The organism is Arthrobacter livingstonensis, assembly GCF_003219815.1.
Classification (GTDB): Bacteria; Actinomycetota; Actinomycetes; order Actinomycetales; family Micrococcaceae; genus Specibacter; species Specibacter livingstonensis.
On record NZ_QJVD01000017.1, the window covers coordinates 57,672 to 108,790 of the forward strand.

A 51,119-nucleotide genomic window follows, 5' to 3' on the forward strand; every position below is an offset into this window, starting at 1 on the left:
CCATTCTCCCCGTGGGCCCGGACGGCACCGAGATTCTTGACCTGACCGGGAGGTGGTGCCGCGAACGCCACCCGCAGCGGCGGCCGATCGGACAGGGCACGTGGGTGCGCAGCGGCCGCCACGGCCGGACCGGGCACGACTCCTCCCTATTGATGGCGGTGGGAACCCCGGGTTTCGGGAACCGCCACGGCAAGGTATGGGCCGCACACTTTGGCTGGAGCGGGGATCACGAACAATTTGTGGACACCGTGGCGGACGGGCGCACCGTGATGGGCGCGGCCGAGCTCCTGGGCTCGGGCGAAGTGGTGCTGGCACCGGGTGAAAAGTATGTGACGCCGTCGTATTTTGGGGCGTATTCGGACCACGGCCTGGACGGCATCTCCGCAGCTTTTTACGCCTGGTTCCGGGCCCGCGGCCACCATCCGGCCACGCCCCGGCCGGTGGTGCTCAACGTCTGGGAGGCCGTTTACTTCAACCACGACCTGGCCGTCTTGACCGAGCTGGCCGATTCCGCCTCGGAACTGGGCGTGGAGCGCTTTGTTCTCGACGACGGCTGGTTCCGGCACCGCCGCAACGACCTGGCGGGCCTGGGCGACTGGTACGTGGACGAGGGCCTGTGGCCGGACGGGCTGCACCCGCTGGTGGAGGCCGTCACCTCCCGCGGCCTGCAGTTCGGGCTATGGGTGGAACCGGAGATGGTCAATGGGGATTCCGACGTGGCCCGGGCCCATCCCGATTGGATTGCAGGCCCCGTTCCCAGGCCCGACGCCGGGTCCCGGCTGCCGCTGCAGTGGCGGCACCAGCAGGTCCTGGACCTGGTGAACCCGGAAGCCTGGCAGTACATCTTCGACCGCCTCGACGCGATCTTGACCGAATATCCCATTGACTACCTCAAGTGGGACCAGAACCGGGACCTGGCCGAGATGGGCCATGACGGCCGGCCCAGCGTGCACCGCCAGACCCTTGCCGTGTACCGGCTGCTTGACGCGCTAAAGGCCGCCCACCCGGGCCTGGAAATTGAAAGCTGTTCCTCCGGCGGCGCGCGCGTGGACCTGGGCATCCTGGACCGGACGGACCGGATCTGGGCCTCGGACTGCAATGACGCGCTGGAACGCCAGACCATCCAGCGCTGGACGTCCCTGGTGGTGCCGCCGGAGCTGGTGGGATCGCACATCGGCCCCACCACCTCGCACACCACGGGGCGCACCCACGATCTCTCCTTCCGCGCCATCACGGCCCTGTTTGGGCACTTTGGCCTGGAGTGGGACATCCGCCAGGTCGCGGGGGCCGAACGTGAGGAACTGCGCGCAGTCATTGGGCTGTACAAGAAGCACCGGGACCTCATTCACACCGGCCAAATGGTGCGCGCGGACGTCCCGGACCCGTCCCTGATGCTGCAGGGCGTGGTGGCCGGGGACGGCGCCCGGGCACTGTTCACGCTCGCGGCGGTGTCGACGTCGTTCTCGGAGCAGCCGGGGCGGGTGGCCCTTCCCGGCCTCTCCCCGGACAGGCTGTACCGGGTGGCGCTGTGCTATCCGGGGACGGAGGCGGCCGGCGCCACCTTTGTGCAAACGGCCCCGCCGGCATGGCTGGCCGACGGTGCCCTGGCGTCGGGGCGGTTCCTGGCCGAGGTGGGGCTGCCCATGCCGATCCTGAACCCGGAGCATGCCATCCTGCTGGAGGTCACGGCTCGCTAATGGGGCTGCGCGCGCGTTTCCGGCGCCCGCCGCGGGCCGGCGGCGTTGGTTTGGCCGCCAGCAGCACTTCGGCTTGGCGCAACATCGCCGGTGCGGGCGCGGCGTTGGCCGGCCCGGAAGCGGGCGGCACCGCGCCATCGCGCGCCGCGCCATCACCGCGGGCGGAATCGTCCCGGGCGGAATCGTCCCGGGCGGAATCGTCCCGGGGCGCTGCTCCTTGATGCACCGCGTTCCTCCGGGGCGCCGGGGCGCCGCCGTCGAGCCCTTCCTTGATGCTCCACGCGATCGCATCAAATAAGGCGGCATCCTCGGGGGCAGCGAGGCTGCTGGTTTTCAGGCTGGTGAGCACGATCAGGCCGGCAAGTTGTCGGTCGCTGCCGGTGTCCAGGGCGGATTCAATGGCCCATTGCGCCCGGGCCCACCATTGGTCGCGCCGGTCTGCGTCGAGGGCCTGGCGGTAGGCGAGATAGGCGACCAGTGCCGTAACAAACACCCCGGCGACGGAGATGACGGGCAGCCAGTCCTGGACCCATGTTCCCAGGTCCGCAAGTTGCCGTCCCCACCATGTGTCCATAGCCGCATCCTACCGCCGGACCATCCCGCCGCGGTGCGGATCGTGCGGCATGATTAAGCCATGACTCCCACAACCGACGCCCCCGCGCGTTCCAGCAGCGCGGCCCGCGGCGAACTGCTCATACTCAACGGCCCCAACCTGAACCTGCTGGGTACCCGCGAACCTGCCATTTACGGCAGCGCCACACTCGATGACGTCGCCGGGCTCGTCACGTCGGCCGCCAACGCGGCCGGATTCAGCGCCGTCTGCATCCAGTCCAACCACGAGGGCGAGCTGGTGGACGCCATTCACGCGGCCCGCGGCACGGCGGTGGGCATCATCATCAACGCCGGCGCCTACACGCACACGTCAGTGGCCATCCGGGACGCGATAGCCGCCGTCGAGCTTCCCGCTGTGGAGGTGCACATTTCCAATGTGCACAAGCGCGAGGAGTTCCGCCACCATTCCTACCTGTCAGCCGTCGTCGACGCCGTCATCGTGGGCGCCGGCATCCACGGCTATGCCATGGCGGTCAGCTACTTGGACAACGTTCTGGCCTAGCTGGCGTCACTTGACGCTGCAGCTGCCCGAGCCCACGGAGCTGCTCAGCATGGGTGCCGCCGCGATGACTGGAGCCACCTCGGTCATGGTGAACGCGAAGCCCACGGGCTCGGACGTGGTGGACTTGGCGAAAACCACGCCCACCACGCGGCCGGAGGTGTCCAGCAGCGGGCCGCCGGAGTTGCCTGACTGGATGTTTCCGGCCAGCTGATAGATGTCCAGCAGCGACTTCTGCTTGCCGGTGATGTCCGGGACCAGCATTGGCCCGCTGGACAGTACCGTGGCGGGACGCACCTGGAGCGGGCCACCCAGCGGGTAGCCGGCAAACGCCGCCTTGGAGTTGCCGTGCAGGGTCGCGGCAGTGGACAGTGGGGCCACGTTGAGGCCGTCGACGGCGAGAATGGCCAGGTCCTTGACGGGATCAAAATAGACCACCCGGGCCGGGAGCGAACCTTGCGCCTGCGTGGCCACCACGGGCATGGAAACTCCGGAGACCACGTGCGCATTGGTCATGACGCGGTTGGGTGCGATGACAAAGCCGCTGCCGGTCTGGTTCTGCCCGCACTGGAAGGCGGTGCCGGAGATTTTCAGGACGGACTTCGCCGCATTGGTCCAGGCGGGGGTGTTGGTGCTGGAATTGGGCGCGGCGACCTGGACGTTGGGGCCGGCCGGGTTCAGCAGCTGCGGAATTCCCTCATCCAGGACCAGGGACCGCATTTGGGCTGCCGCGGCCTTGACGGGGTTAGGCGTCCAGTCGTCGATCTTGGAAATCACCACGGAGCCGCTGAGCTGCTTCGACACTGCCGGGATGCCCAGATTGGTGACGCCAAAGGCGAGGATGGAGATGACCACCGCACCCACGACAAGATTGAGCGCGCCGCCCAGGAGCCGGTTCACGGTGCGGACGGGGCCGAACTTGACCCGTTTGCCAATGGCCCGGCCTATCCTGATTCCGACGGCGTGGCCGGCGGCAATCAAGATGATGGTGGCTCCAATGACAAACACCGTCCGCCACCCGGGGCCAGGAGCGTGGCCGCTGACGAAGGGTGCGGCGAAGAACGCCCCGACGGCACCGGCAACAAAGCCCACCAGCCCGCCCAGGCTCACCACGAGGCCCGCGCTGAGCCCGTATATTAGCTGCCACAACAGCCACAGAATCAGGGCCACATCAAGCCAGGAGAAACCAAACACCGTGTCTCCGCCCTCCAGGCACCCGCCCAAGTCTCTTCCGCAGGCCACCGGATGGCACCTGCTCCGCACATATTACCGGGACAATCCGTGCAATCCCTGTGTCCGATTGCGGTAGAACCCCGATCGGGAACGCCGCGAATGCCAAATTGGTCACAAAAGCTGGAAAGTTCTGAAAGAATCAGTAACAGGTCCCAATAGTTTAGATACATATTTCAAGGAGATTTCATGGACATCGAGGTACTGCGCCGCGCACCACTTTTCACCACACTCGACGACGAGGCCTTCCGGCTGCTGACCGACGAGCTGACCGAGGTGGACCTCTCCCGTGGCGCCTCCGTTTTCCGTGAGGGCGACCAGGGCGACCAGCTGTATTTCATCGTCTCCGGCAAGGTGAAGCTGGGCCGCACCTCCCCTGACGGCCGCGAATCCCTCGTGGCCATCCTGGGCCCGGGCGAGCTTTTTGGCGAAATGGCACTCTTTGATCCGGCCCCGCGCAGCACCACCGCCACGGCCGTTTCCGAGACCCGCCTGGCTGGGTTGAAGAACGAATCGCTCAACGCCCTGCTGCGCAACCGCCCCGAGGTGTCCATGCAGCTGCTGCAGGCCCTGGCACGCCGCCTGCGCCGCACGAACGACAACCTCTCGGACCTGGTGTTCTCGGACGTCCCCGGCCGCGTGGCCAAGGCCATCCTGGACCTCGCGGACCGCTTTGGCCGTCCGGCCACGGACGGCATCCTGGTTGCCCACGAACTTACGCAGGAAGAACTCGCCCAGCTGGTCGGCGCATCCCGCGAAACCGTCAACAAGGCGCTGGCCGAATTCGTCCAGCGTGGCTGGCTCCGCCTGGAGGCCCGCGCCGTCGTCATCCTGGACGTCAACCGCCTGCGCCAGCGCTCCCGCTAGACTGCGCAACATTGAGGGGTGGACCACCACGATGGTGCTCCGCCCCTCCCCCGACGCCGTATCACCTTTGGCGCCATTTCTGCCGACGCCGTATCACCTTTGGTTGCGATTTCAAGAACGCGGTATCACCTGCCGCTCACCGCCTCGGGTGATGCGTGCTTTGGTGATACCGCGTTCTGGAAAAGTGGACCAAAGGTGATACGGCGTCGGTGATGCGGCGGCTCCTTACGGCTACCGCTCGCGGCAGGCTGCCCCTTCGGACGCCGGCGCCGCCTGGACCTCCAGCTCAAAGTTGCCGTCGGGTTCGGCGACCAGGGCGGGCTGGTATTCGTTGATGGGGCGCTTGTGGCTAAGGTAGGCGATGCAGCCGCGGGCCGCACCAAGCTTCTCCAGGATGATTTCCACCCCGGGCACCACCAGCTCGCCCAGCGTCAGCCCGGCCGTGGTGTCCACGCCGATCTCGTCGCCCAAGGCGGACGTGGAGCGCGCCGCGAGGATGTCGGCGGCGCACACCCACCGTCCCCAAACACCCTTGCTGGAGAGCAGCTGCGGTTCCTGACTCACTGGGCGGGCGGCAGCGAAGTAGCGGGTGTCAAAGCGGCGGTGGGCAAAGTCAGGGCTGAGCCAGTGGCTCAGCGGCTTAAGCAGGTCGGTGCGCAGTGCAAGCCCGCGCCGCTCCAGCAGACTGGCGAACGGGACGTCCTGCGCGGCAAGGGCCTCACGCGCCTTCATCCACTCCGGCCCGGAAACCCCCTCAACCAGGGACGTTGCATCCGGCCCGGCCAGGAGGATGCCGGTTTCTTCAAAAGTTTCCCGGATGGCTGCCACCACGTGGCGTTTCGCCGCGTCAACGTTGGCGGTCCCCAGGCTCTTGGCCCACTGCGTCGGCGAGGGGCCCACCCAGTCGGTGACGTCGTCGTCCGCGGGTTCAACGGTGCCGCCGGGAAATGCCACCAGGCCCAGCGGCGACCCGCCGGGACGGTAGGTCATGAACGTCCGCAACCCGGTGGGGCTGTCCTTCAACAGCACCACCGAGGACGCGGAACGGGGTTTACTGGGGGTGCGTGCGCCAAACTCAACCCAGGCCTCGGCGGCTTCGCGCTGGCCGGCGTTCAGCGGAAAGATCCGCTTGATTGCGGGCCGGGGGCCCGCAGGGGTGTTACTGAAATTCGGCAATCAACTCAACCTCGACAGGTGAATCCAACGGCAAAACGGCAACCCCGACGGCGGAACGGGAGTGGACCCCCGCGTCACCAAATACCTCACCCAGCAGCTCGGAGGCGCCGTTGATGACACCGGGCTGGCCGGTGAAGGACGGGTCGGAGGCCACGAAACCCACGACCTTGACGATGCGGATCACGCGGTCCAGGTCGCCAATGACGCTTTTGAGGGCGGCAATGGCGTTGATGGCGCAGGTTGCCGCAAGTGCTTTTGCGTCCTCAGCGGAAACTTCGGCCCCCACCTTGCCCGTCAATGTGAGCTTGCCATCAACGAAGGGCAGCTGCCCGGAGGTGTAAACGTGGTTGCCGCTCACCACCGCGGGCACGTAGGCGGCCACGGGCGCTGCCACGGCTGGCAGGGCCAAGCCAAGCTCGGCCAGACGGGCCTCAATGCGTGAATTCCCTTGTGTTTGAACGGCTTCCATGGCTAGGCCTTCTCCCGCTTCAAGTAGGCAACCAGGCCGTTGCCGTCCGGTCCGGTGACTACCTGGACCAGTTCCCAACCGTCCTCGCCCCACTGGTCGAGGATCTGCTTTGTTGCGTGGATAATCAGCGGAATTGTGGCGTACTCCCATTTGGTCATGCTTCAAAGCGTAGCCCTTCCCGGTAAACTGGAAAAATGGCTGCAAAAAAACACCCCATTTTCGATACCGCCACCACCTTGGGAAAACTGATGCTCTTCCTTGGCGTGAGCGCAATCTGTGGGGTCCTGGTCGCCGGTCTGATGGTCCCCGCCGTGGCGCTGACGGGCAACACCGCCACCTCCTCCATCGACTTCTTTGACCAGTTGCCGGATGAGATGAACGTGGGCGTGCCGGCCCAGTCGTCGAAAATCCTGGCCTCCGACGGTTCCGAGCTGGCCACTTTTTATGACCAGAACCGCACCGAGGTCAAGCTTGCCGACATCTCGCCGTTCATGAAGAACGCCGTCATCGCCATCGAGGACGCACGCTACTACGAGCACGGCGGCATCGACACCAAGGGCCTGATGCGGGCCGTGGTGTCCATGGTGCAGGGCGGCGCACGCCAGGGCGCGTCCACCATCACGCAGCAGTACGTGAACAATGTGATCATCCAGACGTACGCGGCCAACGGCGAGAACGATAAAATCAAGCTGGGCTCCGACAAGACAGCCGGCGACAAGGTCCGCGAGATCAAGCTCGCCATCGCCATGGAGAAGAAATATTCCAAGGACGACATCCTGCAGGGCTACCTGAACTGGGTGTTTTTCGCCAACAACACCTATGGCATTGAAGCCGCATCCTCCTATTACTTTGGCGTTCATGCCAAGAACCTGACGCTGCCCCAGGCCGCTCTTCTGGCAGGCGTGGTGAACAGCCCGACCCGCTACGATCCGGTGGTTAACCCGGACAACGCGATCTCCCGGCGCAACATGGTGCTGGCCAACATGCTCGACCAGAAGAAGATCGACAAGAAGCAGTACGACGCCGCCGTCAAGGCCAAGCTCGACCTGAAGATCCACGAGATCAAGAACGGCTGCTCGACGGCGGTCCGCGCCGAATACTTCTGTGAATACGCCACCAACCTCATTGCCAATGACCCGGCCTACGGCAAGACCAAGGCGGACCGTGAAAAGCTGCTCTACCAGGGCGGCCTGACCGTCAAAACCACGCTGGACCCGAAACTGCAGGACGCGGCCCAGGCCCAGTTCGCAAACTACACGCCGATGAACAACAACCCCGACAAGGTTGGCCAGGCACTCGTCACGGTGCAGCCCAAGACCGGCAAGGTCATGGCCATGGCGCAAAACACGAAGCTCCACGCCCCCAAGGGCCAATGGAGCACGGAGTACAACTTCGCAGTGGATAAGTTTGACAAGAAGGGCAACTCCCTTGGAGGCTCCGGCGGCTTTGACGTGGGCTCCACCATCAAGCCGTTCACTTACGCCGAATGGCTCAACTCGGGCCATAAGATCAATGACATCGTCAACGCCTCGGTCCGCAGGTACCCCGTCGGGTTCAACTGGCAGAATTCCTGTGGCACCACCACCGGTGCCTACGATTCCAGCGATCCCGTCAACGCGGCCGACGACCTGCAAAACGCCGAGGACGGCCGCTACAGCCCCATCACCGCCCACATGGGCCTCGCACTGTCCTTGAACACCGCGACCGTCGCCAGCGCCTCGCAGCTGGACCTGTGCAACATTCAAAAGATGATGACGGCCACCGGCATCCACCTGGGCGGAGACCCGAACAAGCCCTACGACGTCAGCAACATCTCCAGCCTCCTGGGCAGCGGCGAGGTTGCGCCGCTGACCATGGCCACAGCCTTTGCCACGTTCGCCTCCGGCGGGGTGCACTGCGACCCCATTGCGCTGGTGTCCGTCACCAACGCCAAGGGCGACAAGTTCCCCGTCCCGACGGCCAACTGCAAGCAGACCGTCAAACCGGAGGTCGCCGCCGGCGTGGTCCACACCCTGCAGCAGGTGCTCAAGAACGGCTCTGGTTATAACATTCCGCTCCAGTACCCGGCGGGCGCCAAGACAGGCACCACCAACGACTCCCAGCAGACCTGGACCACAGGCTTCACCAAGGGCCTGGTCACCTCCTCCTGGCTCGGGAGCCCCGAGGACAAGAACCGCGGAAACAACGACAAGCTGATCGCCAACACGCGCATCCCGTACGTGGACGGCTCCACCTATGCCGGCAAGGCCTGGCAGTCCTACATGAACGCGGTTGCCGGCACCTTCGACACCAGCGGCTTCCCGGAGCCGCCGTCGAGCATGCTTAACCCGATTGTGGTGCCGCCGCCGCCCAGCGCCCCCACTGACACCAAAAAGGACACCAAAAAGGACGACAGCAACAAGCCGCCGGCCGCGAAGAAGAAGGACTAAGCCGTCAACGCCATGAGCACCCAACGCGCCCTTCATCCCCGTCGCGCCGCCCTTGGCTGGGCGGCGGGCCTGGCCGCGGCCGGCGGCGTTGGGTGCGTGGCTTACGGCGCGTTTATTGAGCGCAACTGGTTCACCCTTCGGGCGGAATCCCTGGCCATCCTGCCGGCCGGGGCCAAGCCGTTGACGCTGCTCCACCTCTCCGACATCCATCTCTCCCCCGGCGAGCGCAAAAAGGCCAACTGGCTGCGAGGGCTGGCCGCCCTCAAGCCGGACCTGGTGGTCAACACCGGAGACAATCTCAGCCACCCGGACTCGGTGAAGCCACTGCTGGCCGCACTGGCCCCGCTCATGGCGTTCCCAGGCGTGTTTGTCCCCGGCTCCAACGACTATTTCGCCCCGAAGTTCAAGAACCCCCTTGCCTACCTTGCCGGGCCGTCCAAGCTGCATCCGCGGGCCAAGCGAAGCCCGCTCGTGTTGGACACGGAGGCCCTCCACACGGGCTTCGGCCGGGGCGGCTGGGCCAACTTGACCAACCGGGCCCAATCCATCCCGCTCAACGGCATCCGCTTTGACTTCAGCGGCGTGGACGATCCACATCTCAACCGGGAACGCTACGCCGGCTGGCCCCGCGGCTCCGCGAACCAAGACACCGCCCCCCACGTGAAGATCGCCGTGGCCCATGCCCCGTACCAACGCGTGCTGGACCATTTCACCGCCGACGGCGCCGACCTCATCCTGGCCGGCCACACCCACGGCGGCCAGGTCTGCATCCCGGGATACGGCGCCCTTGTCACCAACTGCGACCTCCCCACCTGGCGCGCCAAGGGCCTGAACGACTGGAGCACCAACGGCAGTACGACGCCGGTCAACGTCTCCGGCGGCATCGGCACCTCCCGCACGGCCCCCTTCCGCTTCGCGTGCCGCCCGGAAGCCGTGGTCCTGACGCTGACAGCCAAGCCAGGCAGCTGAGTTCCAGTGCGGGCCCGGCTTGAGGGCGCAGCCGCGGGTTTTGGCGGGCCAACCGCTTCCGCAACCTTGCATTTAGTTTGTCCTGACAATAGGATGATCCGGGATAGTAGTTCGTGCCACATCCAGCACCCGCACTGTCCACAGGACCCGCCCTAGGAGCACGACATGGCCAACTCGCTGAACCTGAACATCGACCGTTCCTCTCCGGTGCCCCTCTACCACCAGGTGGTCCAGGGCATCGAGGCGGCCATCCGCAGCGGGAACCTGGAACCGGGCAGCAAGCTGGAGAACGAGATCGACCTGGCCGCGGCCTTGAACCTTTCCCGTCCCACCATGCGCAAGGCCATGGACGAACTGGTCCGGGCCGGGCTCCTGGTGCGCAAGCGCGGCGTCGGCACCCAGGTGGTGTCCAGCCAGGTGCGGCGACCTCTGGAACTGTCCAGCCTGTATGACGACCTCGTGGCCCGCGGGGGCAAGCCCACCACCGACGTGCTGACGTTTTCCCACGTCGACGCCGATGCCGCCACCCGTGAGAAACTGGCGCTGCACCCGGGGGCAAAGGTCTACCACTTCACCCGCCTGCGCAAGGTGGATGGCAAGCCGCTGGCACTCATGGAGAACTGGGTGCGGGACGACATTGTCGAGTTTGACGGGGCTGCCCTGGCCACGGCCGGCCTGTACGGCATCCTGCGCAACGGTGGCGTGAACTTCCGTCTCGCCACTCAGCGCGTCGGGGCCATGATCGCCAACGACTACCAGGCCCCGTTACTGGATACCACCCCCGGCGCCGCCCTGGTCACGATGGAGCGCACGGCCGTGGACGACACCGGACGGCTGGTGGAGACCGGCCACCACGTCTACCGGGCGGACAACTACAGCTTTGAAATGACCCTTGTGCAGCGCTGACTGCCGCCACCAATCAAAGGAAACCCGCGCATGACCAACTGGGTATACCCCCTGGGATCGGCCCGCGACGGCCGCTGGGATGTCTCGCTGGGCACCTCCGATTCCACCCTGGCCGTGGCCGGCTGGGCCCACACGGGACTGAAGGTGGCAACGCTGGAGCCGGGCGCCGCCCTCGAACTTCCCGCCGCCGGCGAGGAGCGGATCGTGATCCCGCTCAACGGCGCGTTCACCGCCACGGTGGATGGCACGGAATTTGAGCTGGCAGGGCGCGCCAGCGTATTCAGCGGCCCCTCCGACGTGCTGTATTCAGGCATCAACAAGTCCGTCACTGTTAGCTCGGCCGACGGCGGCCGCGTTGCCATTGCCACCGCCCCGGCCCGCACGGGGTACCCCACGCGCCTTATCACCGCCGCCGAAATTCCGGTGGAGCTGCGCGGCGCCGGCAACTGCTCGCGGCAGGTGCACAACTTCGGCACGCCGGCCGCCCTGGAAGCGGACCGGTTCATCGTGTGCGAGGTCATTACCCCGGCCGGCAACTGGTCCTCCTATCCGCCGCACAAGCACGACGAGGAGAAGGACGGCGAAACCGCGCTCGAGGAAATCTACTACTTCGAAACCCAGGTGGCCGCCGGCTCCCCCGCTCCGGCCGACGCCGATGCCATCGGCTACCAGCGCGTGTATGCCTCCGATGAGCGGCCCATCGATGTCAATGCCGAGGTCCGCACCGGGGATACCGTCCTGGTCCCCTACGGCTGGCACGGGCCCGCCATGGCCGCCCCGGGCTACGACCTGTACTACCTGAACGTCATGGCCGGCCCGGGCCCGGTCCGCGAGTGGCTGATCAGCGACGACCCCCACCACGGCTGGGTCCGCCAGACCTGGGACCCCGCAGCCATCGACCCCAGGCTCCCCTTCTAGCAAATCGATCTTAGAGGGCGACTCGGACCGGGGCGCCGGTAAGGAGGGACTCCTGGGCGGCGTCGGCCACCTTGGAGGCGGCGACGGCGTCCTCCGGGGTGCACGGGTTGGTGCGGGTGCCCTGGATGAGCTCCACAAAAGCCTGCAGCTCGGCAACGTAGGCGGACCCGAAACGCTCCGCGAAGGTCCGGTGCGGCGTGCCGGCCGGGAAGGCGATGCCGGCTTCGGCGGATCGAAAGGCGGACTGCCCGTCCAGCCCGACCATGACGGAGCCCTTGGAGCCCTGGATTTCCAGCCGGACGTCGTGTCCGGCGCCGTTGTAGCGGGTGGCGGCGACGGTGCCCACCGTGCCGTCGTCGAAGGTGATGACGGCCAGGGCGGTGTCCACGTCGCCCACCGCGCCGATGGCCGGGTCGCCGTTGTTGGATCCCCGGGAGTAGACCTCCACGATCTCGCGGCCGGTGAGCCAGCGCAGGATGTCGAAGTCGTGCACGGAGCAGTCGCGGAACAGCCCGCCGGAGGTGGCCAGGAACTCGACCGGCGGCGGCGTCATGTCACCGGTGATGGCGCGCAGGGAGTGGATCCAGCCGAGTTCGCCGGCGTCGTAGGCGCGCTTGGCCTCCAGGTAGCCGGCGTCAAAGCGGCGCTGGTGGCCGATCTGCACCGTACCGCCCTTTTCGCGGATGTACTCAAGGATGGGCAGCGACTCCTCCACGTTGACGCCCACGGGCTTTTCGCAAAACACCGGGATGCCCACGTCGACGCCGGCCTTGATCAGCTCCGGGTGGGTCGCGGTGCCGGTGGCGATCAGCAAGCCGTCAATCCCCGCCGCCAGCAGTTCCTCCACAGAGGGGAAAAACTCGGCGCCGAGGCCGGCCGCGACAGTGCGGGCGTGGTCGGCGGCGACGTCGGTGAGCTTGAGCTCCACGCGGACGTCCTGCGCGGCAAGCACGTCGTTGAGGGCGGCGATGTTGGTGGCGTGCATGACGCCGATGCGCCCCACTCCGACCAGGCCCAGGGTGATGGTTTTCATGCGGGTTTCCTTATTTGTTGGGATGCCGTTGCTTTCACTCACGATGACACGGCGGACTTGAAGTGGTGTTCCAGCTCTTCAAGGGACTTGCCGCGCGTTTCCGGGACCACCCTCTTGACCCAGACGATGGCGCAGATTTGCAGCGCCACGAAGATGAAGAACGTGGATGAGATGCCGATCCCGGCCACGAGCTGCGGGAAGAAGAAGCCCACCAGGAAGTTCACCATCCACAGCACGAACACGCAGATGCCCATGGCCACGCCCCGCACGTGCAGCGGGAAGATCTCCGCCATGGTCAGCCAGGTGACGCAGCCGATGAACGCCTGCATGAACGCCAGGAAGGTCACCATGAAGAACAGCACCAGGAAGCCGCGCAACAGGCTCTCGGGCACCACCATGGAAACCACCGCGATGGCGAACAGGGACGACGCCGTCCCCGACAGCCCCATGACGAGCATGAACTTTCGCGGCAGCCGGGTCATGAAGTACATGCCGGCTACGACGGCCACCACGGAGACAACGCCGTTGAGGACGTTGGCGATGAGCGCGCCCTGGTCGCCGAATCCGGAGGAGGAGAGGATGGTGGTGCCGTAGTACATGATGGCGTTGATGCCGCTGATCTGGTTGATGACCGCCATGCCCAGCCCCACCACGAAGATCCGCCGGATCCACGGCACCGAGAGGTCCTTGAGTGTGCCCATCTTGGCCTTGTAGTCCTCGCGGGCGGCCTCCCTGACTTCTTCGAATTCAGCGTTGATTTCGGCCGGCTCGCGGGCCTGGCGCAGCACGTCCAGGACTTCGTCGAAGCGGCCTCCGGCCGCCAGCCAGCGCGGGCTTTCCGGCAGCACCAGCATGCCGAACCAGAGGATGACGGCGGGCAGGGTCGCGATGACCAGCATGTAGCGCCAGATGTGGCCTGCGTCGGGGAACATGTTGCCCAGCAGAGCGTTGAAGGTGAAGGCCAGGAACTGCCCGGTCACAATCATTAGCTCGTTTTGCGTGACGATCCGCCCCCGCTGGGCCGCCGGGGACATCTCCGCCAGGTACACGGGAACAATCACCGAGGCACCGCCGACGCCGAGTCCCAGGATGGTGCGCGAGAGCACCAACAGCCCGGCGGACGGCGCGATGGAACAGCCGATGGTGGCAATGACAAAGATGAGGGCCAGGCCCATGATGGTCTTGCGCCGGCCAAAGCGGTCCGAGAGCCGCCCGGCCGTGAGGGCGCCAAAGGCGGCGCCCAGCAGCAGGGTGGAAGTCACCAGGCCTTCAGTCAGCGGCGTCAGTCCCAGGTCCCGCTGGATGAACGGAAGCGCACCGTTGATGACGCCGGTGTCGTAGCCAAACAGCAATCCGCCAAAGGTGGAGAAAAGCGCCACCTTGCGCATGAATTTTCGCGGCGCCAACTGCTGGCCGCCCGCCACTGGGGCTTGGGCTGCGGGCGCGGTCTGCCCTCTGGGAAGTCCCGCCATCAAACCACGGCCTTTCGGGCCCGTGTGACGTGATCGCCAATGGTCTGGAGCTGGTAGCGCGAGACGTTTTCGGCGTCGTCGTCTTCGGCAAAGACGCTGGAGACCATGACGGCGTCGTCTCGGTCCAAAAAGCCGATCTCCGCCAACCCGCCAAAGAACTGCTCCCAGTTGACGTCGCCGTCGCCGATTTTCAGGTGCTGGTGGACACGGACAGGGTTGCCGGGCGGGTTGGTGATGTAGCGCAGCCCGTGGGAGGCATGATGGTCCATGGTGTCGGCCACGTGCACCAGGCGCAGCTTGTCGCCGGCCGCGCGCATGATCGCCAGCGGGTCGTCCTTCATGTGGAAGCTGTGCGAGGCCACGTAGGCCAGCCCCACGTTGGGTGAGTTCAGGCCGCGGATGACGCGGATGGCGGCCAGGCCCTCCTCGACAAAGTCGTCCGGATGGGGATCGATCAGCAGGTCGATCCCCTCCCGCTCGATGATGGGCAGCAGCTCCTCCATCGACCGGGAAAACGCCCGCTCGGACTCCTCGGCCTTCTCGGGCCGGCCGCTGAACTCGGTGTTCATGGTCGCAACGCCGAGGTCGACGGAGATTTGGATGGCGCACTTCCAGTAGCGGACGGCGGCCTCGCGGGCGTCCTCGTCGGGTCCGGACCAGCGCAGCACGGGCAGCACCGAGGCAATCTCGATCCCCGCATCCGCGACGGACTTCTTCAGCGCGGCCACGAGTGCGTCGTCGGCCCTGGGGTGGTTGTAAAAGGGAATGAAGTCCGGGTGCGGGGTCATTTGCATGTAGCTGTACCCCAGGTCCGCCACGAGCAGTGGGAACTCGAGCAGGCTGTGGCTGTGGTGGAACGGCGTGGGGTCCAGTGCGATCTTCATGATGGTTTTAGTTGTACAGCCCGGGCTTCGGGGCCAGCACGACGGCGGTCTTCGCGCCTGTCCTTTGCGCCTCGACTCCCGCTTCGCAACAGGCCGCGGTGGCATAGCCGTCCCAAGCGGACGGCCCGCCAATTTCCCCGCGCAGCGCGGCGTCGGCCCACGCCTGGACCTCGACGTCGTACGCGGTACCGAAGCGCTCCTCAAAGCCGGGGGTGATCCGCCCGCCCCAGCGTCCCTGCGTGCGGACGTACGGGCCGCCGTCGTTCCCTATGTTGACAATGCCGTCCTCGAAGGAGGCCTGGGTGGCGACTTCGTAGCCAAACTTGGCGTTGACGTAGATTTCAACATCGGCCAGGACGCCGGATTCGGTCTCGAGCAGCACGTGCTGGGGATCGTGCTGGCCCTCCGGGGCGTTGCGGGTGGGCTTGCCCAGACGCACCTGGACGGAGGTGATTTCCTCCCCGGTGAAGAAGCGGATGGCGTCGAATTCATGGACCACGGAGTCGTTGATGAGCATCTCGTTCGTGAAGCCGGCCGGGGTGTCCGGGTTGCGGTGCTGGTGGTGGAGCACCAGCAGCTCACCGAGCCGGCCCTCGGTGACGATGCCGCGCAGGGCGGCGTATTCGGCGTCGAAGCGGCGCATGAAGCCCACCTGGATGCGCTTGCGGCCCGACTTCGCCTCCGCCTCAACCACCTTCAACGCGCTGGCGGCGTCCGGGGTGAGCGGTTTTTCGCACAGGATCGGGATGTCGCGTTCCAGCGCCTTGAACAAGATGTCCTCGTGGAGGAAGCCGGGGGTGGCGATCAGCACGGCGTTCACGTCTCCGTTGTCCAGCGCTTCCTCGGCACTGGCAAGGGCCACCGCCCCCGGAATGCCCTTGATGGCGGCTTCGGCGCGGGCCACGTCAATGTCGACGACGGCGGCCACCTCGGCCCCGCTGATTCGGTGATGCAGTCGGGCAATGTGGTCCGCCCCCATGCGTCCGGCCCCAATAACGGCTACGCGAAGTTTTTCAGTCATGGCTAGCTTCTTTCTAATTAACAGCCGTGCGGGAGCCGCAGCTGAGCAGGTAGTTGCGGGTCCGCTTGGCGATGGGCATGGGCACGTCGAAGGCCACGGGATACATGTCCTGCTCCACAATGCCAAAGATTGGCTTGTTGAGTGCCTCGACGGCTTCAATGACGGCGCGCAGGTCCGGCAGGCCGCCGGGCGGTTCGCTCATGACGCCGGCCAGGTTGGCGGCGGCCCAGGTCATGTTTTCGGCGTTGACGCGGGCCAGGATGTCGGGGTTGATCTGCTTGAGATGCAGGTAGCCGATGCGCTCGGGGTACTTGCGGATCAGCTCCAGCGAGCTGGCCCCGCAGTATTCCGCGTGGCCGGTGTCCAGGCACAGGTTCAGTAGTTCCGGATCGGTTTCGGCCAGCAGGTGTTCAATGTCGGCCTGGGCACCCACGTGGGAGTCGGCGTGCGAGTGGAATTGCTGCTTGAGGCCAAAGTCCTTGAGCAGGACCTCCCCCAACCGGTTGTGGCCGGCAAACAGCTCCGTCCACTGACGGGCGTCGAGGGTGCCGCTTTCCACGGCGTCGCCCGTGACGTCATCACGCCACATGGCGGGAATGACGACGACGTTCTCCCCGCCCATGGCGGCCGTCAGTTCGGCCACCTTCCTGGCCGGCTCCCAGGCCTGCTCCCACTGGTCCGCGCCACGGTGGAACGCGGTGAAAACGGTCCCGGCGGTGACTTGCAGGTCCCGGTCCGCCAGCTCCCGGGCCAGGCGTGCGGTGTCGATGGGCAGGTAGCCGTAGGGGCCGAGTTCAATCCACTTGTACCCGGACTCGGCCACCTCGTCGAGGAAGCGCTCCCAGGGGGTCTGCTTCGGGTCGTCCGTAAACCAGACGCCCCAGGAATCCGGCGCGGTGCCGATGATCAGCTTGTTATCAGTCATGAGGATTCTTTCCGGGATGCTAGGGGCCCCGCCCGCGAGGGCCCCGCGGCGAGCTTGCGAGCCGTGGGAGCGGGTGGGGACTAGTTGGAGGGGAAGTTGTAGCTGGCGTCGGAGACGTGCTGGGGTTCGGGCCAGCGGGAGGTGACGACCTTGGCGCGGGTGTAGAAGGCCACGCCTTCCTCGCCGTAGATGTGCTTGTCGCCGAAGAGTGAGTTCTTCCAGCCGCCGAAGGAGTGGTAGGCCACGGGTACCGGGACGGGGACGTTGATGCCGATCATGCCCACGTGCACGCCGCGCTGGAACTTGCGGGCGTTGGCGCCGGAGGAGGTGAAGATCGCGGTGCCGTTGCCGTACGGGTTGGCGTTGATCAGGGCAATGCCCTCCTCCACGGTCTCCACGCGCATCACGGCCAGCACGGGGCCGAAAATTTCCTCCGTGTAGGCGGTCATGTCCGCGGAGACGCCGTCCAGCAGGGTCGGGCCCACCCAGTAGCCGTCCTCCTTGCCGGGGACGGTGAAGTCCCGGCCGTCCACGACCAGGGTGGCGCCGGCGTCGGCCGCCTCCCCCACGATCTTCAGCACCCGGGCCTTGGAGGCGGCGGTGATGACCGGGCCCATGTCCGCGTCCGGCTCGGTGCCCTCGGCGACCTTGATGGCTACGGCGCGCTCACGCACCTTGCCCAGCAGCGTGTCCGCGGCATCGCCGACGGCGACGGCCACGGAGATGGCCATGCAGCGCTCGCCCGCGGAGCCGAAGGCGGCGGCGGAGAGGTGGTCGGCGGCGTTGTCCATGTCCGCGTCGGGGAGGATGATGGCGTGGTTCTTCACTCCGCCCAGGGCCTGGACACGCTTGCCGTGGGCCGTGGCGGTCTCGTGGACGTACTTGGCGATGGGGGTGGAGCCGACAAAGGAAATGGCGTCCACGTCCGGGTGGGTGAGCAGTCCGTCCACGGTGTCCTTGCCGCCGTGGAGGACCTGGAACACGCCGTCGGGCAGGCCCGCCTCGGTCCACAGCTTGGCCAGCAGCGTCGGCGCGGAGGGATCGCGCTCGGAGGGCTTGAGGATGAACGCGTTGCCGGCGGCGATGGCGATGGGGCACATCCACAGCGGCACCATGACGGGGAAGTTGAACGGCGTGATGCCCGCAACGACGCCCACGGGCTGGCGGAAGGAGAACACGTCGATGCCGGTGGAGGCCTGGCCGGAGTAGGCTCCCTTGAGCAGCTGGTTGATACCGCAGGCAAACTCGATGACTTCCAGGCCGCGGCCAATTTCGCCGGCCGCGTCGGAGAGAACCTTGCCGTGCTCGGCGGTGACCAGGGCGGCCAGCTCGTCCACATGTGAAGCGACGAGCTCGCGGAACTTGAACAGGACCGTGGTGCGCTTGGCGAGCGAGTAGTCGCCCCAGATTTCGGCGGCGGCCTTGGCGGCGGCGACGGCAGTGTCCAGGTCCTGGCGGCTGGCCAGGTTCAGCTGGGCCGAGACGGCACCGGTGGCCGGGTTGTACACCGGCTGGGTGGCCCCGCCCGTGCCGGCGGACTCGGCGCCGTTGATGAAGTGCTTGATGGTGGTCAGCGTTGCTGTTTGCGTCATGTCAGATTCTTCTTTCCAAGTAAGTGGGGGTTTAGCCGAGCATCTTGCGCTGGCGCCCCTTGTGATCTGTATAAGTGGTGTGGGCCTGCTGCGTGGATTCAAGGTCGGAAACTTCCGAGACGGGCACGTCCCACCAGGATTCGGAGCTGGGCGCGTCCAGGAGCGGGTCTGATTCCACATGAATCAGCACGGGCCCGCCGTCTTCCGGCGCGGCCTTGGCCGCCGTGACGGCGGCTTCCAGGTCGGCAATGACGTTCCCGCCGGGGGCCACCCGGATGACTTTCACGCCGAGGCTTTCGGCGTTCAGGGCCAGGTCGATCGGGAGCTTGTCGCCGTCGTCGAAGGTGTGGTGTTCGGTGTCGAGCGTGCGGTACTTGGTGCCGAAGCGCTGCGAGCCGAGCTGTTCGGACAGCGCGCCGATCGAGGCGTAGCCATGGTTTTGGATCAGCACCACAATCAGTTTGATCTTCTCGGCGACGGCGGTGACCAGTTCGGTGTGCATCATCAGGTAGGAGCCGTCCCCCACCATGACGACGACGTCGCGCCGGGTGCCGCCGCCGGCCGCCTCGGCGATGGTGGCGCGCTTGACGCCGAGCCCGCCGGGGATTTCATATCCCATGCAGGAAAACGCATATTCCACGTGGTAGCCGAAGGAATCCCGGATCCGCCACATCTTGTGCAGGTCCCCGGGCAGGGATCCCGCGGCGCAGATGACCACGTCTTGGGCATCCATGGCGCGGTTGGTGGCACCGATGATCTCGTTTTGCGAGGGCAGCGGCGTGTAACGGGTGTCGAAAGCTTCGTCGACGATGGCGTCCCAGCGCTTCTTTTGTGCGGCCACCGTCCGCTCCAGCTCGGCGCCGACACGGTAGCCGCCCAGCGCCGCGTTCAGCTTGACCAACGCCTTGCGGGCGTCGGCCACGATCGGCAGAGACGTACCGTGCTTGTACGCGTCCAGCGGGGTGACATTGATGTTGATGAAGCGCACCTCCGGGTTTTGAAAGGCCGTGCGGGATGCGGTGGTGAAGTCCTCGTAGCGGGTGCCGATGCCAATGATCAGGTCCGCGTTCGCGGCGACGGCGTTGGCCGCCGTCGTGCCCGTGGAGCCGATGGCGCCGAGGGACTGGGGGTGGTTCCAGGGCAGCACACCCACGCCGGCCTGGGTGTTGCCGACGGGAATGCCGGTGGCCTCGGCCAGCTTGGACAGCTCGCCCTCGGCGTAGGCGTACAGCACACCGCCGCCGGCCAGGATAAGGGGGTTCTTCGCGTTCTTGATGGCGTCGGCGGCGCGGCGGATGTCGTCGTCGTCGGCATCGGGACGGCGGATGCGCCACTCCCGCTCGGCCAGGAATTCCTCGGGCACGGCCAGCGCTTCGGCCTGGACGTCCTGCGGCAGCGAGATCGTCACGGCACCGGTGTCGGCCGGGTCGGTGAGCACGCGCAGGCCGTTCAGCAGCGCCGAGAACAGCTGCTCCGGGCGGGAGACCCGGTCAAAGTAGCGCGAGAGCGGGCGGAAGGCGTCGTTGACTGACACGTCGTAGGCGTCGGGGCGTTCGAGCTGCTGGAGCACCGGATCCGCGGCGCGGGTGGCGAAGACGTCGCTGGGCAGCAGCAGCACGGGCAGACGGTTGGTGGTGGCCAGGGCAGCGCCGGTGAGCAGGTTCGTGGAGCCGGGGCCCACGGAGGTGCTCACGGCAAAGGTGGCGCGGCGGCGGGTGTGCCGGGCATAGCCCACCGACTGGTGCGACTGCGCCTGCTCGTTGCGGCCCTGGTAATAGGGCATGAGGGTCGGGTCGCTCACCTGGTACTGCTTCAAGGCCTGCCCGACACCGGCCACGTTGCCGTGGCCAAAGATGCCGAACATGCCCGGGATCAGCCGGCCCCGGTATTCCTCGGCGCCCACCTTGTCCACCGCGTACTGCTTCCCCAGGAATTCCACCACGGCCTGGGCCACCGTCATTGTGCGAGTTGACATGTCTTATTCCTGTCCTTCTGCGGTTTGGCTCAAGGCGGCGCGGTTCAAGAGCGAGGCCGCCGTGGCCACGGCCCCGGCAACGTCGCCGTCCTGGGGGTACAGCAGGGTCCGCCCGACCGTCAGGCCCTGGACTCCGGGCAGCGCGAGTGCGGCGCCCCAGCTGGCAAAGACCTCGTCTGGCCCGGCGTCCGGGTCCCCCCCCAGCAGGACGGTGGGCATAGTGGTGGCGGCCATGACGCGTTCCATCTCCGCCACCACGGGCAGCTTCATCCACGTGTAGGCGCTCGTGGAGCCAAGGCCGGAGGCGATGCTGACGGACTTGATAACGGCGTCGGCGGAGAGGTCGTTGCGGACGCGGCCGTTCTCCCGCACGGACAGGAACGGCTCCACCATGGCGATCAGCCTGCGCTCCGCCAGCGAGTCAATGGCCTTGGCCGTGGCTTCCAGCAGTGCGACGGTATCCGGATCGCCCAGGCAGATGCGGGTGAGCATCTTGCCGCCGTCGGCGCCGAAGTCCGCCAGCGCCTGTGCGGTGTGGCCGGTGAAGCGGTCGTCAATTTCGTTGACGAGCCCGGCCAGGCCGCCACGGTTCATGGAGCCAAACACCAGCTTGCCCTCGAGTGCGCCGAGCAACAGGAGATCATCCATGATGTCCGGGGAGGCCAGGACGCCGTCCACGGCCGGGTTGGCCAGCGCAATTCGGAGCCGGTCCAGCAGCTCTCGCCGGTCCGCCATGGCCGTGGGGTTCGCTCCCACCGAAATGGCGCCACGGGCGGGGTGGTCGGCGGCGACGATGAAGTTTTGCACCCCGCTCTTCACGCCGGGGTGCCGGCGACGGGCCTTGGCGGCGCGGGCCACTGCGGCCGGGTCTTCCAGGCGCAGCGCCGTCAGGTGTGCGTAGCGGCGGGGATCGTCGTCCACGCCGGCGGGTGCCGTCGAGGTGCTCACTTAAGTGCCCCTTCCGCGGCGGAGTCGGGCACAGCCGCCCCGGGTAAAGGGGCCCCGGGTACCAGTCGGCCGCGTTCGGCCAGCAGCAAGGTGACCTCCTCCGGCGTCGGCATGGCGTCGGCGCAGGAGAGGCGGGAGGCCACAATGGCGCCGGCGGCGTTGGCATAGTCGAGCACCTGGGCCAGCGGCCAGCCTGCAAGCAGGCCGTGCACAAAGGCGCCGCCAAAGGAATCGCCGGCGCCGAGTCCGTTGACGGTTTCAACGGGGACGGGGGCGGAGACCACGCGCTCGGTGGCGGTCTTGGCCATGACGCCTTCGGACCCCAGCTTCACGACGGCGATCTCAACACCCGCCGCCAGCAGGCGGTCGGCCTGTTCGTCCGGTGTCCCCGCCCCGACGGCGACGGCGCATTCCTTGTCATTGCCGATGGCGACGGTGGCATGTGGGAGGATCTTGGCGATCTGTTCGCGGGCGTCCTCCTCGTAGTCCCAGAACATGGGCCTGTAGTCCAGGTCCAGGATGGTGTACTGGCCGGGGGTCAGTTTGGCACGGGGGCGGGCCAGGTGGGCGGCCAGGTGGGCGCCGCGGCTGGGTTCCTGGCACAGGCCGGTGACGGTGGACCAGAAGATGCGCGCGTCCTTGATGGCCGCGGTGTCCAGCTCGTCGGCGGCGATCTGCCAGTCCGGGGCGGTGGGGAGCCTGCCGTAGAAGTACAGCGGGAAGTCCTCGGGCGGCTTGATGGCGCAGAAGGTGACGGGCGTTTGCAACTGGGCGACCGGACGGACGAACTGGTCGTCCACCGTGAACTTCTTCAACTCGCGGTGCAGGTAGTGGCCAAAGGAGTCATCTCCCGTGCGGGTGATGACGGCGGTCCGCCGGCCATGCCGGGCAGCGGCCACGGCAACGTTGGTGGCGGAACCGCCCAGGTATTTTCCGAAGGACGTGACGTCTTCCAGATCCACGCCAATGTCATTGGGGTAGATGTCGACGCTGATGCGCCCGATGGTAATCAAATCGTGGCTCACGTTGATCAAAAGGACCTTTCACTTCGGGAACTCGCCTTGCAACAGGTGGGTGGGGGGTGAACCCCTGCGCTGCGCCGGCCACGTGATGGCCGACACACATACTACTTTGCATGAAATTTCATGTCCTGTCAAAGGTTTGTTCTGACATAAGAACATTAAGCCGTTTGATGGTGCGTAACATGCCTCGTGGTGAAGGCGCCTCAGGCCCCGGCCAGCGCCGGGACGGCAAGTTCTCCGGTGGCGTACTGGGCACGGCCGAAGCCGAACGACCAGTCCCCCGCAGTGTTTTCCATGTACCCGATGAACACATCATCACCTGCGACGCCAAGGCCGGCAAAGTTGGCTGCGATGGCGGCAAAGAGCGACTGCTTGGCCTCGAGCGGGCGCCCCTGCTGCGTGACGATCTGGATCATGACGACGCCGCTGCTGCGCTTAAACCCCAGCCCGGCATCCTGGGCAATGACCCGTCCGGCACCATGCTCGGTCAGAATATGAAAGTAGTCCCGCTCCGGGACACCATATTCGGCCAGGATGGCGTCGTGAATGGCGCGGCTGAGTGCCTGCAGCCCTTCCGGGCGCGGTCCTCAGTGACATCGATGCAAACCAATGACACTTCCCACTCATTTGTTCATTTGTCCTGTCGTACTATCAAAGTTCGCGCACGTTGCCATAGCCGGACCACTCCATGACTGGACAGTAGTGGCGGCTCCGACGGCTCGTGGCAGCCACTACCGTCCAGTGACGGCGCGCCATTCCCGCCGCGACCCGACGCATGACTAAAACCGCTTGCCCTAGTTAACAAGTTAACTTGGCTGCCTTCCCGCAACCACGACGCGTGCGGGCGTAGGCTGGAATCCTCTGAAAAAAAATATCGATTCAATGGGCAGTTGAAGTTGGGCAGTCGAAGTATCCCCATGACAGACGCAGACAAATCCACGGACAACACCACGCTCTTAGCTTCCCTGGGAAGGCTTGCCCCGCAGCTCAAACCAATTTTCGCCCCGCTCATCTGGGGCCTCCTGAGCGCGCTTGCCGCCAGCGTTGTTGCCCTGCTTATTCCACAGGTGTACCGCGTGCTCGTCAACTCCGCCCTCCAACCGGGGAACGGGACGAAGGGCCTCTGGACGGGTGCCGCCGTCGTACTTGGACTGGGGATTTTGGAGGCAGGGCTCATCGCCTTGCGCCGGCAGTTTGTGATTGTGCCGGCCACCACGGTGGAAACCCGCATGCGGACATCGTTCTACCGGCACCTGCAGTCGCTCGCCGTCGAATTCCACGACCGCTGGGGTTCCGGGCAGCTGCTCAGCCGCGCCATGAGCGACCTGAACTTCATGCGCCGCTGGATGGCCTTTGGTGCGATCATGCTGGTGGTCACTGCCCTGACCGTGGTGATCGGAGTGGCCCTGATGCTGTCCATGAGCTGGGAGCTGGGCCTGATCTTCGTGGCCGCGGCGGTGCCGATCGTCGTCTTCGGCTACAGGTTCCGGCGTTCCTACGGGCTGGTCAGCCGCAGGAGCCAGGACCAGGCCGGCGACCTCGCCACGGCCGTGGAGGAATCCGTCCACGGCATCCGCGTGCTCAAGGCGTTCGGGCGCGGCCGGGAGGCGCTGGATTCCTTTGCCGGGCAGGCGCAGGAGCTCCAGGCCACCGAAATCCACAAGGCCAAGTCGCTGGCCGTGTTTTCCCTGGTGGTCACGCTGCTGCCGGAGCTGGCCCTGGGCGCCGGACTGGTGGTGGGCATCCTGCTCGTTTCGCAGGCAAGGCTCGACGTCGGCGCCCTCGTCGCGTTTTTTGCCACGGCTGCCGTCGTGGCCGGGCCCGTGGAGTCCATGGGCCCGCTGATGGCCATGACCCTTGCGGCCAAGACCGCCGTGGACCGGCACTTTGAAGTCATGGACGCCCCCAACACCATCACGGACCCAGCCGAGCCGGTTCGCCTCGGCCCCGTCCGCGGCGACCTGGAATTCCGCGGTGTCCATTTCCACTATCCGGACACCCCGGCGGGCACGCCGGAGCTGCTCAACGGCATTGACCTGGTCCTCCGCGCGGGCGAAACCATGGCACTGGTGGGCGTCACCGGCAGTGGCAAGAGCACGCTGCTGAACCTGGTGCCGCGGCTTTTTGACGCCACGGCCGGCGCCGTCCTGCTGGACGGCACCGACATCCGGCGGCTGGCCCTGGCCGATCTGCGCCGGCACGTATCCGTAGCCTTTGAGGACACCACCTTGTTTTCCAACTCCGTGCGCGGGAACGTCCTGCTGGGTGCCGCGGAACACCCCGGACTGTCCCCCGACGAAATCCTGGAGCAGGCATTGGAGGTGGCCCAGGCGGGGTTCGCCTACGCACTGCCGAACGGCGTGGACACGCTGATCGGCGAGGAGGGACTCAGCCTGTCCGGCGGGCAGCGGCAGAGAATCGCCCTGGCCCGCGCCATCGCCGCCCGCCCCGCAGTGCTGGTCCTGGACGATCCCCTCTCCGCCCTGGATGTGAACACCGAGGAACGCGTATCCGACGGGCTGCGGGCCGCACTTGTTGGGACCACCACGTTGATCGTCGCCCACCGCCCGTCCACCGTGGCGATGGCCGACCGGGTGGCCCTGCTGCAGGACGGGCACATCACGGCAGTTGGCACCCACAGCGAGCTGCTCGCCGGCAATGACCACTATCGCTACGTGCTGGCCAGCCTCAGCGAGGAGCCAAAGGACTTGGACAGCGATTTGGACACAGACACCGAAAATGAACTTGCCGACGAGCTGGGTGCGGCTCCCCGAGGCACCGGCCCGCTGGACGTCGTTCACAGGGGAGCAACGGCGTGAGTGCCAGGTCAAGGCGCGCCCCGGCTCCGGCGTCGAACATCAACGCGGCACCACCGCAGGGAACTGCCGGCGAGGACCGCGTGGAGCTCAGCCGGCAGGACAGCAAGGCCGTGCGCCGCCGCTCGGTACAGCTGCTGGGCATGCTGCTTCGCCCGGTCCGCCTGCGCTTCGCCATCACGGTTGCCCTGGTGGTGCTGTCCCAGGCGGCAAAGGTGGCCGGTCCGCTGTTGATCGCGTTCGGCATCGACACGGCCCTGCCCGCCCTGAAGGACCAGGGCGCCAACCCCGTTCCGCTGATCGTCACCGGCGGCGGCTATGTGGTCGCGGCGCTGCTCGCCTCCTGGCTCACGGCCGCGTACCTGACGGCCACGGCCCGGCTCAGCCAGGCCATGCTCCTGGACCTGCGCATCCAGGTGTTCCGGCACACGCAGCGACTGAGCATGGAGTTCCACGAGAGCTACACGTCCGGGCGGATCATTTCGCGCCAGACCTCGGACCTGGAGGCGCTGCGCGAACTGCTGGACTCGGGCATCTCCTCCCTTGCCTCGGGCTTGATCTTCATGGCCCTGACGGCTGTGAGCATCTTTTCGCTGGACTGGATCACGGGGCTGCTGGTCATGGCCTCCGCCGTCCCGATGTTCTTCCTCTCGCGCTGGTACCAAAAGCGATCCCAATCCGCCTACAGGTCCTCCCGGGTCGTCTCGGCGCGGCTCATTGTCCACTTCATCGAAACCATGACCGGCATCCGCGCCGTGAAGGCCTTCCGGCGCGAAGCGGACAACGCGGCCACCTACGACGAACTGGCCGAGGACTACCGCCGCGTCACGGTTCGGTCCATCAACCTCAACGGCATCTTCCAGCCGGGCCTGGTGCTCATCGGCAATGTGGCCGTGGCGGTGGTGCTGCTGGTGGGTGGCTTCCGCGTGCTCGGGGGCGCGCTGGAAGTGGGCGCGCTGCTGGCACTGCTGCTCGCCACTAAGCGCTTCTTTCAGCCGGTCGGCCAGATGGCCATGTTCTACAATTCCTTCCAGTCCGCCCAGGCCGCCCTCGAGAAGGTGTCCGGGCTGCTCGAGGAAGTCCCCACCGTGCAGCCGCCGCGAAACCCGGTCCCCCTGCCCGTCGCGCACGGTGACATCCGCTTCACCGGGGCCGAGTTTGGCTACGGCAACGGACCCGTGGTGCTGCCCCGCATGGACCTGCACATTCCCGCAGGGCAGACAGTGGCCGTGGTCGGGGCCACCGGTGCGGGCAAGTCCACGCTGGCCAAGCTCCTGGCCCGCTTTTATGACGTGACCGCCGGTTCCCTGAAGCTCGACGGCGTGGAGTTGCGTGAGCTCTCCACCGCGGACTTGCGCCGTGCCGTGGTGATGGTGACCCAGGAGGCTTTCCTGTTCAGCGGCACGGTGGCCGAGAACATCGCCCTGGGAAACCCTGCCGCAAGCCGGTCCGCGATTGAGTCCGCTGCACGCGAAGTGGGGGCTGACACGTTCATCCGTGCCCTGCCCGACGGCTACGACACCGATGTGAACAAGCGCGGCGGCCGGGTGTCGGCGGGGCAGCGGCAGCTGATTTCCTTTGCCCGTGCATTCCTGGCGAACCCGGCCGTGCTGATCCTGGACGAGGCGACGTCGTCGCTGGACATCCCGTCCGAACGGCTGGTGCAGGGCGGGCTGCACCGGCTGCTTGGCGCCTCCGGGGCCACGGGCGTTGCTGGCACCTCTGGCGGCGACGGCCGTGGCCAAGGCGGGCCGGGCCGGACGGCGCTGATCATCGCCCACCGGCTCTCCACAGTGGCCATTGCCGACCGCGTTCTGGTGGTCCACGACGGCCGCATCGTGGAAGACGGAACTCCCGCGGAACTGATCTCCGGCGGCGGCCGCTTTGCCGACCTCCACGGCGCCTGGCAGGACTCGCTGGTGTAGCCGGCCCGGCACGACGCCTGGCTGGGGTCCGGGCTGCGGGCCGGGCAGGACCTCGTGCGCAATCCGGCCGGTCCGGGCATCCGACCGGGCAGCGTTGCGGGTTGCGGACCGGGGCCGCGATTTCGCGTAACCGGCATCCGTCCGCTATTCTTGAGAGGTTGCTTTTCCAGACCTTCACAGGTTTCGGAAGCGCAATGGATCGGGGTGTGGCGCAGCTTGGTAGCGCGCGTCGTTCGGGACGACGAGGCCGCAGGTTCAAATCCTGTCACCCCGACCAAATGTTAAAGGCAGTGTCCATGCGGGCGCTGCCTTTAGTGTTTTTGCGTCGGTGGTTTGGGCGGAATGCCGCTTGTGCTGGTGTTAGCTTCCAGACCGGTAGTTACACCGCCGCTTTTGAAGCCAACACCAGCACACGTGCCGCCCGCTCCCACTTGACGGCCGTGCCCGCGTGTCAAGAGCACCGCCAGCCGCCACACGCGACGCCCTCGCCGCGTACGTGGGAAACGTGGCGGCTACGGTCGCCTCATGCCCGGACTGCGCCAAAACTTTTAATGGCTTATATACAGCCAACTCACTCACTCCTTACAAGTGCCGGGCGTATTTTGCTTAGAGCAACTAAGAAACCGCCAAAGGAGATGGTTTTGCGATGAGTGCAGCAACGGAAAGAAGCCCCCAAGGAGGCCTTCCCCACCAAGGAACAAAGCTCAAGCGGCATTTGGGGCCCGTGGGGCTCCTTTTTACCGCCATTGGTTCAATTATCGGCTCGGGCTGGTTGTTCGGAGCCTACAACGCATCACAAATTGCCGGGCCTGCGGCAATTTTTTCTTGGCTGATCGCCGGGCTCATGGTCATGATGATCGGCCTGTGCTACGCCGAGCTGGGACCCATGTTTCCCGTCTCCGGCGGCGTGGTCCGGTACCCGCACCTGGTATGGGGCTCGTTCGCCAGCTACTCGCTGGGATTCATCACCTGGGTCAGTTCCGCCGCCGTCCCGGCCATTGAGGTCGAGGGCGCCCTCACGTACGCCACCAGATATGCACCCTTCACCGTCGCCCAACGGGTCTCGGGCCTCACGGTGCACACCTTGACGCCGCTGGGCCTTGTGATAGCCGTGGTCCTGATGGCCGTCTTTGTGGTCATCAACTTCTATGGCGTGCGCCTGTTCGCCCAGATCAACAACGTCCTGGTGTGGTGGAAGCTGGCCATCATCGTGCTGGTCATAGCCACGTTCCTGATCATGGCCTTTGGCACCACCCAGATGGGTTCCGTGAAAAACTTCACGTCGCTGGGTTTTGCCCCCTCCGGCGCTTCGGCCATCTTCACCTGCATCGCCACGGCCGGGATCACCTTTTCCTTCCTCGGCTTCCGGCAGGGCATCGAACTGGCCGGTGAAACAACCAACCCGAAGCGGAACATCCCGTTCGCCATCATCGGCTCCCTGACCATCACCGCAGCCATCTACGCACTGCTGCAGGTCGCCTTCACCATGGGCATCCCCGAACACGTGCTGCAAAGCTCGGGGGCCTGGTCCCATCTGTCCTTCACCAACGACGCCGGCCCGCTGGCAGCCCTGGCCACCCTGGGCGGGCTGACCTGGCTGGCGTACCTGTTGTATGCAGACGCCATCATTTCCCCGCTGGACACCGGCCTGATCTACACCACCATTGCGGCCCGGGTCTCCTACGCGCAGGGTCGCAACGGCAACGCCCCGCGGTGGCTGGCACGCACGAACAGGCACGGCGTGCCGCACTGGAGCCTGTTCCTGACATTCGTGGTGGGCTTGATCATGTTCCTGCCGTTCCCCAGTTGGCAGCAGCTGGTCGGCTTCATCACCTCCGCCACGGTCCTGTCCTTCGGCTCCGGCCCGCTCGTCGTCGCCACTCTGCGCCGCCAGATGGGCGACCGGGTGCGCCCGTTCAGGCTCCCCGGCGGTTTCACCATCCCGCTGATCGCCTTTTACTGCGCCAACCTGATCGTGTTCTGGGGCGGTTGGACCGTCAATCTGAAGATCTTCATCACCATCCTGCTCGGCTACATCCTGTTGGTAATTTTCGAGTTCACCGGCGACCGCAGCATCAAGCCCAAGCTGGACTTCAAGGCCGGAGCCCTGTGGCTGATCCCCTGGCTCGTCCTGGTCGGGTTCCAAAGCTGGCTCATGGACCCCACAGCCCATCCCGGCCTGTTCTGGTGGGCCTTCCTGAGCAACGCCGTCATCACCGTGATTGTCTTCTTCATTGCACTGAGGACGCACCTGCCGCTGGCCGAGGTGCAGAACTACATTGACGACGCCGAAGAGGAGTCCCGCGAGGAGGAGGCCGAGCTGGGCACCGTCTAGCTAACCGGCCGGGCCCCGGCCCCCCCCGGGGCGGACCGGAATGACTCCGGCGTCGAGCGGAGACATCCAGCTGGAAACGCAGCGCGGCCGCCCCGGATAGAATGGGGCGCATGAGTGAGACACTTCCCGCGTGCCCGGAATGCGCCAGTCCGCATGGTTATGCGATGGGCGAGCTGCTGGTCTGCCCCGAGTGCGGCCACGAATGGTCCCCCACGGAGCAAACCGGCGAAGCTGAAGAACCCGACGGGGCACGGTCTGCCGTCAAGGACGCCGTCGGGAACATTCTGGCCGACGGCGACACCGTCAGCATCACCCGGACCATGAAGGTCAAGGGCAGCCCCCAGGGCCTGAAGGCGGGCACCAAGGTGCGCAACATCCGTCTCGTTCCGCCCGTGGACGGCCACGACATCGACGCCAGGATCGACGGCTTCGGGCCGATGAAGCTCAAATCCAGTGTTGTCAAAAAGATCTAGGCGCACCGCAATCAACTGCCGAACCACTAGCAACAGGACACGGGCGTGACTTCATGGATTGAGGCGGTGCCCGCTATCATCGCGGCCCTGTTGATCCTTGGCGTGCCCGGCGCCGCCGTCCTGGCCGTGCTGCGCCTGCGTGGTCTGGCTGCGCTGTGCCTGGCCCCGGCCGTGTCCGTTTCCGTCGTCTCCGTCAGCGCCGTGGTCGCGCCGGCCATCCACCTGCCCTGGGGGTGGCCGGTACTGCTGCTGGGCACGGCCATCGCCGCCGTGGCCGCGTTTCTGGCCCGCCGCCTCATCCCCGCCCTGCGCACCGCCGTGCAGGACGCTCCGCACGGTCGTGGCACGCTGCCCGGTTCCGTGTCCGCCCGCGGCACTGTGGTGGCCGCCACCGTCGGCGTGCTGGTGGCACTGGCCATAACCACGGTGTTCCTCACGGTCTCTGCCGCCAACCCGGAACAGTTCACCCAAGGCTACGACTCGGTCTTTCACCTGAACGCGACGGAATACGCGGTGCAGACGAAGGATGCGTCCTCGTTTGCAGTCTCCGGCTTCATCCTGCCACCGGGCAAGTCGGCGTTTTACCCCGCTGCCTGGCACGGGCTGGCGAGCCTCCTGGTGCTCCTGACCGGCATCAGCATTCCAGCAGCCACCAACATCATGTGGCTGGCCGTGTCCGGCGTGGTGTGGCCGCTGGCCTGCGTGTTCCTCACCCTCATACTGGTCGGTGAAAAGCGCACGGTGCTCCTTGGTGCGGGCGCCCTGGCCGCTGCCTTCCCGGCGTTCCCCTACCTCCTACTGCAATATGGCTCCGTCTACCCCAATCTGCTGTCCAACGCGCTGGTCCCCGTGGGCGTGGGACTGGTCCTGCTGATCATTCGCCCGCCGGCGCATGCGCCCCTGGCGCCGGCCATGGCGTTGACGCTGGTGGTGCTTTTCCTCCCCGGCGCCGCCATGGCGCAGCCCAATGGCGTCTTCAGCATCCTGCTGGTCCTCACGCCGCTGTTGGCCTATCTCCTGTTTGCGTGGCTGCGCACCGGCTACAAGCACACCCGGCGCCGGGGCTGGGTCCGGACCGCCCTTCTGGTGCTCGCGGCGGCGGCCGTGGCCGGCATCCTCTTTGCGCTGCCCCAATTCCGCAGCCTGTTCAACTACACCAGCCCGGCGTTCATGGCCTTCCCGCTGGCCCTGCTGCGCAACTTCACCCACGCCCCGGACCCCATTTGGTTCCCCGCAGTCGCCCTGGCCCTGCTTGTGCTGCTCGGGGTGTGGACGGCCGCCATGGCACACAGGATGCGCTGGCTGCTGGTCTCGCTGGTCCTGATCACTTTCACCTACGCCCTGGCGGCCGGAACCAACCTGCCACTGGCCAACGTGGTCATGGCCCCGTGGTGGGACAACCCGGAGCGCATCGCCGCCCTGATGCCGCTGGTCGCCGTGCCGCTGGCGGCAGTGGGCCTGGGCCGCTGCCTGGACTGGCTCCCTGCCAGGTATCCGCGCGTCCGCCTTGTCTCCACGCGCCCGGGAAGGACGACGGCGGCCGCCGCCCTCGCCGTCGTCCTCGCCTTCTCCAACCCCGGTTTTTGGCAGATGGCCGGCGCCGTGGGGCAGATGTACAACGTGCCCGCCGAGCCCGACGGGCTGGCGCAGGTGGACGCACAGGAGCTGGCGCTGATCCACCGCCTCGATCAATTCACCACCCCCCGGGACGTCATTGCGAATAACCCGTACAACGGGTCGGCCCTGGCCATGGCGCTGGCCGGACGGCACATGCTCTTTCCCTACAGTTCGCAGGGCGACCTCACACCGGACATGTATACGCTGCGGTTTTGGCTCAACCGCGTGGGCAGCGACCAGGCCGTGTGCGCCGCGGCAAAACGACTAGGCGTGACATATCTGCTGGATTTCGGCACGGACTACATTCCGGCGTTTGACAACCCCAAATCGTTGTATTCGGGGGTGACGCTGGCCCCCGGTTCGGAGGGCTTCACGCTGGTGGCAAAGGAAGGACACGCGGCGCTGTACAAGCTCACGTTGTGCGGCGGGGTGCCGATGTAGGCCCCCGGCCCCCCGGGAGGGATAATGGGGAGGGACAATGCAGGCCCCAGGAGTGACGACGGGGCACCGGAGCGGGCATCCGCGTCGCCACACGGTATTGACAACTTTTGTAGATTATTATCACTAACTAGTCATAGAGCTTAGAGTTGTGAATACAGTTTGCGTCAACGCAATGGTTTGATCAATGCAGTGGTTTGCAAGAGGAGCAGCATAGTGGGCAGCAGTTTCGGCGATCGACTTCGTCAAGAGCGTTTGGCACGGAGCCTTACCCAAACGGAATTGGGCGGCGCCCTGTATTCGGCCAGCTATATATCCCTGCTCGAAAACGGGCGCCGCGAGCCCACTGTAGAAATAATCAAGCAGCTTTCCCGCCAGCTGCAGCTGGCCCCGCATTCGATCGAGGAATGGGTGCAGCCGATTTCCGCGGCGGAAAGCGACTACCTCATTGCATCCCTCTATGCCCGCCAGTGCTGGGACACCCGGGACTATGTGGGTGCGGCACAAAGTGCAGGCGCGGCCGCGGAAAAGGCCAGTGCCAGCCATGACTCCGTCACTTGGTGGAACATGACCTACCTGCAGGCCAATTCGCTGCTGCGCTGCGGCTCCCATGCCGAGGCGCTCGAGGTGCTCAAGAGACTGCTGAACAACTCCCTGACCTCAGACAGCGACGCCCTGACGATGCGCACCCGCCAGACCATGGCCGCCGCGCTGATGAGCCTGGGCCGCCTCCCCGAGGCGATCGAGGAAGCCACGCTTGCCGTCGAAATTGGCTCGGGAGACACCGATGAGGAATACACCGCGTACCTCATTGCCATGCAGACCCTGGTGGGTGCGCTGGCGGAGTCCGGGGATCTGGAAGGTGCCTGGCAGCACTGCGTTGCCTTGGTGGACGCCGTCACGGACTCCACCCCGAAGCAGCTGGCCGGTGAGATCCACTGGGTCATTGGCAATGTGGCGTTCATCAGGCAGGACATCAACACCGGCCTCTCCCACCACTCACAGGCAGGCCGGCTGCTTTCACCCACCCAGGACCTTTCCCGCTGGGCCCAGTTCAACAAGGCAACCGCTTGGGTGCGCCTGGCTGCCGGCGTGGTTGAACCGGCCACGCTGGAGGCCATCGAGCGCAGCGAACTGGCGCACTCAGTGGTGGGTGCCACCCGCACCGAGACCCTTGAGGTTTCGCTGCTGCGCGCCCGCTGGCTCTACCTCAATGGCGACATGGATGCGGCCCTGACGCTGTTGGAAAGCATCGGCTCCGAACGCGATGTGCTGGCGAACCACATTGCCGGCGACACGGCACTGCTGCTGGGCAAGGTCCTCAAGGCGCAGGACCGCACGGAGGACGCCCTGGCGGCCTTCAACGATGCCAAGGCGATGTTCACCGAAGCCGGCGCCACGGAAAGGATCTCCCAGGCAATGGAAAGCATCGTGGAGATCGAGTCACTGCGCCGTTCCGGTTCGCGGCAGTAGATCCGGCACCGCCCGCCTGAAACGCCGCTAGCTGAACGCTGCGCCGGTCAGGCGCTCGTAGGCGTCCACATAGCGTGCGCGGGTCCGTTCCACGACGTCCGCAGGCAGCGGCGGCGGCGGTGTGCCGGAACCCTTGTCCCAGCCTGATTCCGCACTGGTCAGCCAGTCGCGCACGTACTGCTTGTCAAAGCTGGGTTGAACCCCGCCGGGCGACCATAGTTCCGCATCCCAGAAGCGCGAGGAATCGGGCGTTAGGACCTCATCCCCCAAGGTGACGACGCCGGTGGCCGGGTCTGTACCGAACTCCACCTTGGTGTCCGCCAGGATGATGCCGCGGCCGCGGGCGATCTCCTCGGCCCGGGAATAGATCTCCAGTGTCAGGCTGCGCAGCTTGTTGGCGGCGTCCCGGCCCACGGTCTCGACCATGGTCTCAAAGGTGATGTTTTCATCGTGCGTGCCCACCTCCGCCTTGGCGGACGGTGTGAAGATCGCCGGCACCAGCCGGGATCCGTCGCCCAGCCCGGCCGGCAGCGGCAGTGCGCACACCGTCTGCCTTTGGCGGTACTCCAGCAGGCCCGATCCCGTGAGGTAACCGCGGGAAATACACTCGATGGGGAACATGTCGAGCTTTTTGCACACCATGGCCCGGCCGGCCACCTCCACCGGAACACCGTCCTCCACCGTGGTGGCGAGCAGGTGGTTGGGGACGTCAAGCTGGTCAAACCACCACAGGCTCAGCTGGGTCAGGATGCGGCCCTTGTCCGGAATTTCGCTGGACAGGATGGTGTCGAACGCGCTGATCCGGTCGCTGGCCACCACCAGGACGACGTCGCCGCGCCCGGCGAACGGTTCAGCACCCTCCGCACCAGGGCCCACGGCGGCGAGGGACCCGGAACGGGGGCCCACGGGGGCGAGGGACCCGGAACGAGCTTGCGAGCTCCGGGAGCCGCTGGGGACCTGCGAGCTCTGGGAGCCGCTGGGGATGTAGAGATCGCGGACCTTGCCGGAGTAGACGTGCTTCCAGCCGGGCAGGACGGGGGCTGTGGTTGTTCTCGAAGTCATGGGTTTGTTCCTAATGCGTGGGCGGCCGGGCCGGCCACTGTAATTTCGCCGCGTGCGGCCTTGGCGGCGATGTCTTTTCGGAACTGGCCGCCCTCCAGGGAAATTTGCCCCATCCCCGCGTAAGCCTTCTCCCTGGCGTCCTCCAAATCAACGCCCAAGCCGACCACCGCGAGAACACGGCCGCCCGCGCTGATGGTGTTTCCGGCGTCGTCCACGGCCGTGCCGGCGTGCAACACGTGCACGCCGTCCAGCCGCCGTGCCTTCTTCAGCCCGCGGATACGTCCGCCGGTCCGCGGCGCGTCGGGGTAGTTTTCGCTGGCCAGGACGACGGCGACTGCCGTCTCGGGTGCCCAGCGCAACTCATCGATCTTCTCGAGCTGACCCTTGGCAGCAGCCATCAGGACACCGCCAAGGGGCGTCTTGAGACGGGCCAGGACGGCCTGCGTCTCCGGGTCGCCGAAGCGTGCATTGAACTCGATGACCCGGGTGCCGCGGCTGGTCAGCGCCAGACCGCAGTAAAGGACACCGGTGAACGGAGTGCCGCGGCGGGCCATTTCGTCGATGGTGGGCTGGGCCACGCGGTCAATGACGTCCTGGACCAGATTGGCCGGAACCCATTCCAGCGGCGAGTAGGCACCCATGCCGCCGGTGTTGGGGCCCTCGTCGCCGTCAAAGATGCGCTTGAAGTCCTGGGCGGGAGCCAGCGGCACCACGCTGCGCCCGTCGGCCAGCACAAAGAGCGAAACTTCCGGGCCGTCAAGGAACTCTTCGATTACCACCGTGCCGCCAACATTGAAGCAGGACTGCGCATGGGCCAGGGCTTCATCGCGGTCTTCGGTGACAACCACGCCCTTGCCGGCGGCCAGTCCGTCGTCCTTGACAACATACGGGGCGCCGAACGCATCCAGGGCGTCGGCTGCCTCCTCGACAGTGGTGGCGACCCTGGCCATGGCGGTGGGAACCTGGGCCTCGGCCATGACCGCCTTGGCAAACGCCTTGGAGGCCTCCAGCTGGGCGGCGTCCCTGCTCGGCCCGAACACCGGGATCCCGGCCGCCTGGACGGCGTCGGCCACGCCCGCTGCCAGCGGTGCCTCCGGTCCCACCACCACCAGATCGCTCTCCAGTCTCAACGCCAGCGCCGTCACGGCCGCGGGATCATTGGCGTCAATTCTGTGGGTGGGGACAATCTCAGCGATTCCGGCGTTCCCGGGTGCCGCATGGACCTCCGTGACGTTGGGGTCACGGAGCAACGATCGGACAATGGCATGTTCGCGGCCGCCCGGGCCAATCACTAGAACCTTCACGCTTCAAGGGTACTTGGATTGGCCGCCCGGGCCATAAAGCTGCGGCGGCACGAAAGGGCCACCACGTCAATGGGCAGTTCGTACCCTCTCATGTCAGGGGCGAAAGGGCTCGACACGCCGTAATATAGGCAATTGAGCATTGCAGCCCATAACTCCGCTTGCTAGCTTAACGAATGGTGATTGCCCGGACAGATCCGTGTCGGGAGGCGGTGCCGTCCGTGCCGGGTCATTTCCATGCGCAGGCGTCTTTCACCTACTCGTCGCACGTCTTCAGGGGGAACAAGTCATGCAGGCATTCACACGCGCATTCGTCAGACGCACAGGAGCGGCCTGCGCCGCGGCCGCCGTCTTGATCGGGGGCACCTTTGCCGCCGGCGCCGCCACGGCAGCACCTCAAAACGACCCGTCGTCGGGAGCGAGCCCCAGCTCCACCGTCGCGAGCGCTCCTGGGCCCACGCCAGGCACCGGCTCCACCCCTGCGCCAGGCGCCGGCTCCACCGCGCCCCCATCGGACGGGGCCCTGCCCGCCGGTTTGCAAGAGGCCGTCAAGCGCGATCTCGGCAAGACCGTTGCCGAGTTTGACGCCAACGGCGAACTGGCCAAGAAGGCTGCCGTTGTCCAGGCCGAAGTCACGAAGGTGGACCCCGAATCGGTGGTCTCCGTCAAGGCAGGCACCATCGAGGTCAAAACCAGCGCGCAGGCAGCGGCGAGCGCCAAGGCGGCGGCTGGTACCGCAAAGATCGTGCTCGCGCCGGCGGAGGCCCCCTCGGCCGGTGCCAAGGTTGGCGCTTCAAGCGTCGATGCGCTGTTTGCCGACTATGTCGCCAAGTTTGGCGTCAAGAACCTGCAGTCCGTCATGGTCAACACGGCCGGTGACTATGTCATCCGGACCGGCGACACGAAAATCGGTGCCGAATCCGCGCCATCCACCGCCGTGACCTTTAGCGCCGCGGCCAGGCCGTCAGTGGCGGACTTTGAAGCCAAATACAACAATGTGGTCGTGACGGCGGCCAGCGGGCCGGCCACGTCCCTCGCGGTGAAGTCGCCTGCAGGCGACGTGGCGAACGGTCAGGGCTACGCATCACACATCATCGATAAAAACTATGAAACCTGCTCCATCGGCTGGAATGGATTCAACAGCAAGGGCGACCCCGCCGTCATCTCGGCCGGCCACTGCACCCGTGACGGATCACTTAAGGACGCGCAGCTGACGGATCCCCTGCACGACACCGCCGGCAAGCCGGGCTCCAGCAACATTGTCCTGCTGGACCGCCTGGGCACCTTTGGTTTCTCCCAGTTCGGCGGCCCCGGCAACAGCCCGGTCACCGGGCTTACCCCAACCTCGGGTCCCGGGGACTATGGCAACATTGGCACCGACGTCTCTGTCATAGACAGCATCACTGCCGGTCTGAATCAGCTCCCCCGGGTCACGGACTGGAAGAACCCGGCCAATATCACGGCCTCCGGCCCCAAGGTCACCGGCGTCTCCTCGGCCATCATGGGCGCCGACATTTGCAAGTCGGGGCGCACCACGGGCTGGACGTGCGGCACCGTTGACGAGGTCGGAATCTTCCTGGTGGGCGGCGTCCAGAACCCCATGAGCGCAGCCGACGTCAGGGCAGTGCGAGGTTTCGCGTCCACAAAAATGGCCAGCGATCACGGTGATTCCGGCGGCGCCGTCATTTCCGGCACCACAGCGGTGGGCATCCTCAGCGCCGGGGATGGCCACTCCACCTACAGCACTGACCTGCCTGACGCGCTGGCCCATACCAACGGTTACACGGTCAAGGTCTTTGTGAACTCCCCCACCCTGACCATCCCGGCCAACAACGGCACCCTCCACCGCTCCACCACCATCACCGGCAAGGTCGCAGGTGCCCAGGCCGGAACCAAGGTCACCGTCTCCCTTGACGGCAAGACCAGCACGGTTGCCACGGGCGCCAACGGCGCATGGTCCGTCAAGGCCCCCAACAAGTTCGGCACCTTCAAGATCACCGCACAGGCCAAAAGCGGCTTCAGCAGCTCCGCAGTGGCCAACTTCAGCGTGAGAGTCGTCAAGCAGACGCTGGCCGCCCCAACCTTCACGGCTCCGGCCGTGAATGGCTCGGCGCCCGCACCGGTCAAGGCCATCACGGGCACCGGCAAGCCCGGCGCCACGGTTGAGCTGTCCGTTGGCATTACACGCACCGCGGCTAAACTGGCCGGCGGCATTGCCCGCACCGCAGTGGTTGGCGCCAACGGCAAGTGGTCCGTGGCGGTGTCCCCGACCCTCGCTGTGGGAAGCTACACCGTCACGGCACGCCAGAGGCTCACTGACTGGAACGACTCCACGTTGGTCACCAGCAAGTTCAAGGTGGTTCCGGACACCCCGGCCATCGGCTCGCCCACGAACGGCCAGAAGTTCCCGGCCGCCAGCGCACCGATGGCCATCTCCGGCAGCAACACCGCCGGTGCAACGGTGTCCGTGACCATCAACGGCCAGAAGTTCGACGTAAAGGTGGTTGGCGGCACTTGGACCGTTGCGTTTGGCGCCAGGTTTGTCCCCGGCAACCACTCGGTCTCGGTGACGCAGACCATTGCCGGCCTGACGTCCGCAGCCGCGAGGTCGTCATTCACGGTCTTGGCCATCCCGGCTCCGCCCGCCGTCCAACAGCCGAGCAACCCGGGATCCGCGCCCGCAGCCCCCGCAACACAGCCTCCGTCCGATGACGGCAGGCTGGCCGTAACCGGTGCATCAAGCACCGTGGCCGGCTTCGGTGCAGCCGGTGGCGTACTGCTCCTTGCAGGTGCAGCGCTAAAGTTGTTCCGCCGCCGCAAGGGCACCAACTAACAGCACCACGTCCCAGTCTTAAGGCAGCAGTTGATTGACGCACACTGGCAAAGACTGACAATGGTTGAGAGGGCAGTGGGCACCCTCGTCTGAAAGGGGTCTACTGCCCTTTCAACACAGCCAGCCTTTTCAACGGCATGGAGGAAGCAATGAACGGCAGGAAGATGACAGCAGTCCTCGTCGCCGCCACCATGACAGGAGCATTGGGCATGAGTGGATGCGGCCAGGACCAGTCCCCCGGCACTCACAGCACGTCTGCGCCCGGGCCACGGTCTGCCACAACGTCCCCAACCGCCCAGCAGTCCACCGAGCTGCTGATGCTCAACGACAGCTTGAAGGCGAAGCTTGGCAGCGCCTACTCCGATTCCTGGATTGAGGACAAGCAGCTTCATGTGGCGGTCACCACGCAGGACGCCGCGAAGGTAGTCTCCGAGGCCGGTGCCATCCCGAAGCTGGTCGACTTTGACGCGGCACAGCTGGAGGCGGCGCTGCGGGCCGTCGCGGCATGGCAGGCCACACTCCCGCAGGACCAGGCGGCCGCCATCCACCGGATCATCACGGACGGACGCTCCGGAACCGTCACCATCTATGTGACGTCCGAGCAGATCAACACCGTCTCCGCGGCAGCGGCCAAGGCCAATCCAACCGGCAGGATCCCCTTGGCCATCAAGGAATCCACCGGACTCGCAACTCCCCTGTAGGACCCACCCCCAACGACGCGCCAAGGGGACACATTAGTCGCTAGGATGACAGCATGATCCAGACCTTCCGGGCGCACGACGCCGTTGAGCTCGCCGTCCTGGAACGCAGTGGATTTGTCGAGTCCCGGCACCTTGGCTCCGCCGTGGTGGTGGCTGCGGACGGGTCCGTGGTGACTTCCCTTGGCGCCGTCGACTCCGCCATCTTCCCGCGCTCCGCGGTGAAGCCGTTTCAGGCATTGGCCGCCATGCAGGCAGGGGTGCCGCTGCGCGGCGCGCAGGTTGCCATTGCCGCCGGGAGCCACAGCGGATCACTGGAGCACATGGATGTGGTCGCCGGCATGCTCAAGGCCGCCGGCCTCACCGAGAACCACCTGGGCTGCCCGGCCGCCTGGCCCGGCGATCCCGAGGCACGCGCCTGGCTGGTGCGCGCCGGCCGCGGCAAGTCCAAGCTGGCCATGAACTGTTCCGGCAAGCACGCGGCCTTCCTGTGGGCCTGCGCCGAGAACGGCTGGGACACGGCGGGCTACCTGGAACCCAACCACCCCATGCAACGCGCCGTGCGCACGGTTCTCGAGGAATATACCGGCCAGCCGATCCGGCACACCGGCGTGGACGGCTGCGGCGCACCCGTCATGTCCGTTACCCTCAAGGGCCTGGCCCGGGCCTTCACGACGCTGGCCAAGGCGCCGTCGGACAAGAACGCCAATGCCCGCGCCGCCACCATTGCCACGTCCATGCTCGACTATCCATGGGCCGTTGAGGGCCATGGCCGGCCCAATACGGTGGTCATGGAAGAACTGGGCGTCTTGGCCAAGCTGGGAGCCGAAGGTGTCCTCGCGATGGCCACCCCCGCCGGAGCCTCCGTGGCCGTGAAGATGCTCGATGGCAACGGCCGCGCCGCCACCTTGGTGGCTCTCACGCTGCTCGCCGCCTGCGGTGCCCTGGAGGTCCCCGAGGTGGCCGACGTCCTGAGCAAGGTGGTCCCGCCCATCATGGGTGGCGACCGGCCCGCCGGAAGCCTGCGCCTCGGCCAGGCCGTCAGCGCACTTCTGGACTGACCCCGGACCGAAAGGAACATCCCGTGGCTTCCCGACGCCGCATTGACATTGCCGAGGGCCAGGCCGCCCTGGCCGCCTGGCGGCAGGGGGAAGCGCCCCGCGCCGTCACCGCCATGGCCGTGCGCTACACATTGGAGGAACTCACGGCCCGCGCCCCCGGGAACTCCGTGGAGGTGCGCGTGCCGCCGTTTGGGGTCACCCAGTGCATTGCGGGGCCGCGGCACACCCGGGGCACTCCGCCCAATGTGGTGGAGTGCGACGCCGGCACCTGGCTTGCGCTGGTGACCGGACGGACTGGCTGGGGTGACGCCGTCGAACACGGCCTGGTGGCTGCCTCGGGGCTGCGCGCCGACCTCTCCGAGGAACTGCCGCTGTAGGAAGGCGGGTACCCTTTAAGTATGACTTCCCAGCCTGCAGACCCCCGCGCCGGTGCCGCAAAGGCACCGGCCGAGCGCCGCGAACTCACGGTTCGCCGCGCCCCCAAGTACGTACCGTTCATGATCGCCGGCGCCGTGGTGGGGGCCATCGTGGCGGGCATTCTCACGCTCACGTCCTCGGCAGTAGAGCAATTTGACGCCGGCAGCATCTTCGGCTTTTTCGCCGTGCTGCTCATGCTTCCGGGAATCGGCCTGGGTGCCGTAGTGGCCCTGGCCATCGACCGCCGGAGCCTGCGCCACACCAGCACGGCCGTGCTGGAGTCCGTTCCGGAGGACTAAGCCGGCAGATGCCACGCCTGGCAGCCGTGACACAAGGTTAGAGCCCGTTGCCATTACGTGAGACAATTTTCTGGTGGCACGCGGAGACGGAAAACTATCCCATGACCTTTTACCCGGCGAAAAGGGACCTCAGGACGCTTGCGGCGTTCTGGGCATCTGGGCACCCGGCGAAGAGGTTGCAAAACTAACCTATTACGGGCTTTACTCCCTGCAGCACCGTGGGCAGGAATCGGCGGGCATCGCTACCAGCGACGGCCTGCGGATCAGCGTGTACAAGGACATGGGGCTCGTTTCCCAAGTCTTTGACGAATCCACGCTGAACACCCTCACCGGGCATATCGCCGTGGGCCATTGCCGGTATTCGACCACCGGTTCGTCCAATTGGGCCAACGCCCAGCCGACGCTGGGCGCCACCGGGAGTGGCACAGTGGCTTTGGCGCACAACGGCAACCTGACCAATTCGGCCGAACTCTATGACATGGTTGTGGCCACCGGCGGTGTGCCCACCTCCGGTGAGATGGCGCAGGGCAACACCTCGGACACGGCCCTCGTCACCACACTGCTCAAGGGTGAGGAGGGCCGCTCGCTGGAGGACACCGCCATCGAGCTGCTGCCCAAGATCCACGGCGCGTTCTCCTTTGTCTTCATGGACGAGCACACCCTGTACGCGGCCCGTGACCCCCACGGCGTCCGGCCCCTGGTTCTGGGACGGCTGGAAAACGGCTGGGTGGTTGCCTCCGAGGGCGCCGCCCTGGCCACCATGGGCGCCAGCTTCATCCGTGAAATTGAACCCGGCGAATTCATCGCCATCGATGAAGACGGTGTGCGCACCCAGCGCTTCGCCGCCGCAACGCCCGCGGGCTGCGTCTTCGAGTACGTCTACCTGGCCCGCCCGGACGCCACCATTGCCGGCCGCTCCGTGTATGAATCCCGTGTGGAGATGGGCCGCCAGCTGGCCCGCGAAAACCACGCCGACGCGGACCTGGTCATCCCGGTTCCGGAATCCGGCACCCCGGCCGCCATTGGCTATGCCGAACAGTCCGGCATCCCGTTTGCCCACGGCTTCGTGAAGAACGCCTACGTTGGACGCACCTTCATCCAACCCAGCGAGACCCTGCGCAAGCTCGGCATCCGGCTCAAGCTCAACGCGCTGGAGTCAGTGATCCGCGGAAAGCGGATTGTGGTGGTGGACGATTCCATTGTCCGAGGCAACACCCAGCGCGCCGTCGTGCGCATGCTGCGTGAGGCCGGCGCCGCCGAAGTCCACGTGAAAATTTCTTCCCCGCCGGTACGGTGGCCCTGCTTCTACGGGATCGATTTCGCCTCGCGCGCCGAGCTGATCGCCAACGGCGCGGCCATTGACGAAATCGCCAAGTCCATTGGCGCGGAATCCCTGGCCTACATCTCCGAGGACGGCATGATCAATGCCACCTTGCAGCCGCGCGAGAAGCTGTGCACCGCCTGCTTCACCGGCACCTACCCAATCGAACTGCCCTCCAGCGACCGCCTCGGCAAGAACCTGCTGGAGCGCACCAAGGCCGGCGACTCCACCACCTCCACCGGCTGCGATCCGGGACCGGATGCGGAACTGGAAACCATCCTGACCGACCAAGACCGCACCGCCGCAGACGGCTCCTAAGCACCCGGCTCCCAAGAAACTTGCCAGAAAGAGACGCCATGACCAACGCCTCCCAGGACTCCACCTCCATCACCTACGCCAGCGCCGGAGTTGACACCGAGGCAGGGGATCGCGCCGTCGAGCTCATGAAGGAGGCCGTCAAGGCCACCCACGGCCCGTCCGTGATTGGCGGTTTTGGCGGATTCGCCGGGCTGTACGACGTCTCCAAGCTGCTCACGTACAAGAAGCCGTACCTGGCCACGTCCACCGACGGCGTGGGCACCAAGGTGGCCATTGCCCAGGCCATGGACATCCACGACACCATCGGCTTTGACCTGGTCGGCATGGTGGTCGATGACATCGTCGTGGTCGGTGCTGAGCCGCTGTTCATGACCGACTACATCGCCACGGGCAAGGTAGTCCCGGAGCGCGTGGCGGACATTGTGCGCGGCATCGCGGCAGCCTGCAAGGTGGCCGGAACCGCGTTGGTGGGCGGCGAAACCGCCGAACATCCCGGCCTGCTGGCGCCCGACGAGTACGACGTTGCCGGCGCCTGCACCGGCGTCGTCGAGGCGGACCTCCTGCTGGGACCCGAGCGCGTGCGGACCGGCGACGTCATCATCGGCATGGCCTCCTCCGGCCTGCACTCCAACGGCTACTCCCTGGTGCGCCGGGTCATCAACCACGCCGGCTGGGCCCTGGACCGTCAGGTTTCCGAACTGGGCCGCACTTTGGGCGAGGAACTCCTCGAGCCCACCCGCGTATACGCCGCCGACTGCCTGGACCTGACCCGTTTCCTGCCCGTCACCGGTAAAAAGGCCGTCCACGGCTTCAGCCACGTCACCGGCGGTGGCCTGGCCGCCAACCTCGCCCGCGTGCTGCCGCAAGGCCTCATCGCCACGGTGGACCGCTCCACGTGGAGCCTGCCGGCCATCTTCAACCTTGTTTCACAGCTGGGGAATGTGCCACTGGCCGATCTGGAGCGCACACTCAACCTCGGCGTGGGCATGGTGGCCGTCGTGTCCGCCGACGCCGCCGACGCCGCCGTGGAGCGCCTGAACTCCCGCGGCCTTCCGTCATGGGTCATGGGCACCGTCACCACCGAGGCCTCCGACGCCGACCGCACAGGGTCCGATTACACCCAGGGTGCCAAGGGTGTCGATGGCGGCGCCGTCCGCCTGATGGGCAACTACGCTTCCTAGAAATCGGATGCAACACCCGGCGGCGGCCCTGACTCTTTGGTAGGTTCCGCCGCCGCGCATTAACTCTCGGCCTTGGCGGCCGTGGCGCACGGTTACAGCGTAACGGTGCGTACGTCCAAACCCGCTAGTGACTCTTGGGCAGTCCCGCCGTGGTCGCCGAGCCAAGGCACAGCAGGGGTGGGCAGGTTGGTCTGATTGCGTGGGCCCCGAAGCAGAAATGACACCGATCCCGCTTTATGATCCCGGGATTCCGGTGTCCGAAAGCGGGACCGGTGTCATTTCCGCGTAAATGCAAACAACAAAATCCCCGCCCGTCGCCGGAGCCCCCAGGCTCTGCGTCGTGCAGGGTTTGTTGCGTTAGGTGAGCTACGCGTCCCTAGCCAATGCGGCGGGAGTCTGCCTCGTCGTCGTCCTCAATCTGATCCGCATATTTGTCTTCATATGCCGAATAGTCAGGCTCTGCGGGAACCTCAATGTGATGGCTCGGGGCTCGCCGAGTAGTCGCACCGAGCTCTTTTTGCAGAGCTGAATAGTCAGTGTTCGGGGAGTAGTACTTGATGTCCCGAGCCTGCTTGGTAGCCTTCGCCTTTTGACGGCCGCGCCCCATGGCGTGACCCCCTTTTTACACTTGGACCGGAGGTGGTCGCTCGGCTGAGAGCGAGGCTCCGGAATATTCGGTCAATTTGTCGTACTCCTAGATTACATGAGTTCGGCACCGGCTGCGCCCGCCCATGGGCTGGCGTCACGCCCGGGCCAATAAATTTCCGCGACGACCGTGAAATGTTCGGTAGAGTCGAGGAGACGGGGAGTCAGCTCCCGAAGGCGAAACATTATTTGCGCCATGGGTAAGGCCAATTTCCTTTTGTCCAGGCGACAAATTCCAGGCGGTAGATTTGTGCTGGCCGCCGGCGCAGCAGGGAAGGTTAGTTCTTCATGAACGATCACGACAACGCAAACGGCCACGATCCTCAGGCCGCTCCGCCCGCCGATTCGGTGCCCGATGCGGAAGCGGTGCCCGACGCGGCGCAGGAGCCCCGACTTTCCGGAACCGAATACGAATTTGCCGAACCCCAGTTGGGCGCCGCCGAAATCAGCTCCGAAGTTGCCGAGACCGTGGACCTGGACAAGGTCCAGGCCGAAACCGCGGCGGTGGAACGCGAAGCCGAACGCTCCACGCAGCTTGCCGCCTCGGAGGTCATCTCCTCTGTGCCGCCAGCCAACGTGGACTTCAAGGCCCCTGCCGCCGAGACTGGCTGGGACGTTGACGAATCCACAGTGCTGCGCACGGATTTCACCAAGCCACCTGTGGCGAACAACCCTTGGACCAACAAGGCCGGCCCGGCAGATTCCCCCGAGACCGATGGGGCTTTGGGGGCCCCTGCGGAATCGACGGCAGCGCCCGCCGGGGAAGCCCAGCCAACCGCAGCGCCCGCCGGGGAGCCTCCCGCAGTTGCAAAGGACGCCGCGACAGACTCGCCGCAGAGCAGCCGGACCGCTTCGACTGCCCCGCAGGCAGCGCCGGCCCAGCCGGCTTTTCCGCCTCGCTCCGTCCAGCCGTCCACCCCTGACGCGCACGAACCTGACGGGCAGGTTCCTGACATGCACGATCCTGACATGCACGACGCCGGCCGGCCACCGGCAGCCCCTCCCGCCGGGCCCGAGGCCGAGGCAGGAGCAGAACAAGGCGGCGCCAAGGAACTTGCGGAAGGTGAACGCGTCCAGGGCGGCGCTCCTGAGGGGGGCCCTGCCCGACGCCCGTATGTGGGCCGCGGCATCGACGACGGTTCCGGCTGGCATCGGCCCGAAACCCCGTGGCAGCAGTCAGCAACGCCATGGCAGCCACGGGCCAATGCCTGGCAGTCACCCGGCCAGGTCGCCCAGGGCGTTGCTGATGCAGCAGCCGCAGCGGGGCTCGCTGCGTCCGAGGCTGCAAAGGGCAGTGCTGCCACGGAGACACCCAACGAGCCCCAAGGCGCCTCCGCCCAGCCCGAACGGCCGGACCAGCCCGGCTACCAGCCTCCGTACGGCAGCCCCGCAGCTCCCGGCAACCAGCCCGGCGTGCAGCCGCCCCATGGCAGCAACCCATCCCATGGCACCTCGAGCCAACCTGGCACCGCTGTCCACGGCGGAAATCCTTCACAAAATGCAGGCCCGTCCGGAGCACCTGCCATCCCGCCGGTACCTGGCTATCCCGGCCAGGGCGGTCCCGGCCAGCCCGGCGGGACCCAGGGTTCCGGCACGCCGGGATCGCCCGGAAACAAGAACAAGCTGTTCATCATTCTCGGTGTGGTCGTGATTGGCCTGTTTCTGGTGGGGCTACTGATCTGGATGGTGCTCAACCTGTTCGCTGGCAGCACCAAGGCTGACTCGTCCGGCCACCAGCCCGTCACCGCGACCGCCGGCAGCAGCAGCTCCGGCCAACCCTCAGCTGCGCAGAGGGCCAGCAGCGAGCTGGATGTCATCCTGGCAAAGGCAACACCGGAGGAGTGGTTCGACGGCGACTGCCTGCGCGGCTACACCACCTTTTCCCAACCAGCCGATGTGGTCGTCTGCAACAGCCCACACTCTGCCCAGGTGGTAAATTCCCACATTTACGCTGACTCGGATACCTTCCCAGGCGACAATGCGCTGGCGGACATGGGCACGAAGGCCTGTAAGACGGCCCCTGTGACGGATGCCGCCAAGGCCTACAAGGGCTTGAAGGAATTCCAGACCTATCCGTCGGAAAACTCGTGGAATATGGTCAATGACCGCACAGTGCACTGCATTGCGGTTGATCCCTCGGGCGAGAACTTGACGACCTCACTCATCAAGTAAGGCGCCCAACAAAAGGGGCTGTTCCGGTGGAAATTACCACCGGAACAGCCCCTTTTGTTCGAGTCGCGGGCTACTTGCGCCGGACGGTCAGCCCCGACTCGCCAGCGGGAACGTCGGCCATGGTGAGCGCATCGAAGTCCGCTGCCGTGTCCACCAGGACGGTGTCGCCGTCGGTGATGGCGCCGGAGAGAATCTCCTTGGCCAGGCGGTCGCCAATCTGCCGCTGGACCAGCCGGCGAAGCGGCCGGGCGCCGTACGCGGGGTCGTAGCCGGACAACGCCAGCCACGCCTTGGCCGAATCCGTCACCTCCAGCGTCAGGCGCCGGCTGTACAGCCGGGCGGCAAGCGCCTGGACCTGCAGCTCCACAATCCTGGAGAGCTCGTCCACGCTCAGTGCGTCAAACATGACAATCTCATCGAGGCGGTTCAGGAACTCCGGCTTGAACGATGCCTCCACGATGGACATGACGGCCCGGTGCTTCTCGTCGTCGGACAGTGAAGGATCCACCAGGAACTGCGAACCCAGGTTCGAGGTAAGCACCACAATGACGTTGCGGAAATCAACGGTGCGGCCCTGCCCGTCGGTGAGGCGTCCGTCGTCGAACACCTGGAGCAGGATGTCAAAGACTTCCGGGTGGGCCTTCTCCACCTCATCCAGCAGCACCACGGAATACGGACGACGCCGGACGGCCTCAGTGAGCTGGCCGCCCTCGTCGTAGCCAACGTAGCCGGGAGGGGCGCCGACCAGCCGGGAGACGGAGTGCTTCTCCGAATACTCGCTCATGTCGATGCGGATCATGGCGCGCTCGTCGTCGAAGAGGAAGTCGGCAAGGGCCTTGGCCAGCTCCGTCTTACCCACACCGGTGGGGCCCAGGAACAGGAAGGAACCGGTGGGCCGGTCGGGGTCGCTGATGCCGGCCCGGGCCCGGCGAACGGCGTCGGACACCGCTGTCACGGCCTTGGACTGGCCAATCAACCGGGACCCCAGCACCTGCTCCATCTGCAACAGCTTTTGGCTTTCGCCCTGGAGCATGCGCCCGGCGGGGATGCCCGTCCAGGCGGAAATGACCTCGGCAATGTCGTCGGCGGTGACTTCCTCGGCCACCATGAGCTCGGGTTTGTCGGAGGATTCCTCCTCGGCCGCCGCCGCTTCCAACTCACGCTGCAGCGCGGGAATCTCGCCGTAGAGCATCCGCGAGGCCAATTCCAGATCGCCGTCGCGCTGGGCCTTGTCCGCCACCGAGCGCAGCTCGTCGAGCTTGGCCTTCAGGTCGCCAACCCTGTTCAGGCCCGCCTTTTCAGCATCCCACCGGGCGTTGAGGGCGGCGAGCTCCTCCTTCTTGTCCGCCATGTCGGCGCGCAGGGCCTCCAGGCGTTCCACCGACGCCGCGTCGCTCTCCCCCGAAAGGGCCAGCTCTTCCATGGTCAAACGGTCGACGGCGCGGCGGAGCTGGTCGATCTCCTCCGGCGCCGAATCGATCTCCATGCGCAGGCGGGACGCGGCCTCGTCCATCAGGTCGATCGCCTTGTCCGGCAGCTGGCGGCCGCTGATGTAGCGGTTCGACAATGTCGCTGCGGCAACCAGCGCGGAGTCGGCGATGGCCACCTTGTGGTGCGCCTCGTAGCGTTCCTTGAGGCCGCGCAGGATCCCGATCGTGTCATCGACGCTGGGCTCGCCCACGTACACCTGCTGGAAGCGGCGCTCCAGGGCGGGATCCTTTTCAATGTTTTGGCGGTATTCATCCAGTGTGGTGGCACCGATCAGGCGCAGCTCGCCGCGGGCCAGCATGGGCTTGAGCATGTTGCCCGCGTCCATGGAGCCCTCGGACGCACCCGCACCCACCACGGTGTGGATCTCGTCAATGAACGTCACGATCTGCCCGTCGGAGGCCTTGATCTCCTCCAGCACGGCCTTGAGGCGTTCCTCAAATTCTCCGCGGTACTTGGCACCGGCCACCATCGAGGCCAGATCCAGGCTGATGAGAGACTTGCCGCGCAGGGATTCGGGCACGTCCCCGGCCACCATACGCTGTGCCAGGCCTTCGACCACCGCGGTCTTGCCCACGCCGGGCTCGCCAATGAGCACGGGGTTGTTCTTGGTGCGGCGGCTGAGCACCTGGATGACGCGGCGGATCTCTGAGTCGCGGCCGATCACCGGGTCCAACTTGCCGGAACGGGCGATCGCGGTCATGTCCACGCCGAACTTCTCCAGAGCCTCGAAAGTGTTCTCGGGATCAGGTGTAGTGACCTTGCCATCTCCGCGAACAGTGGGCAACGCCGCGTCCAGCGCAGCCCTTGAGGCACCTGCGCCGCGCAAGGCACTTCCTGTTGCTCCGGCGTCGTCCGCGAGGCCCAGAAGCAGGTGTTCGGTGGAGACATAGCCGTCACCCATGCGCTCGGCGGCCTGCTGCGCGGCCTGGACAGCGAGCAGCGTGTTGCGGCTGAGCTGGGCCTGCGCCACGGAGGTGCCGGACGACGCCGGGAGGTTGTGGATGGCGGTGCTCGCGGCGACACCGACCGCATCCGGGTCGACGCCGGCAGCCTTCAGGAGTGCGACGGCGACACCCTGGCGCTGGTCCATGAGTGCCTTGAGCAGATGGGCAGGTTCGACCGTGGGATTTCCCGCCGTGGAGGCGTTCATGGCGGCGGCCGAAAGAGCCTCCTGGCTCTTCGTGGTGAATTTGGTGTCCAAGAGAGGTCCTTTCAGGGGCTGCTTTGGGAGTGATCGTGTCGAACTTGAGTCTAGTACGCTCAAGTTCGCATTCGTCACTTTGCAGCTTTGTTTCTTCCCACGGCGAAATTGAATCTTGACCTTGCCGCAGCGTCAACGTTTAGCGTTGATTCCATGGACGTTAGCGATTGGCCCATTTCGCAGATTGCAGCCCTCACCGGGACCACCAGCAGGACGCTGCGCCATTACGATTCCGTGGGGCTGCTGGCACCGAGCAGGATCGCCGGCAACGGCTACCGGCACTACGACCAGGCTGCACTGGTGCGGCTGCAGCGGATTCTGCTGCTCCGGGAGCTCGGACTGGGCCTGCCGGCGATTGCCGACGTCTTGGACCACCAGGAATCGGCCACCACCGCGCTGGAGACCCACGTTGCCTGGCTCCGGACCGAGCAGGAAAGGCTGAGCAGGCAGATTACGTCAGTGGTAAAGACCATTGACTCCCTACGAAAAGGAGAAGCCATCATGGCCGAGAACATGTTTGACGGCTTTGACCACACGCAATACAAGGACGAAGTCGAACAGCGGTGGGGCAAGGACGCATATGCCCGGAGCGACTCCTGGTGGAACGGCATGGGCGCCGTGGGCCAGGCTGCCTGGAAGGAGCGCATGGCCGCCCTGAACCGGGACTGGATTGCCGCGTTTTCCAACGGAACTGCACCAGACTCAGCGGAGGCGCAGGCGTTGGCTTGGCGCCACGTGGAGTGGCTGGCGTCCATTCCGGGAACACCGGCAGCCACTCCGGGCGGCGATCTCAGGGGATATGTGACGGGGCTGAGTGGGATGTATGTGGCCGATCCCCGCTTTGGCGCCAACTACGGCGGCGAGGCAGGCGCCTCGTTTGTCCGGGATACCCTGGCCGTTTACGCGGAACGGGAGCTGTAGGCTCCGTTTCTGGTAGACGTGCCCGCCAGCCCCTGCGCCGACGCCGTATCACCTTTGGCGCGTTATTCCAGAACGCCATATCACCGTTGGCGGTGAAATGCCGGACGCCGTATCAGCGTAGGGGTGGTTTCGCTGAACGCTCGCGCACCAACCGTGGGTGCGGCCCCCGCGTTCACTCCCCGGGCCTCGTCCCGGCGGTGTCCGGCGGTCATTCCCCGGGCCTCGTCCCGGTGGTGTCCGGCGGTCATTCCCCGGGGTCGTGTCCCGGGGCCGTGCGACGGGAATCAGGGACAAGCAAGTCAGAAAAAATAATTAGAATAAATCTTCGGATATATATCCGAAAACAATAACAGAACACGTATAATTTGTGTTATGAGCAAGCCGGTTCTTGACCCCGGCGACGGGGACGGTCCCGCCACACAGGATGTGGCGGCACTCATCGGTGCGGTTGTTCTTCCCTCCATTGAACCCTTTGGC

General features: G+C 66.0%; 40 protein-coding genes, 1 tRNA gene and 1 pseudogene (1 of these 42 only partly in view). 23 read left to right on the forward strand and 19 right to left on the reverse strand.

The features are described 5' to 3' along the window. Positions 1-1,697, forward strand: partial view of an alpha-galactosidase gene (locus CVV68_RS15285; RefSeq protein ID WP_110501865.1) — the 3' portion only. It extends 442 nt beyond the left edge of the window; only the last 1,697 of its 2,139 coding nucleotides appear in the window; its start codon lies off the left edge, out of view; its stop codon occupies positions 1,695-1,697. On the opposite strand, the gene CVV68_RS15290 is transcribed toward CVV68_RS15285, so the two are convergent. Continuing rightward, positions 1,684-2,271: a hypothetical protein gene (locus CVV68_RS15290; protein ID WP_110501866.1), complete on the reverse strand. Its 588-nt coding sequence runs from the start codon at positions 2,269-2,271 to the stop codon at positions 1,684-1,686. The two genes, CVV68_RS15285 and CVV68_RS15290, sit on opposite strands and share 14 nt — an antisense overlap. Positions 2,272-2,331: 60 nt before the next feature. Between CVV68_RS15290 and aroQ the strand changes: the two genes are divergently transcribed. Then, positions 2,332-2,811 carry a type II 3-dehydroquinate dehydratase gene (gene aroQ / locus CVV68_RS15295; RefSeq protein WP_110501867.1) on the forward strand — a complete coding sequence of 160 codons (480 nt, stop codon included), beginning with the start codon at positions 2,332-2,334 and terminating at the stop codon, positions 2,809-2,811. Between the two features lie 6 nt (positions 2,812-2,817). On the opposite strand, the gene CVV68_RS15300 is transcribed toward aroQ, so the two are convergent. Beyond that, positions 2,818-4,032, reverse strand: a complete 1,215-nt coding sequence (locus CVV68_RS15300) for a MarP family serine protease (RefSeq protein ID WP_306415699.1) — start codon at positions 4,030-4,032, stop codon at positions 2,818-2,820. A 195-nt stretch (positions 4,033-4,227) separates the two neighbouring features. Between CVV68_RS15300 and CVV68_RS15305 the strand changes: the two genes are divergently transcribed. Continuing rightward, positions 4,228-4,905, forward strand: coding sequence for a Crp/Fnr family transcriptional regulator (locus tag CVV68_RS15305; RefSeq protein ID WP_110501869.1), 678 nt, complete (start codon positions 4,228-4,230; stop codon positions 4,903-4,905). Positions 4,906-5,136: 231 nt separating this feature from the next. Here CVV68_RS15305 and CVV68_RS15310 read toward each other — a convergent pair whose 3' ends face one another. The 3 genes from CVV68_RS15310 to sp36 are packed head-to-tail and all read right to left on the reverse strand — an operon-like array spanning position 5,137 to position 6,708. Continuing rightward, positions 5,137-6,081: an NUDIX hydrolase gene (locus CVV68_RS15310; RefSeq protein WP_245933570.1), complete on the reverse strand. Its 945-nt coding sequence runs from the start codon at positions 6,079-6,081 to the stop codon at positions 5,137-5,139. Continuing rightward, positions 6,065-6,550, reverse strand: coding sequence for a RidA family protein (locus CVV68_RS15315; RefSeq protein WP_110501870.1), 486 nt, complete (start codon positions 6,548-6,550; stop codon positions 6,065-6,067). Before CVV68_RS15315 ends, CVV68_RS15310 begins: the two co-directional genes overlap by 17 nt. 2 nt (positions 6,551-6,552) lie before the next feature. Then, entirely contained in the window at positions 6,553-6,708 is a 156-nt protein-coding gene (sp36, locus tag CVV68_RS15320; protein WP_107503899.1) for a Sp36 family protein, read from the reverse strand. A 36-nt stretch (positions 6,709-6,744) separates the two neighbouring features. Between sp36 and CVV68_RS15325 the strand changes: the two genes are divergently transcribed. The 4 genes from CVV68_RS15325 to iolB all read left to right on the forward strand — a co-directional run bounded on the left by CVV68_RS15325 (position 6,745) and on the right by iolB (position 11,772). Further along, positions 6,745-8,979 (forward strand): transglycosylase domain-containing protein, encoded by a 2,235-nt coding sequence (locus tag CVV68_RS15325; RefSeq protein ID WP_110501871.1) that lies wholly within the window; start codon positions 6,745-6,747, stop codon positions 8,977-8,979. Positions 8,980-8,991: 12 nt separating this feature from the next. Then, positions 8,992-9,948, forward strand: a complete 957-nt coding sequence (locus tag CVV68_RS15330; protein WP_110501872.1) for a metallophosphoesterase — start codon at positions 8,992-8,994, stop codon at positions 9,946-9,948. 165 nt (positions 9,949-10,113) lie between these two features. Then, positions 10,114-10,854, forward strand: a complete 741-nt coding sequence (locus CVV68_RS15335; RefSeq protein ID WP_110501873.1) for a GntR family transcriptional regulator — start codon at positions 10,114-10,116, stop codon at positions 10,852-10,854. 30 nt (positions 10,855-10,884) lie between these two features. Further along, positions 10,885-11,772, forward strand: coding sequence for a 5-deoxy-glucuronate isomerase (iolB, locus tag CVV68_RS15340; RefSeq protein ID WP_110501874.1), 888 nt, complete (start codon positions 10,885-10,887; stop codon positions 11,770-11,772). A gap of 10 nt (positions 11,773-11,782) precedes the next feature. Here the strand turns inward: iolB and CVV68_RS15345 are convergent, their stop codons facing one another. The 10 genes and pseudogenes from CVV68_RS15345 to CVV68_RS15390 all read right to left on the reverse strand — a co-directional run bounded on the left by CVV68_RS15345 (position 11,783) and on the right by CVV68_RS15390 (position 23,260). Then, complete coding sequence (locus CVV68_RS15345; protein ID WP_110501875.1) at positions 11,783-12,805, reverse strand: Gfo/Idh/MocA family oxidoreductase; 1,023 nt, start codon at positions 12,803-12,805, stop codon at positions 11,783-11,785. A 38-nt stretch (positions 12,806-12,843) separates the two neighbouring features. Then, positions 12,844-14,277, reverse strand: a complete 1,434-nt coding sequence (locus tag CVV68_RS15350) for a sugar porter family MFS transporter (RefSeq protein WP_110501876.1) — start codon at positions 14,275-14,277, stop codon at positions 12,844-12,846. Further along, positions 14,277-15,161 carry a sugar phosphate isomerase/epimerase family protein gene (locus CVV68_RS15355; protein WP_110501877.1) on the reverse strand — a complete coding sequence of 295 codons (885 nt, stop codon included), beginning with the start codon at positions 15,159-15,161 and terminating at the stop codon, positions 14,277-14,279. The genes CVV68_RS15350 and CVV68_RS15355 overlap by 1 nt, the downstream gene beginning before the upstream one ends. Before the next feature lie 7 nt (positions 15,162-15,168). Beyond that, positions 15,169-16,182, reverse strand: coding sequence for a Gfo/Idh/MocA family protein (locus tag CVV68_RS15360; RefSeq protein ID WP_110501878.1), 1,014 nt, complete (start codon positions 16,180-16,182; stop codon positions 15,169-15,171). A gap of 13 nt (positions 16,183-16,195) precedes the next feature. Beyond that, the gene (locus CVV68_RS15365; protein ID WP_110501879.1) at positions 16,196-17,107 is read right to left on the reverse strand and encodes a sugar phosphate isomerase/epimerase family protein; all 912 of its coding nucleotides are present in this window, start codon (positions 17,105-17,107) and stop codon (positions 16,196-16,198) included. Positions 17,108-17,187: 80 nt separating this feature from the next. After that, complete coding sequence (locus CVV68_RS15370; RefSeq protein ID WP_110501880.1) at positions 17,188-18,699, reverse strand: CoA-acylating methylmalonate-semialdehyde dehydrogenase; 1,512 nt, start codon at positions 18,697-18,699, stop codon at positions 17,188-17,190. Between the two features lie 31 nt (positions 18,700-18,730). Further along, the gene (gene iolD, locus CVV68_RS15375; RefSeq protein WP_110501881.1) at positions 18,731-20,659 is read right to left on the reverse strand and encodes a 3D-(3,5/4)-trihydroxycyclohexane-1,2-dione acylhydrolase (decyclizing); all 1,929 of its coding nucleotides are present in this window, start codon (positions 20,657-20,659) and stop codon (positions 18,731-18,733) included. 18 nt (positions 20,660-20,677) lie between these two features. Beyond that, positions 20,678-21,622: a Cgl0159 family (beta/alpha)8-fold protein gene (locus CVV68_RS15380; protein WP_110501882.1), complete on the reverse strand. Its 945-nt coding sequence runs from the start codon at positions 21,620-21,622 to the stop codon at positions 20,678-20,680. Beyond that, positions 21,619-22,647, reverse strand: coding sequence for a 5-dehydro-2-deoxygluconokinase (gene iolC, locus CVV68_RS15385; protein WP_110501912.1), 1,029 nt, complete (start codon positions 22,645-22,647; stop codon positions 21,619-21,621). The genes CVV68_RS15380 and iolC overlap by 4 nt, the downstream gene beginning before the upstream one ends. A 200-nt stretch (positions 22,648-22,847) precedes the next feature. After that, positions 22,848-23,260 (reverse strand): annotated as a pseudogene (locus CVV68_RS15390) (tautomerase family protein). A 301-nt stretch (positions 23,261-23,561) separates the two neighbouring features. Here CVV68_RS15390 and CVV68_RS15395 point away from each other — a divergent pair. From CVV68_RS15395 to CVV68_RS15425, 7 genes are all read left to right on the forward strand, one after another. After that, entirely contained in the window at positions 23,562-25,463 is a 1,902-nt protein-coding gene (locus CVV68_RS15395) for an ABC transporter ATP-binding protein (protein WP_110501884.1), read from the forward strand. Between the two features lie 38 nt (positions 25,464-25,501). Next, complete coding sequence (locus tag CVV68_RS15400) at positions 25,502-27,385, forward strand: ABC transporter ATP-binding protein (RefSeq protein WP_245933573.1); 1,884 nt, start codon at positions 25,502-25,504, stop codon at positions 27,383-27,385. A gap of 200 nt (positions 27,386-27,585) precedes the next feature. Continuing rightward, positions 27,586-27,662: transfer RNA gene (locus tag CVV68_RS15405), tRNA-Pro, on the forward strand. Positions 27,663-28,031: 369 nt separating this feature from the next. Continuing rightward, complete coding sequence (locus tag CVV68_RS15410; protein WP_110501885.1) at positions 28,032-29,720, forward strand: APC family permease; 1,689 nt, start codon at positions 28,032-28,034, stop codon at positions 29,718-29,720. 110 nt (positions 29,721-29,830) lie between these two features. Continuing rightward, on the forward strand, positions 29,831-30,193 hold the full coding sequence (locus CVV68_RS15415) for a zinc ribbon domain-containing protein YjdM (protein WP_110501886.1): 363 nt from the start codon (positions 29,831-29,833) through the stop codon (positions 30,191-30,193). A 45-nt stretch (positions 30,194-30,238) separates the two neighbouring features. Next, positions 30,239-32,251, forward strand: a complete 2,013-nt coding sequence (locus tag CVV68_RS15420; RefSeq protein WP_146238918.1) for a DUF6541 family protein — start codon at positions 30,239-30,241, stop codon at positions 32,249-32,251. A gap of 213 nt (positions 32,252-32,464) precedes the next feature. Continuing rightward, positions 32,465-33,721 carry a helix-turn-helix domain-containing protein gene (locus CVV68_RS15425; RefSeq protein WP_211320865.1) on the forward strand — a complete coding sequence of 419 codons (1,257 nt, stop codon included), beginning with the start codon at positions 32,465-32,467 and terminating at the stop codon, positions 33,719-33,721. A gap of 27 nt (positions 33,722-33,748) precedes the next feature. Here CVV68_RS15425 and CVV68_RS15430 read toward each other — a convergent pair whose 3' ends face one another. Continuing rightward, positions 33,749-34,783, reverse strand: coding sequence for a phosphoribosylaminoimidazolesuccinocarboxamide synthase (locus CVV68_RS15430; RefSeq protein ID WP_110501889.1), 1,035 nt, complete (start codon positions 34,781-34,783; stop codon positions 33,749-33,751). Continuing rightward, entirely contained in the window at positions 34,780-36,087 is a 1,308-nt protein-coding gene (purD, locus tag CVV68_RS15435; protein WP_110501890.1) for a phosphoribosylamine--glycine ligase, read from the reverse strand. The genes CVV68_RS15430 and purD overlap by 4 nt, the downstream gene beginning before the upstream one ends. Before the next feature lie 286 nt (positions 36,088-36,373). Here purD and CVV68_RS15440 point away from each other — a divergent pair, with 286 nt between their 5' ends. The 7 genes from CVV68_RS15440 to purM all read left to right on the forward strand — a co-directional run bounded on the left by CVV68_RS15440 (position 36,374) and on the right by purM (position 44,212). Further along, positions 36,374-38,917, forward strand: coding sequence for a S1 family peptidase (locus CVV68_RS15440; protein ID WP_110501891.1), 2,544 nt, complete (start codon positions 36,374-36,376; stop codon positions 38,915-38,917). A gap of 149 nt (positions 38,918-39,066) precedes the next feature. Continuing rightward, positions 39,067-39,618: a hypothetical protein gene (locus tag CVV68_RS15445; protein WP_110501892.1), complete on the forward strand. Its 552-nt coding sequence runs from the start codon at positions 39,067-39,069 to the stop codon at positions 39,616-39,618. Positions 39,619-39,671: 53 nt separating this feature from the next. After that, a complete protein-coding gene (locus tag CVV68_RS15450; RefSeq protein WP_110501893.1) occupies positions 39,672-40,676 on the forward strand; it encodes an asparaginase in 1,005 nt (334 codons plus the stop codon). A gap of 23 nt (positions 40,677-40,699) precedes the next feature. Beyond that, positions 40,700-41,053, forward strand: coding sequence for a sterol carrier family protein (locus CVV68_RS15455; RefSeq protein WP_110501894.1), 354 nt, complete (start codon positions 40,700-40,702; stop codon positions 41,051-41,053). A 21-nt stretch (positions 41,054-41,074) separates the two neighbouring features. Continuing rightward, positions 41,075-41,392, forward strand: coding sequence for a hypothetical protein (locus tag CVV68_RS15460; protein ID WP_110501895.1), 318 nt, complete (start codon positions 41,075-41,077; stop codon positions 41,390-41,392). A gap of 73 nt (positions 41,393-41,465) precedes the next feature. Beyond that, entirely contained in the window at positions 41,466-43,031 is a 1,566-nt protein-coding gene (gene purF, locus CVV68_RS15465) for an amidophosphoribosyltransferase (RefSeq protein WP_110501896.1), read from the forward strand. Positions 43,032-43,069: 38 nt separating this feature from the next. Next, positions 43,070-44,212 carry a phosphoribosylformylglycinamidine cyclo-ligase gene (gene purM / locus CVV68_RS15470; RefSeq protein WP_110501897.1) on the forward strand — a complete coding sequence of 381 codons (1,143 nt, stop codon included), beginning with the start codon at positions 43,070-43,072 and terminating at the stop codon, positions 44,210-44,212. 376 nt (positions 44,213-44,588) lie between these two features. Here purM and CVV68_RS15475 read toward each other — a convergent pair whose 3' ends face one another. Next, on the reverse strand, positions 44,589-44,819 hold the full coding sequence (locus CVV68_RS15475; RefSeq protein ID WP_110501898.1) for a DUF3073 domain-containing protein: 231 nt from the start codon (positions 44,817-44,819) through the stop codon (positions 44,589-44,591). Between the two features lie 326 nt (positions 44,820-45,145). On the opposite strand from CVV68_RS15475, the gene CVV68_RS15480 reads away from it, so the two are divergent. Continuing rightward, positions 45,146-47,029, forward strand: a complete 1,884-nt coding sequence (locus tag CVV68_RS15480; RefSeq protein ID WP_110501899.1) for a flagellar basal body-associated FliL family protein — start codon at positions 45,146-45,148, stop codon at positions 47,027-47,029. A gap of 70 nt (positions 47,030-47,099) precedes the next feature. On the opposite strand, the gene clpB is transcribed toward CVV68_RS15480, so the two are convergent. Next, on the reverse strand, positions 47,100-49,721 hold the full coding sequence (gene clpB / locus CVV68_RS15485; RefSeq protein ID WP_110501900.1) for an ATP-dependent chaperone ClpB: 2,622 nt from the start codon (positions 49,719-49,721) through the stop codon (positions 47,100-47,102). A 153-nt stretch (positions 49,722-49,874) separates the two neighbouring features. Between clpB and CVV68_RS15490 the strand changes: the two genes are divergently transcribed. Continuing rightward, the gene (locus CVV68_RS15490) at positions 49,875-50,642 is read left to right on the forward strand and encodes a MerR family transcriptional regulator (protein ID WP_110501901.1); all 768 of its coding nucleotides are present in this window, start codon (positions 49,875-49,877) and stop codon (positions 50,640-50,642) included. Positions 50,643-51,119 lie beyond the last annotated feature (477 nt).

Excerpts from the sequence above, each read along its gene's own strand:
- CVV68_RS15490 (WP_110501901.1), top strand. The coding sequence starts at position 49,875 with ATGGACGTTAGCGATTGGCCCATTTCGCAGATTGCAGCCCTCACCGGG.
- CVV68_RS15355 (WP_110501877.1), bottom strand. The coding sequence starts at position 15,161 with ATGAAGATCGCACTGGACCCCACGCCGTTCCACCACAGCCACAGCCTG.
- CVV68_RS15325 (WP_110501871.1), top strand. The coding sequence starts at position 6,745 with ATGGCTGCAAAAAAACACCCCATTTTCGATACCGCCACCACCTTGGGA.
- CVV68_RS15410 (WP_110501885.1), top strand. The coding sequence starts at position 28,032 with ATGAGTGCAGCAACGGAAAGAAGCCCCCAAGGAGGCCTTCCCCACCAA.
- iolD (WP_110501881.1), bottom strand. The coding sequence starts at position 20,659 with ATGACGGTGGCCCAGGCCGTGGTGGAATTCCTGGGGAAGCAGTACGCG.
- CVV68_RS15315 (WP_110501870.1), bottom strand. The coding sequence starts at position 6,550 with ATGGAAGCCGTTCAAACACAAGGGAATTCACGCATTGAGGCCCGTCTG.
- CVV68_RS15360 (WP_110501878.1), bottom strand. The coding sequence starts at position 16,182 with ATGACTGAAAAACTTCGCGTAGCCGTTATTGGGGCCGGACGCATGGGG.
- CVV68_RS15350 (WP_110501876.1), bottom strand. The coding sequence starts at position 14,277 with ATGGCGGGACTTCCCAGAGGGCAGACCGCGCCCGCAGCCCAAGCCCCA.
- CVV68_RS15415 (WP_110501886.1), top strand. The coding sequence starts at position 29,831 with ATGAGTGAGACACTTCCCGCGTGCCCGGAATGCGCCAGTCCGCATGGT.
- CVV68_RS15475 (WP_110501898.1), bottom strand. The coding sequence starts at position 44,819 with ATGGGGCGCGGCCGTCAAAAGGCGAAGGCTACCAAGCAGGCTCGGGAC.
- CVV68_RS15330 (WP_110501872.1), top strand. The coding sequence starts at position 8,992 with ATGAGCACCCAACGCGCCCTTCATCCCCGTCGCGCCGCCCTTGGCTGG.
- CVV68_RS15440 (WP_110501891.1), top strand. The coding sequence starts at position 36,374 with ATGCAGGCATTCACACGCGCATTCGTCAGACGCACAGGAGCGGCCTGC.
- CVV68_RS15460 (WP_110501895.1), top strand. The coding sequence starts at position 41,075 with ATGACTTCCCAGCCTGCAGACCCCCGCGCCGGTGCCGCAAAGGCACCG.
- CVV68_RS15290 (WP_110501866.1), bottom strand. The coding sequence starts at position 2,271 with ATGGACACATGGTGGGGACGGCAACTTGCGGACCTGGGAACATGGGTC.
- CVV68_RS15335 (WP_110501873.1), top strand. The coding sequence starts at position 10,114 with ATGGCCAACTCGCTGAACCTGAACATCGACCGTTCCTCTCCGGTGCCC.
- CVV68_RS15395 (WP_110501884.1), top strand. The coding sequence starts at position 23,562 with ATGACAGACGCAGACAAATCCACGGACAACACCACGCTCTTAGCTTCC.
- sp36 (WP_107503899.1), bottom strand. The coding sequence starts at position 6,708 with ATGACCAAATGGGAGTACGCCACAATTCCGCTGATTATCCACGCAACA.
- CVV68_RS15430 (WP_110501889.1), bottom strand. The coding sequence starts at position 34,783 with ATGACTTCGAGAACAACCACAGCCCCCGTCCTGCCCGGCTGGAAGCAC.
- CVV68_RS15345 (WP_110501875.1), bottom strand. The coding sequence starts at position 12,805 with ATGAAAACCATCACCCTGGGCCTGGTCGGAGTGGGGCGCATCGGCGTC.
- CVV68_RS15305 (WP_110501869.1), top strand. The coding sequence starts at position 4,228 with ATGGACATCGAGGTACTGCGCCGCGCACCACTTTTCACCACACTCGAC.
- CVV68_RS15445 (WP_110501892.1), top strand. The coding sequence starts at position 39,067 with ATGAACGGCAGGAAGATGACAGCAGTCCTCGTCGCCGCCACCATGACA.
- CVV68_RS15480 (WP_110501899.1), top strand. The coding sequence starts at position 45,146 with ATGAACGATCACGACAACGCAAACGGCCACGATCCTCAGGCCGCTCCG.
- CVV68_RS15365 (WP_110501879.1), bottom strand. The coding sequence starts at position 17,107 with ATGACTGATAACAAGCTGATCATCGGCACCGCGCCGGATTCCTGGGGC.
- CVV68_RS15370 (WP_110501880.1), bottom strand. The coding sequence starts at position 18,699 with ATGACGCAAACAGCAACGCTGACCACCATCAAGCACTTCATCAACGGC.
- purM (WP_110501897.1), top strand. The coding sequence starts at position 43,070 with ATGACCAACGCCTCCCAGGACTCCACCTCCATCACCTACGCCAGCGCC.
- CVV68_RS15450 (WP_110501893.1), top strand. The coding sequence starts at position 39,672 with ATGATCCAGACCTTCCGGGCGCACGACGCCGTTGAGCTCGCCGTCCTG.
- iolB (WP_110501874.1), top strand. The coding sequence starts at position 10,885 with ATGACCAACTGGGTATACCCCCTGGGATCGGCCCGCGACGGCCGCTGG.
- aroQ (WP_110501867.1), top strand. The coding sequence starts at position 2,332 with ATGACTCCCACAACCGACGCCCCCGCGCGTTCCAGCAGCGCGGCCCGC.